This is a genomic window from Actinoplanes sp. NBRC 103695 (assembly GCF_030269485.1).
GTDB lineage: Bacteria > Actinomycetota > Actinomycetes > Mycobacteriales > Micromonosporaceae > Actinoplanes.
This window is the reverse complement of sequence record NZ_BSTL01000004.1, coordinates 343568-401238: the sequence shown is the minus strand read 5'-3', so window position 1 is coordinate 401238 and position 57671 is coordinate 343568. Positions and strand designations below refer to the sequence as shown.

Genomic DNA, 57671 nt, shown 5'->3' with positions numbered 1-57671 from the left:
AGAGCGAGCCGAACCCGGCCGCGGACAACGCGGCCGCCCGGCGCCGCTGCAGCGCGACATAACCGGCCACCGCGCCCACCGTGACGACCAGGGCGGCGGCGAGCAGCAGCGGGTAGAGGAACCTCATCGCCGTCTCCGCCCGGAGTGCCGCACCATGCCGACCAGCGCGGACAGCAGGTCCTGATCGGTGGTGATCCGGTGCGGGTCGACGCCGGCCCGCCGCATCGCCTCGCCGAGTTCGCCCTCGCGTGCCTCCACCTGCGCCGACAGCCGCCCGCGCAGCAGCGGATCGCTCGTGTCGACCAGCAGCTGCTCGCCGGTCTCCGCGTCCTCCACGAGGATCACGCCCAGGTCGGGCAGGTCAAGCTCGGCCGGGTCGACCAGCCGCACCACGACCACCTCGTGCCGGTGGGTGAGCATGGTCATCGGCCGCTCCCAGCCCGGCTCGGCGAGGAAGTCCGACAACACGAAGACCAGGCTGCGGCGGCGCGAGGTGGTGGCGGCGGCCAGCCGCAGCATCGCACCGAGGTCGGTGGTTTTCCCAAAGGCAGACTTCGCGGGGGTACGCAGCAGCTCGCGCGCGATGCGCAGGATCTGGTCCCGGCCGGTGCGGGGCGGGATGACCTGGTGCGAGTGGTTGTCGAAGAGCACCGCCCCGACCCGGTTGCCGCCCTGCGCGACGAGCCGGGCCAGGCTCACGGCCAGTTCCGTGGCGACCGGCTCCTTGCCCTTGTCGCCGCCCGCGCGCATCGAGGCGGACCGGTCCACGACCAGCCACGCGGTGAGCTCGCGGTCCTCGGTGTACTGCCGGACGAACGGCTCGTCGAGGCGGGCGGTGACGTTCCAGTCGATGTGCCGGACGTCGTCCTCGAGGGTGTAGATCCGCAGGTCGGTGAAGTCGATGCCGGTGCCGTGCCACACCGTCCGGTAGGCGCCCTGGAGGCGCCCGTCGAGGCGCCGCCCGAGTTTCCACTCGAGCTTCCTGAGCAACCGGTCCGGTGCGTTCGTCATGACCGCCTGCACCGAGCGGCAGAGGCCGGCGGCTGCGGACGGCGCCGGAGGCGAGGGCCAGAAGGGCATGACAAAGACAGCTCAGCCATGACTATCGGCCCCGCCCGGCGGGCTCAGGCACCGGTGTGGCGGACAGGATCTTGGCCAGGATGTCGTCCGGCGTGACGTCGTCGGAGAGGGCCTCGTAGGACAGGACCAGGCGGTGGCGCATCACGTCCAGCGCCAGGTCGGAGAGGTCCTCGGGCACCACATACTCGCGGCCGCGCAGGAACGCCAGCGCCCGGCCGGCCAGGACCAGGTTGATCGACGAGCGCGGGCTGGCGCCGTACTGGAGGTAGCGGCCCAGGTCGGTCAGGCCGACGCGCGCCGGCTCGCGGCTGGCGTGGGCGAGGTTGACCGCGTACTCGATCAGCGACGGGTCGACGTACACCTGATCGGCCTGAAGCTGGAGCCCCGCCAAGGTCTCCGGGTCGATGATCCGCTGGATCGTCGCGGCGGGCGCCAGCGACCGCTCGACCACCACGAACTCCTCGGTCACGCTCGGATAGCCGACCAGCACCTTCATCATGAAGCGGTCGACCTGCGCCTCGGGCAGCGGATAGGTGCCCTCCGACTCGATCGGGTTCTCGGTGGCCATGACCAGGAACGGGTTCGGCACCTTGTGCGTCTCCCGGCCGATGGTGACCTGGCGTTCCTGCATCACCTCGAGCAGCGCGCTCTGCACCTTGGCCGGCGCGCGGTTGATCTCGTCGGCGAGCAGCAGGTTGGTGAAGACCGGGCCGAGCGACACCTGGAACTCGCCGGTCGGCTGGTGGAAGACCCGGGTGCCGAGGATGTCGGCGGGCACCAGGTCGGGGGTGAACTGCACCCGGTGGAAGTCGCCGCCGATCGCGCTCGCCAGCGACTTCACGGCCAGCGTCTTGGCCAGCCCCGGCACGCCCTCGACCAGGATGTGGCCGCGGGACAGCAGCGCCACGAGCAGCCGTTCGAGGAGGACGTCCTGCCCGACGATGGTCTTCTTGACCTCGTAGAGCACCCTCTCGACCGGGCCTGCCGACTCCTGCGATGTCATCCGCTCGTCCTTGCTATAGAGGTGGTCCACGCCCGTCTCCGTCCCCTCCCCCGCCGAGCGCCGCGCCGATGGGCACGGCGAATCCGATGCCGATGAAGGTGCCCGCGTCGGTGGGGTTCGCCAGCGACACGACGATGCCGACCACCTGCGCCCGGTCGTTGATCAGCGGACCGCCGGAGCTGCCCGGATTGACCGCCGCGTCGAACTGGATCAGCCCGCTCATCGAGCCGCCCTCGCCGCGGGCCGACCGCTCCAGGCCGGAGACCACACCGTCGGTGGTGCTGGCGGTCAGGCCGAGCGGATTGCCGATCGCCACCACGTCGTCGCCGACCCGTACGCCGCCACCGAGCGCGGCCGGGACCACGGTCTCCGGCAGCGTCTTCGGCGTCAGCGTGGCGATGTCCTGTTTCGGGTCCTCGCCGGCGATGGCCGCCGCGGATCTGCCGCCGTCGGCGTACAGCACGGTGATCGCGTCGGCGCCGGCCACCACGTGCCGGGCGGTGAGGATGGTCCCGTCGGCGTTGACGATGACGCCGGTGCCGACCGCGGACTGGTCGTTCGCCCGGCCCTCCCCCTCGGCCTCGATCCGGACCACCGAGGGCAGCAGGGTCTGGTAGACCTCGGGCGGGCCGAGCGGCGCGTCGGAGGCGGACGGTGAGGGCGCCGGCGCCGGCCGGGCGGCCTGCTCGCCGGCGCCGTCGCCGCGGAAGAGGACGACCGCGGTGATCGCCACGGCCCACACCACGATCACGCCGATCAGGACCCGGCGGCGGATCTCGGGGCGTTCCCAGGGGCGCGGGCGGCGCTCGGACGGCGGCTCACCGGCGGGCGGCGCCGGCTCACCGACGACACCCAGGTCGGTGATCACGACGCGTCCGCCGAAGCTCGCATACAACGACTGTAGGAGCGTTTCCTCGAAGTTGACCCAGAGCCTGCCCGGGTTCTGTCAGGTTGTCAGGCTTTCCTCAGGAAAGTTGACGCTTCTACCATCACCCGCTCACCCGGAGTCGAGAACGGGTGCGGCCCCGCACCCGGGCAGGGTGCGAGGCCTTTCGACGGGCGCCGGACGTCAGTCGCAGTGCGAGGAGGCGGCACCGAGGATGGCGATCGCGTTGCAGCTGATGTCCAGGTCGAGGTCGATCGGGATGCCGACCTGGGTACCGTTCAGGAAGCCGTAGTTGTCGTCGCTGTCCTGGCTGAAACCGTCGTCGTCGCCGTCGTGACCGTGACCGTTGGAGTAGCCACCGTCGTGGCCGCCGCCGTGACCGCCGGCGTAGGCGGGCGCGGTGAACGCGAACAGGGCTGCGGCGGTGACGCCGGCGACGGCCAGCGCGGACTTCAGGGCCTTCATGATGTTTCCCCTCGTGAGGCGTTCGTGCTGTCGAACCTCACGCTAATGCGGCTTTTCGCCACATATGTGTCGAATCGGGAAATTCATTTCCTGAAGGAGGCGGTCAGGGCCTCGAGCTCGAGCCAGGATCTAGCCGACCGTCAGGTCGAGGGCCCGCGTGCCGCCCTTCGGCACCGGGACCTGCTCGCCGTCCGCCCACACCCCGCCACGGCCGGAGTTCAGGACCCACCGGAGCGTGACCCGCTGGCCGCCGACCAGCGGCAGGCGGTAGGGGCCGGACCCGGTGAAGCGGACGTAGCCCAGCTCGTCGCCGGTGCTCGCGTTGGCCGCGATCAGCGTCCCGCCCTCGGGCGCGGTGATCGTGCCGGCGATCGCCGCGAACGGCTGCAGCGTGAGGTCCAGCCGGGACGTCTCGCCCGACCGCACGGCGACCGTCTCGGCCTGGTAGCGGTTGCCGGTGCCGCCGGACCACTGCCGGGGGAACTTCGCGCCGTCCGGCCCCTCGGTCGGCCGCGCCATGATCGGCCACTCGTACGGGCCGAGGTGGGTGAAGCTGTAGGTCCCGTCACCGGGGTAGGCGGCGCCGTTCCAAGAGCGGCTGAAGATCGGCCAGGCGTTGAACGTGATCGCGGACCCGGCATGCTCGCCGGACGCATCGGTGACCTGGCCGACGATCGTGCCCGGCTTGTCCATCAGCACGGTCGGCGCCTGGGTCGTCCTTCCCGGCCTGATCTTCAGCTTGACCGCCCGCCGCTGGTCGCCGGTGCCGCCCTCGGCGCCGACCCACTGGTGGCCGTACTGGTCCTCGGGCAGGAACAGCCGCTCCGGCCCGAAGACGAACAGCTGGTAGGTGCCGGCCGGGCGGGCGTACGTGGTCAGCTTGCCGTTGTTGTTCGTGCACTCCTCGTACTCGCCGTACTCGCCGCGGCCCTCCGAGGGCAGACCGCCGCTCGCCGGCTCGATCAGCACCAGGCAGGCCAGCCGCACCCCGGCGCCGGTCGCCCGGTCGAGCACGAGGGCGGACAGCCGCCCGCCGAGCGTCAGCGGCGTGGTGACCGCCACCGCGGCGCCGTCGGCGAGGGTCAGCGTGACCGGTGCCGACGGCAGGTAGTCGCTGGTCCGCACCGGCTGGACACTGATCGTCGCCTCACCCGCGGGCACGTCGCGCAAGGTGAGCGTGCTGCCCTCCGTGCACGCGCCGGCCCCGGACGGCTTCGCGGTCGCGCAGAAGCCGGTGACCGGCTCGCCGCCGGCGGCGTCGGTCGCGTCGATGGTCACGGACGCGCCGGCGAGCGAGCCGACACCCGGATCAGCGGCCGCGGCGGGTGTGCCCGGACCGGTCAACGCCAGGACCGCGGCGAGAATCATCTTCACATCGCGGGAGCTTACGTCCGATCAGGACTCTCATGGGGTCACCACCTCGGAGAAGCGGGGTTTGTAGAGGTCGGCGTCGGCGGCGATGTCGTTCAGGGTCTTGCCGTTCCAGGCGATGCTGACCAGCAGCTTGCCCGAGCTCAGCGGGTACTCGGGGTGCAGCTGCGGGGAGTACGTCTGGTAGTTGGCGCCGGCCGGGGAGCTGATCGTCGTCGTGCCGGTCGGCGCGCCCCACGGGGTCGGGCGGGACTCGATGTGGACCGTGTCGCCCCAGCCGTTCCACGGCTTGTAGGCCAGCACCCACCTGCCGTCGATCAGGCGGACGCTGGAGATCTGGGCCGACAGGATCGGCGCGGCCTGGGCGCGGTCGGTCACCCAGGCGCCGGCCGCGTCGCGGAAGCGCCAGGCGCTCGGCGTCTCCACCGAACCCGTCGGGACGCGGGCGACGTAGCTGCGGTGCGGGGCGTACTGGTCGCCGGGGGCGTTGGCGTAACCGAAGACGTAGACGTAGCCGGCGGTGACCACGCCGTCCGCGCCGTACTGGGCGGTGGCCGCCGAATTGCCGTCGATCAGGCCCGTCGACGGGGTGTCGCGCATGCCCTGGAAGGCCAGCGACCCGTCGGCGTTGAACGCGAACTCGGCCAGCTCGACGCCGCGCAACTGGAAGAAGTCGCTGGTGTTGCGTACGCGCTGGCAGAGCACGTAGAGCGAGCTTCCCACCTGGAACATGCCCTGCGTCCAGTAGCGGTCACCGTCGGACGCGTCCGGCACGGCCGCCTCCCACGTGGTCGCCCCGAAGCTGCCGTTGCGGTCGACCAGGATCGTGTTGGCGATCATCCGCCAGCCGGGCCGGTAGCCGCCGGTCGACGGGTCCTCCTCGCCGATCACGGTGTCGCCGAACGACCAGTAGGTCAGCCCGTTGCTCGCCCGGAGGCTGGTGACCTGGTCGCCGCCGCTCCACGTCCAGTCGTTCTTCGCCTCGAAGAGGCCGGTGAAGCCGTTCGCCGTGGCCGGCGGGGCGAGGAGCAGCACGAGCGACAGCAGTCCGTTGAGGATCATGACACCGACCTGGCGAAGTCGATCAGGGCCGCGCTGGTCTCCTCCGGGCGTTCCTGCTGGATCCAGTGCCCGGCGCCCTCGATCAGCGTGAACGAGGTGAGGTTGGTGATCGCGGGGGCCATCGCGGGGCGCAGGTTCGCCGGGTCGTACCAGTTGACCACCGGGTCGCGGTCGCCGCCGAGGAACATCGCCGGCGTGGTGATGAGGTGACCGGCCCAGGGCGAGGTCAGCTCCCAGTTGCGGGAGATGTTGCGGTACCAGTTCAGCGAGCCGGTGAAGCCGTGCTCGGCGAAGGCGTCGGTGTACGCGGCGATGTCGTCCTCGGACAGCCAGGCGGGCAGCGTTTCCGGCTCGGCCAGCGAACCGGTCATCCCGTTCTCGTCGCAGATCAGGTTCTGGATCTCGGGGGCGTCGCCGGAGTACCAGTAGAACATCTTCCGGAACATGGCCGCCGTGTCGCCTTCGAGCTCCCGCTCGGCGACGCCCGGTTCCTGGAAGTACAGCTGGTAGAAGTTGTCGCCGTAGGCCCCGCGTACGGCATCCAGGGGGTTGATCGGGCTCCGGGGCCCGAACGGGACGCTGAGCGAGGCGACGCCGCGGACCAGATCGGGCCGGGTCTGCGCGACACCCCAGGCGACCGGCGAGCCCCAGTCGTGGCCGGCCACCACCGCGGCCGGGCCGCCGAGCGCGTTGATCAGACCGACCGCGTCGCCGACCAGGTGGTGGATCGTGTAGTCGTCCACCGAGGGCGGCTCCTCGGTGTGCGGGTATCCGCGCTGGTCGGGCGCCACCGCGTGGAACCCGGCCGCGGCGAGCGCGGTGAGCTGGTGCCGGTACGAGTACGCGGTCTCCGGGAACCCGTGCAACAACAGCACGAGCGGCCCGCTCCCCGCCTCGGTGAGGTGGATCCGGATGCCGTTGACGTCGAGGTGCCTGCTCTGGATGTAGGTCACCACACCTTTCTATCGCCAATCATCGATGAATGGGAGGTTCGCCACAGGACCGCGATCGCGATGAGGAGGATCAGCCAGCCCTGCCACCCGCTCAGCGCCGCCAGCCACGGATTGATCCGCCGGCCGGGGTCCATGACGAGCACGTCCAGGTAGCCGAAGACGATCGTGTTGTTCACCGCGTGGGCGACCACGGCCGGCCAGATCGACCCGTGGCCCAGCCGCAGCAGGCCGAGCACCACGCCGAAGAGCACCACGTAGATCACGAACGGGAGGAACGACTGCCGGGCGTCGGCGCTCGTCGAGAACCACGGCCCGAGGTAGAACGGCAGGTGCCAGATCCCGCAGATCACACCGACGACGATCAGCGCCGGCCAGGTGCCCATCCGGTCGCGCAGCCGGGTGAGCAGGTAACCGCGCCAGCCCCACTCCTCACAGAACGCCAGCGGGAGGATCAGGACGAACCGCGCCAGCGCGGGGCCCAGCGCCGACAGGGCCGAACCGGCCGACAGCAGAGAGAGGTCGGCGGGCGGGACGCCGGTCAGCGCGTTGGCCACCAGGGCCAGGGCGCCCATCGCGACGAAGAGCCCGGCGGCGAGCAGGCACCACCGGACCAGCCGGCCGGCCGGGCGCACCGGAACCAGCGCCGTGGCCGTGCGGACGTCGGAGGGCCGCCACACCCACCGCACGGCGACCCACGTCGCGACCGCCACCGAGAGCATCGCCGCGAAGAACAGGATCCGGACACCGGTGACCTGCTCGACCACCCACAACAGCCAGGGCAGCGCGAACGCGATCCCGAGAAACACGCTGACGTCTCTGTAGCGCATGGTGCAACCCTTCCCGACCTTGCGACCGACATACAGGATGACGGACGGTGGTCGGGAGGAGCGGGATGCGGCCTGAGCTGGAACAGAAATATGTGGAGTTCGTGCGAGGCAGGTTGACGCGGCTGCATCGGACGGCCTACCTGCTGTGCGGGGACGGGCACCGGGCCGACGACATCGTGCAGGCCACGCTGACCGCGCTCTACGTGAACTGGAAGAAGGCCGTGCGGGCCGACAACATCGACGGGTACGCGCACCGGGTCCTGGTGCGGCGCTATCTCGACGACCGGCGGCTGCGCTGGTCCCGGGTGTGGCTGGGCGACGTCCCGGCCGGCGCGGCCACCGCGGCGCCGGCGGATCACCGCTACGGCGAACGCGACGAGCTGCTGGCCGCGCTGCGGACGCTGCCGAAGGGGCAGCGGGCCGTGATCGTGCTGCGCTACTTCGACGATCTGTCGGTCGAGGCCACGGCGGAAGCGCTCGGATGTTCGGAAGGCAACGTGAAGAGCCAGTGCTCGCGAGGGCTCGCCGCCCTGCGCACGGTGCTGAGCGCGGAGGAGCACGTCAGGATGGGAGGCCGGGGATGATGCTCGAGCAGGAGTTGCGGGATCGGCTCGGCGCGGTGGACGTGCCGCCGTCGAGGCTGGACGCGGAGGTCGCGGTCACCGCGGGCCGCCGGGGGGTGGCGCGGCGCCGGGCGGCGCTGGCCGGAGGCGGGGCGATGCTCGCGGTGGGCGTGCTGGTCGCGGTGCCGACGCTGGTTTTCGGGTCGGGGGGTACGGACGACGTCATGCCGGCGTCCCCCGTGACCACGGAGTGCGCGGTGACGCCGCTGGCCGGACCGCCCGGGATGACGAACGTCCGGGCCGACGCCGTGGATCCGACCGGGCGGTTCATCGTCGGGCAGAACATCAGCGAGCCGGAGCCGACGAACAAGACCACCGGCAAGATCGACGGGGTGCCGGCCGCCCAGCCGGTGATGTGGACCGACGGGCGGGTTCAGGTGCTGCCGGCGTCGAACCGGGCCGTCCGGCCCTCCGCGGTGAACGCGGACGGCACGATGGTCGCGGTCGCCGGGGACGGCAAGGAGTGGGACACCATGCTGCGCTACGAAGGCGGGGTGCCCCAGAAACTCAGCCCGCCGCCGGGCACCACGTCGTTCGGCCTGGTCCCGGAGATCAACGCGGCCGGTGACATCGTCGCCTCGTCGAACGTCGGGGTCGTGCTCTGGAAGGCGGGATCGACGACCGGGGTCAAGCTGCCGCTGCCGAAGAACGCGGAGGTCCGCCACCTCACCGACGACGGCCGGATCATCGGCGAGGTGGTGTCCAAGGACGTGCAGACCCTCACCACCTACATCTGGACCGAGGCCGGGGCCGGCACGAAGCTCACCGGCCCCAAGGGGCAGAGCTTGGCGCTCTACGCCGCGCGCGGCGACTGGGCGACCGGCAACCTGTGGCCGTCCGGCACCGTGGCCCGCTGGAACCTGCGGACCGGCGAGATCACCGACCTGAAGCTGCACACGCCGGCGAACGCGATCAACGCGAAGGGCTGGATCCTCGCCGACGACACGGTCCGGCGTGCCGACGCCACCGTCAAGCTGAAGCAGATCGCCGGCTCCAAGGAACCCGCCTTCGCCGCCGACGTGTCCGACACGGGCCTGGTCGTCGGATCCCGCCTCACCGCCAACCCGGACGGGAGCACCGGGAGCAAGGGTGCGATCACCTGGAACTGCGCCGACCGGAAGTAGGCGCGCCCACGTACTCCGCCAGGTGCCGGCCGGTCAGCGTCGACCGGTCGGCCACCAGGTCGGCGGGGGTGCCCTCGAAGACGATGCAGCCGCCGTCGTGGCCGGCGCCGGGGCCCAGGTCGATGATCCAGTCGGCGTGGGCCATCACGGCCTGGTGGTGCTCGATGACGATGACCGACTTGCCGGAGTCGACCAGGCGGTCGAGCAGGGCCAGCAGGTTCTCCACGTCGGCCAGGTGCAGGCCGGTGGTCGGCTCGTCGAGGACGTACACGCCGCCCTTCTCGCTCATGTGGGTGGCGAGCTTGAGGCGCTGGCGCTCGCCGCCGGACAGGGTGGTCAGCGGCTGGCCGAGGCTGAGGTAACCGAGGCCGACGTCCACCAGGTGGGTGAGGATCCGGTGCGCGGCGGGCGTGGCCGCGTCCCCGCCGGCGAAGAACTCCTTCGCGTCGGCGATCGACAGGGCGAGCACCTCGCCGATGTTCTTCCCGCCGAACCGGTACTCGAGAACCTCGGCCTGGAACCGCCTGCCCTCGCACTCCTCGCAGGTGGTGGCCACGCCGGCCATCATCGCCAGGTCGGTGTAGATGACGCCGGCGCCGTTGCAGGCCGGGCAGGCGCCCTCCGAGTTGGCGCTGAACAGGGCCGGCTTGACGCCGTTGGCCTTGGCGAAGGCCTTGCGGATCGGCTCCAGCATGCTGGTGTACGTGGCGGGGTTGCTGCGCCGCGAGCCGCGGATCGGCGCCTGGTCCACCGAGATCACCCCTTCCCCCGTCTTGGGCAGGCTCTGTGCCAGAGAGCCGTGGATCAGCGAGGACTTGCCGGATCCCGCCACGCCGGTGACCACGACGAGGACGCCCATCGGCACGTCCACGTCGACGTCGCGCAGGTTGTGGGTGCTCGCCCCGCGGATCTCCAGCGCGCCGTCCGGCGTACGCACCTCGGTCTTGATCCTGGCTCTGTCGTCGAGGTGGCGGCCGGTGACCGTGTCGCTCTTGCGCAGCCCGGCCACCGTGCCCTCGAAGCAGATCGTGCCCCCGGCCGTGCCCGCGCCCGGGCCGATGTCGACCACCCGGTCGGCGATCGCGATCGTCTCCGGCTTGTGCTCCACGACCAGGACCGTGTTGCCCTTGTCGCGCAGCTGCAGGAGCAGCTCGTTCATCCGCTGGATGTCGTGCGGGTGCAGGCCGATGGTGGGCTCGTCGAAGACGTACGTGACGTCGGTGAGCGACGAGCCGAGGTGCCGGATCATCTTGACCCGCTGCGCCTCGCCGCCGGACAGCGTGCCCGCGGGACGCTCCAGGCTGAGATAGCCGAGGCCGATCTCGGTGAACGAGTCGAGCGTGTGCCGCAGCTTGGCGAGCAGCGGCGCGACCGACTCGTCCTTCAGCCCGCGCACCCAGTCGGCCAGGTCGCTGATCTGCATGGCGGAGCAGTCCGCGATGCTCCTGCCGTTGATCTTCGACGACCGGGCCAGCTCACTGAGCCGGGTGCCGTGGCAGTCCGGGCAGGTCTCGAACGTGATCACCCGCTCGACGAAGGCGCGGATGTGCGGCTGCATCGCATCGACGTCCTTGGCGAGCATCGACTTCTGGATCGACGGGATGATCCCGCTGTACGTCAGGTTGATGCCGTCGACCTTGATCTTGGTCGGCTCCTTGTACAGCAGATCGTTCAGCTCACGCTTGGTGTAGCGCTTGATCGGCTTGTCCGGGTCGAAGAAGCCGCTGCCCCGGAAGATGCGCCCGAACCAGCCCTCCATGCTGTAGCCGGGGATGATCAGCGCGCCCTCGTTCAGCGACTTGCTGTCGTCGTACAGCTGGGTGAGGTCGAAGTCGGTGACCGAACCCCGGCCCTCGCAGCGCGGGCACATGCCGCCGGTGATGCTGAAGCTGCGCCGCTCCTTGGTCTGCTGGCCGCCCTTGTTGAAGGTGACCGCGCCACTGCCGGACGCCGACGCGACGTTGAACGAGAACGCCTGCGCCGAGCCGATGTGCGGCTTGCCGAGCCGGCTGAACAGGATGCGCAGCATCGCGCTGGCGTCGGTGGCGGTGCCGACCGTCGACCGCGGGTCGGAGCCCATCCGCTGCTGGTCGACCAGGATCGCGGTGGTCAGCCCGTCCAGCACGTCCACGTCCGGGCGGGCCAGCGTCGGCATGAAGCCCTGCACGAACGCGCTGTAGGTCTCGTTGATCTGCCGCTGCGAGTCGGCCGCGATCGTGCCGAACACCAGCGAACTCTTGCCCGAGCCGGACACGCCGGTGAAGACGGTCAGCCGCCGCTTCGGGATCTCGACGCTGACGTCCTTGAGGTTGTTGACCCGCGCCCCGTGAACCCGGATCAGATCATGGCTGTCCGCCGCATGCACCCTGCTCATGGCGGCAATGCTAGAGGCGCCGGGCGTCAGTTGTTTCTCGATTCCTGATCGATCACCGCCGCGAAGCGGCGGCTCCTCGGCGGGCCCTTTGCTCTGCTTACCTATGGCGAGCCGGGCGCTGAGGATCTGCCGGAGCGTGCGGCGGTGCGCAGACCGGCGTCGATCACGGACCCGAGGCGGCCCGGACGATGCGGGCGTACTCGGCGGAGCTCGCCTTCGGCGTACGCGCGAGGCTCTGCCGATCCACCTCGACCAGGCCGAGCTTGGGCCCGTACCCGAAGATCCACTCGAAGTTGTCGAGCAGGGTCCAGTGCAGGTACCCCAGCACCGGCACCCCGTCGTCGATCGCCTCGCGCAGGCCGGCCAGGGCGGGCTCCAGGAACGCCGCGCGCTGGGTGTCGTCCTCGGTGGCGATGCCGTGCTCGGTGACGAAGACCGGCACCCCGGCCTCGGCGTGCACGTACCGGATCGCGTTGCCGAGCGACGGCGGGTAGATGTCCGAGCCCAGCTGATTGAGCACGGCTCCCGACGGCGGCGGCAGCGGCCCGTCGCCGTCGTAGCGGGCGCGTTCATAGTTCTGCACGCCGATGAAGTCGTCCTCCGCGGCGGAACGCAGCCATCGTCCGTACACCTCGGATCGCTTGTGATCGCGGATGTCGGCCGAGCCCACGGCCTGGTCGTCGACGACGGCGATGCTCAGGCCGACGGGCAGGTCGGGGCGGCGGGACCTGATCGCCTCCCGGGCCGCCACGTGGGCGACGGCCTGGCCCTCCTCCATCGCGTCGAACTCCTCGGGGAGGACGACGTTGGTCAGGCGGTAGCGGTGCACCCCGGCGGCCTTGCCGGCGGCGTCCAACGTGGCCCGTTCCAGCTCGCGGATCTCGGGCGGCAGGGGGCTCCAGGAGAGCAGGCGTGGCAGGTTGGGCTCGTTCAGGGTCACGGCGTGCGAGATCGAGGCGCCGAACCGGTCCATGACCACGCCGCAGTAACGCGCGAACAGCGACGCGGACGCGGGATCCAGCCAGGCCCCGCGCGCCGCGAACCAGTGCGGGCAGGTCATGTGGTTGAAGGTCACCACCGGCGCCAGGCCGAGCTCGACGCACCGGTTCACGATGGCGGCGTAGTGGTCCAAGGCCGCGGCGGAGAACGAACCCTCGACCGGCTCGACGCGTGCCCATTCGACCGAGAAGCGGTACGCGGTCAGGCCCATCCCGGCGACGAGGTCGAGGTCGTCCCGCCACCGGTGGAATCCGTCGCAGGCCGGGCCGGACGGCTCGCGGAAGACGGTCGGCGTGACGTGCTCGGCGAACCACGTGTCGCTGTCGCTGTTGCCGCCCTCGGTCTGATGTCCGGACGTGGCGACGCCCCAGAGGAAATTCATGGATACATCGTCTCCCCGGCGCCGGTGATCCACCCGACGAGCCGGTCGTTGTCGGTGTCGGCGGTCGAGGGCCCGTGCCCGAAGGCCTCCCGGATGGCCTCCTCGACCGCCTCCGCGGGTTCGCGCGACAGCCCGATCCCGGCCGCGTCACAAACCTTCGGGCGCGGCGGCGCGGGTGGAGCGAGCGATGCGGGCGGGCGGAGGGTCAGCTCTGTGTGGAAACGCCCGGCGGCCCGGCGCTGTCCGGCGGCCCGGCGCTGTCCGGGCGCCCTGGCGCTGCTCGCGGTCTACCTCGTTCACCTGGGCACCGGGATCCGCGCCTTCTACGACTCCCGGATCGCCGGCTGCACGGGCAGCACACCTACCAGCCGGGCAGCCGGTACTGGGCGTTCCAGTGGATCGAGCTGGCCGGGTTCGTGGTGCTCTCGCTGCTCCTGGCCGGGTTCGGCCTCCTCCGGCCCCCGCGCCGGATAAACGCCGCCTTTCTCCGATCCGCCGGTGCGACGATCTGTCGCGGTGTGGGTGCAGCCCATGGCCGGCCGCCCCGGCGGCCTCGTCCCCCGGGGCCAGGCTGTTGGACCTGGTCCGCTACCGTGTGTCGCCGACAGACGGGGGCATGGTGGCGAATCGGGGAGTGCGTCTCAGCCGCCGGCTGATGCTGGCGTTGTCGGCGGCCGGGAGCGGGACGGCGCTGCTGTCGACGCCGGCCTCGGGGCGCGTCGGCGGCGACAAGGGCGGCGACGCCTGGGAGACCGGGCCGACGCTGAGCATCGTGGCGCACCCGGACGACGACCTCTACTTCCTGAACCCCAACGTGTCGCAGGCGATCAGGCGCGGCCACGCCGAGGTGGTCAGCGTGGTGGTCACCGCGGCCGAGGGTGACGGCCGCAACGTCGACACCGACGACCCGGACCGCGAGCAGACGCCGGTCGACTTCACCGGCTACTCCACCGCGCGCCACCACGGGCTGCGCCGGGCGTACGCGCGAATGGCCGGTCTGCCCACCGACAGCAGGTGGGACCGGGCCGTGGTCGCGATGCCGGACGGGCTGACCGTGGAGCACTACGTGCTGGCCGCGGCGCCCCGGGTCCAGCTCTATCTACTGAACGTGGCGCAGATCGAGAGCCGGGGCACCATGGCTCCGCTGTGGAGCGGCGAGATCGAGAGCGCGCCCACCCGGCCCTCGCTGCTGCTCCCCCGGCCGGTGCAGCGGGTCACCCGGGCCGCGCTGATCGGCTGCCTGGCCGAGCTGATCCGCCGCCACGCGCCGGCGGTCGTCCGCACCCTGGACCCGGACCCGGAGCACGACTGGGGCAAGCCCGGTCACGTCGTCTCGGACCACGCCGACCACACCGCCACGGCCCGGTTCACGATGGCCGCGGTGGAGCAGTCCCCGGGCACACCGGTCGTCGAGCACTACCGGGCGTACGCGAACCGGTTCTGGCAGTACAACCTGAGCAAGGACGTGGTGTCCGAGAAGGGCACGTACGTGGAGACGTACGCGGGCGCCGACGGGACCTGCGACGAACCCGACTGCGGCGACCGCCAGCTCGGGCCGGACCCGTTCCGCAGCACGCACATCTACAGCACCGCCGAGCGATACCGGCCCACGACCGCCTGGCTCGCCCGGGACGCCGGCGGCACGCTGGTCGCGGTCGCCGCCCTGGCCGGCCGCGCGACCGTGTGGAGTGAGGCGGGCGACGGGACGTGGGGTTCCCCCGAGCGGCTCGGCGGCGGCTGGATCGCCCCGTCGCCGGTGCTCGCGGCGGGCGCCGACGGGCGTACCCATCTGGTCTGTCTGCGCCGCACCGAGCTGGACCGCGGCAGGGTCCGGGTCGACGTCGTGCACGCGGTCCGCGAGGGTGGCGCCTTCGGCGCCTGGACGTCCCTCGACGGCCCGACCGACGACGAGGTCCTCCAGCGTGAGGTCGGTGTTCCGGCGGCCACTGTGGACGGCACGGGCCGGCTGTGGGTGGTGGTCCGCAACGGGCGGGGCTCGCTCTCGGTGCGGCACGAGACCGGGGACGGCGGCTGGACGCCCTGGGCGGCGCTCAGCGACACCCTGGTGCAGGACGTCCCGGCGGCGATGACCACCCGGGCGGGCCTGGTCGAGGTGCTCGTGCCGGGCAAGAGGCAGATCTACCGCTGGCGGCAGGAACAGCCCGGCGGGCCGCTCGTCGCCGCGCATCCGTCACGGGAGACCCCGGCGGCCAGCGGCGCCCTCACCGCGGTGGAGACCGCCGGCGGACGCGTCTGCGCCTACTTCCGGCGGCCGCGCTCGTCGAAGGTCGAGGCGTTGCGCGAGCACGAGGGCGACAAGGGCTGGCCGGGCGCGCCCGCCGACCTGGGCGGGCACGGCGGCACCGGTCCGATCGCGACGGTCGGGCGGGCGGACGCCGGCGCCCAGGACCTGGTGCTGGTGGCACGCAACGCCCGGTACACCACGTCGCTGGCGCTGCCCGGCGACAAGGACGACAAGAACCGGCCGAGGTGGCAGCGCCTGCCCGGCCCGATCGTGGGCGCTCCGGCGCTGGCCGCCGACCGGGACGGCCGGCTCGTCCTCGCGGTGCTCGGGCAGGACGGCCGGCTGCACGTGAAGCGCGCGACCGACGACGGCTTCGGGCCCTGGAGCCAGGGTCCTACGCCCGGTCGGACATGATGAACGACAGGCCGCTGTTGACCGTGCAGTACGGCTTGACGCGCACCTCCGGCCGGGGCGACTCCTCGTAGAGCTCCAGGGGTGGCTCGTCGTCGACGCGCATCGGCGGGTAGACGAACACCTTCTTGCGCTCGATGATGTCGTCCATCAGCCGGGCCACCGGCGCCGACCAGCCACCGCCGGCCGGGCGCACCTCGACGTCCCAGTCCTCGTGCCGCAGCAGGCGCAGCGCGGCCAGCTCGGCCAGAGGCACGTCCGCGGCGAAGTCACCGTCGTCATCGGAGGTTCCCGCCACCGCGAGCGTGGCCGGATGGTCGCCGCGCCGGGTGAGCACCAGTTCCGGCGCCGCGCCGCCGAACGACGACCCGATCAGCCGTCCGCGCACGGTGATGACGTCCTCGCCGTACCCGATGTCCTCAAACTCGGCGTGCCGCTCGCGCCGCCAGACGCCTACCGCCAGATGACCGTCGGCCGTCCGATAAGGGACGTTACGCGCGAAGGGCCCCGGCGAGGAACCCGAGGACAGCAGGCCCCGGACGTCGAGCAGCCCGGCGCGCAACCGGCGGGTGCGGAGGCCGGCCCGGTCGGACAGGAACAGGTCCCAGCGTCCCTCGTCGAGCAGCGTCCCGTCGGCGTCGAACTCCGCGGTCCCGTCCGACAGGGGCAGCAGGACGGTGCGCTTGTCCGCGCGAGCCCGGAAGAGCAGGTGGGAGGCGTCCGGCGCGGACACGACGATCCGGTTGCCGGTCATCGTGCAGTCCGCGACCGGCGCCGCTTCGGACGAACGCCGGAGGCCCGCGAGCAGCCGGCCGGCCTTGTCCCGCATCCGGCTCAACGGGGTGGTGCCGCCGCCGAAGAGGCTTTCGTGCATCCCGGAGACGACGAGCGGGTCGTAGCGCCGGGAGTTCTCGAGGGCCGCCCGGCCGAGCCGGACGCGCAGCGAGTCGTCGTTGATCAGCTGGAGCAGGCCGTCGGCGATCGCGTCGACGTCGCCGGTCGGAACCAGGAGCCCGTCCACGCCGTGCCGGATGATCTCGCGCGGGCCGACCGGGCAGTCCGTGCTGACCACCGGGACGCCGCAGCGCATGGCCTCCACGATGGTCATGCCGAACGACTCGTGGTCGGAGGTCACCGCCGCGATGCTGCCCTTGACCCACTCGGCCTCGAGGGGCGCGTAGCTGCCCATCATCTGCACGTGGTTGTGCAGGTCGAGGTCGGCGGCGAGCGCGCGGATCCGGCCGAACTGGTTGCCGGAGCCGTAGATGCGCAGCCGCCAGTCCGGGCGTTCCTCGACGACCCGGGCGAACGCGCGCACCAGCAGGTCGTACCGCTTGATGGAGTCCAGCCGACCGGCCGCGACGATGATCTTGCTGGCGCCGTCCGCGGGGGCGACCGCCGGGGCCGGCACGCTGTTCGGGACGGCGCTCACCGGCGGGCCGCCGGGGCCGAGGGTGTCCCGGACCGCGGTGGCGTCCGCCTCGGTGACGGTGACCACGGCGTCCAGGACGCCGTAGTGCCGCCGCATCTCGGCACGGACCGACTCCGGGATCAGCGACTGGGTCATGTGCTCCTGGGCGATCCGCACGGTGCCGGGGCGGCCCGACCGGGCGACGTACAGATTGAGCGCGGTCCGGGTGCCGATCACCACGTCGGAGCGGGACCGGGCCAGGTGGGCGGCGATCCGCTCGTCGGTGAGGCGGCTGTAGAACCGGGCGAACTCCTCCTCGATCGGGACGACGGCCGACATCTCCCGGCCGCGGCTGTCGTCCCGGTCCGCCTTGTGCGGGCGCAGGTCGACCAGCGGCACCAGGGCGACCCCGGCCGGCACGGCGAGCATCGGCTCGTCGAGCCGGCGCAGGATCGACACGATCTCGACCTTGTGGCCGCGCTGGACCAGGCCGTCCGCCAGGTTGATCACGGTGCGGTTGGTGCCGCCGACGCCGTAGACGTTGTGCACCAGGATGGAGACGCGCACGGCGGTCAGCTCTTCTCGTACGGGCTGGGCACCGGGAAGTAGGCCTCGAGGAACGGGTGCAGCACCGCGTGCTGGGCGAGCATCTCCTCCTCGGTGGAGAACGCGTCGTTGAGGCAGAACGCGTCCCAGTCCCGGCGGGCCAGCGCCCGGGCCAGCCGCTGCGCGAGGTCGCTGACGGCGAGCTGGACGTAGCCGTACTTCACGGATCCGGGCAGCGCGCGGCCGGTCTGGAAGGCGTAGTAGTGGTGCAGGTTCGACACCGGTGACAGGTCCGTCATGCTGCGGAACCGGGAAGCCATCGTCCGGGCGTACTCGTCGGGGAAGGTCTCTTCGATCTCGGTCATCACGCTGCGCCGCAACGGGTACGGGACGTGCTCGAACACCTGCGTGATGGTCGTGCCGAACCGGTCCTCGATCAGCCGCCGGTTGTTCTTGCACGCCGCGTCGACCGGGGTGTCAGCCTCGGTGATCGGGCCGATCGGCACCCGGCTCTGCGAGAAGAAGAACTTGGACAGCCCGCTGGAGAGGAAGAACGCCTGCGGGGCGAGCGGCCGCCCGATGAACATGTCGTCGTTGAAGTAGAGGAAGTGCTCGGCCAGCCCGTCGATGTGGTGCAGCTGGCTCTCGATCGCGTGCGAGTTGTAGACCGGCAGCACGCTGGGGTCGCTGAAGATCTCCTTGTGGCTGACCACCCGCACGTTGGGGTGCGTGGTGTCCAGCCAGGCCGGCACCTGATCGTCGGTGACGACGAAGACATTGCGGACCCACGGCGCGTACGCGTGCAGCGACCTCATCGAGTACCTGAGCTCGTCGCGGTTGAGGAAGCGGGCCGCGCTGGACGCCTCGGCGTGGTACGACTCGCCGGTGATCTCGGCCCGCCGCCGCTGCCACTCCGGGTCCTGGCCGTCCACCCAGGTGTAGACGACGTCGATCGGGAAGTCGATCTCGCCGGGCAGCGTGACACCCATCTCCGGCCGGGTCCGCAGGGTCGAGGCGCCGCCCCGGGGAAGCAGCCGGGTGAAGACCGAGGCGGGCACGTCCACGTTGACGCTCGCGGCGGGCAGCACCTTCGCCACCCGGTTCGGGCGGGGCGCCACCAGGCGGTCGTCCTCGGTGCGCTTCCAGAACTCGACGTCACAGCCGTACTCGGGGCCGAGCACCAGGTGGTGGGTCGGGTCGGCGCGGAACCAGACCATCCGCAGCACGGTGGCCTCGGCCAGCTTGCGCCAGGTGCTGCCGGCCTTCGCCGGGTGGAGCTGGTCGCGGACCGCGGGGCGGGGCAGCACGGACGTCACGTAGTCGGTCCGGGGAAGTGCCGCCAGCACGGCCGCACGGTCCTCGTCCAGGACTCCCACCACGGGCGTACGGTCGTCCATCCCGCGGACGACGAAGTGGTCGACCCCGGCCGCGGTGAGCGCGTCGGTGACCGCGGCCAGGTTCAGTGCCCGAGCCTCGACCGGCGTGAGGTGCGGGTGCTCGTGCACCTGGCGCGGGTGCAGGTTGATGACGATCTCAGGCACGGATGGCTCCTGGTGCGGGGGTCCGCCGGGACTGCTCGGGAATGGTCAGGCCGGTCACGGTGGCGCCGATGCCGCGCCGTTGCGCGATCTCGCTGGCGCTCAGCCCGGCCAGCCGCTCGGTGTCCACGTCGGACAGTTCGAACGGGGCCCGGAACGGGAAGTACCGCGGCAGGAAGTCGGCCAGCATCGCCGCCTGCTCGGCCAGGGCCACCTCGGCCGACTCGGTGTCGTTCAGGCAGAACACGTCGCAGTGCCGGCGGGCCAGCAGGAACGCCAGCTGCACCGGGGTGGACGGGTGCGCCAGGTCGGCGTAGGTGTACTTGATCGTCCCCGGCACCGCCCGCCGAGTGTGGTACGCCCAGTAGTGCTGCAGCGACGACGGGATGGACAGGTCGCCCGGGTGGCGGAACTGGTGCGCCGCGGTCTGCAGCACCTCGTCCGGCAGCTTGTCCTCGATCTCCTGGAGAACGCTCTTCTGCAGCGCGTACGGGACGTGCTGCATCTTCTGCGTGATGGTGCGCCGGAACCGCTCCTCGATGTGCGACCGGTTGTTCTTGCCGGCCGCGGTGACCGGGGCGTCGTAGACCGTCGGCGGCCCCGCAGCGAGCTGGGCGCTGGACGGGAAGAACTTGGCGATCCCGTTGCCGTGGAAGAACTTCGACGCGCGCAGCGGCCGGCCGAGGAACATGTCGTCGTTGAAGTAGATGAAGTGCTCGGCCAGCCCGTTGATGTGGTGCAGCCGGGACTCGATGGCGTGGCTGTTGAAGGTGGGCAGCTTGCCGGTCGCCCCGAACAGCTCGCGGTGGCTGACCACGGTGACCATGCCGTGCGACTCGTCCAGCCACGGCGGCAGCTGGTCGTCGGTGACCAGGAAGATCCGCCGCACCCACGGCGCGAACGACACGATCGATCGCAACGAGTAGCGCAGCTCGTCGCGGCTGGTGAAGCGGGACGAGTTGGCGGCGATCTCGTTGATCTGCGCGCGCCCGATCTGGGCCAGCGCCGCGTTCTTGCGGTGCATCCAGTCCGGGTCGCTGCCGTCGACCCAGGTGTAGACGACGTCGATCGGGAAGGTCACGGAGTCCGACGGCGTCCCGGCGTACTCGGGACGAGACCGGTAGGTGGTGGTGCCCGAGCCGTGCGGCAGCAACGGCAGCAGGGTGCTCGCGTCGGCCCGCACGGACTCGGCGACGGCCGGCAGCTCGGACGCGACGGCGTTGCGGCGCGGCGTCACGATCATGTCCGGTGCGCCGCCGACGCCCTTGATCCGGCGCCAGAACTCGATCTCGCAGGCCACGCCGGCGCCGAGCACGGTCGTCGCGTGCGGGTCGGTGACCGGGAAGTAGACCCGGACCGCGCGTTTGCCGCCCCGGCGGACGCGGAACTCCGTCTCGGTGAGATCGCCCTGCTCCACGGTGGCCCCACGCAGCTCGGGGGCACTGTGCAGCAGCGCGATGGTGCGATCACGGTCGGCCGCCGCGACCCCGACGGCGCTGCGCAGCTCGTCGGCGTGCCGGAAGCAGAAGTAGTCGATGCCCGCCGTCTCCAGCGCGGCGACCACCGCGTTCAGGTTGCGCAGCAGGGCCGAAGCCGGCGACGCGTTGTCCGAGACAGTGGCGTGCACCGTGGTCCCGGCGTCGCGTGCGGGCACCACCGAGCCGATGGGCGCGGAGGTGCGCCGTCCGCCCAGGCGGGTCAGCCTGCGGACCAGCCACAGTCGCCGGTGCGGCGGCAGTAGATTGACCAGACGAAGCCGATAGTTCCGCGGCAGCGCCCGGTAAAGCCGATGCGCGATCATTCGTTCTCCCCGTTTGCGCCCATCCGTGTCATATCGACGGATGGCTACGCGTGAGTACCGTACGAGGGAGGGGCAAGCGAGCCAAACTCGCGATACCCCATTCACCCGAACATCAGGTGAATGAATGGCCAACCGGTCTGACTTCCCTAGTCCGTTCGGACGAATCGCGCGCAACGGTGCAACAGTTTCGTGCCAGCCCGGTGACAGCGCCGTGTGCGGTCCGTGCCAGCGGCGCCCGCCACTCTCGGGGGCATGACTGATCTCGTGGTACGGGCGGAAGGACTCCGCAAGCGGTTCGGCAAGACCCAGGCGCTCGACGGCGTGGACCTGACGATGCGCCGCGGCACCGTGCTCGCCGTGCTGGGTCCGAACGGCGCCGGGAAGACCACCGCCGTCCGGGTGCTCGCCACCCTGCTGCGCCCGGACGCCGGCAGCGCGTTCGTGGCCGGCATCGACGTATTGAAGGAACCTCAACGGGTACGCCGGCGAATCGGGCTCACCGGCCAGTACGCCTCGGTCGACGAGGACCTGACCGGCACCCAGAACCTGGTGCTCATCGGCCAGCTGCTCGACCTGCGGACCTCCGACGCCAGGCGCCGCGCCGCCGAGCTGCTCGAGTGGTTCGACCTCGCCGAGGCCGCCGGGCGGATGGCCAAGACCTACTCCGGCGGGATGCGCCGCCGCCTCGACCTGGCCGCGAGCCTGGTCGGCCACCCCGAGGTGATCTTCCTCGACGAGCCGACCACCGGCCTCGACCCGGCCAAGCGCGAGGACATGTGGGGCGTCGTCCGCAACCAGGTCACCCAGGGCGCCAGCGTCCTGCTCACCACGCAGTACCTGGAGGAGGCCGACGCGCTGGCCGACGAGATCGTGGTGATCGACAAGGGCCGGGTGATCGCGCACGACTCCCCCGACGGGCTCAAGCGCCGGGTCGGCGGCCTGACGCTGCGGGTACGCCCGGCCGAGGAGTCCCGGGTGCCCGACGTGCTCCGGATCCTCGACGCCGTGGCCGCCCCCGGCACCTCCTCCTCGCCCGACACCGCCGCCGGCGCCCGCCCCGGCGCGGTCTCCGTCCCGGTCACCGGCGACACCGCCCTCGACATCGCGGTGCCGGCCCTGCGCCGGGCCGGCATCGAGGTCACCGACCTGGCCCTGCACCTGCCCAGCCTGGACGAGGTCTTCCACTCCCTGACCGAAGGCGTCCCCGCCAAGGAGCTCGTATGACCACCCTCGACGCGACCCTCGACCACCCCCGTGGCGGGTCCGCGGCCGCGCTCCTGCGGCACGCCACGGCCCTCGCGCGCCGCAGCCTGATCAAGACCGCCCGCACCCCCGAGGCGCTGCTCGACGTGACCCTGCAGCCGGTGATCTTCCTGCTGCTGTTCACCTACCTGTTCGGCGGCGCCATCTCCGGCGGCGACCGGGCCGGCTACCTGCAGTTCCTGCTGCCCGGCATGCTCGCCCAGTCGCTGGCGATGGGCGGCATCGCGCTCGGCCAGAACCTCAACGCCGACATCGAGAAGGGCGTCTTCGACCGCTTCCGGTCCCTGCCGGTGGCCCGCTCGGCGCCGCTGGTCGGCGCGGTCGCCGCCGACATCGTCCGCTACCTGACCGTGTGCGTGGTCATGCTGGGCTTCGGCATGCTGATCGGCTTCCGGGTGCAGACCGGGTTCGTCCCGGCGCTGGCCGCGGTCGGCCTGTCCGTCGCCTTCGGCCTCTGCTTCTGCTGGATCTCGGTGTGGGTCGGCATGCTGGTCCGCACCCCCGGCGCCGTGCAGGGCCTGATGTTCCTGCTGGTCTTCCCGCTGTCGTTCGGCAGCAACGTGTTCGTGCAGACCAGCACGCTGCCCGGCTGGCTGCAGTGGTTCGTGCACGTCAACCCGATCACGCCGCTGGTCAGCACGATCCGCGGCCTGCTCATCGGCGGCCCGGTGGCGAGCCACCTGGTGGTCACGCTGGCGTGGATGGCCGGTCTGCTGCTGGTGTTCGTGCCGCTGGCTCTGCGGGGTTACGCCCGCCGGGCATGAGGGCCTGACGCAGCCGCGCCGGATCGACCTGGGTCGAGGCCGTCTTCCCGTCCAGCTCCCACCCCTGGGAGTACGCGGCGGCGAAGGCGGCCTCACCCAGGGCCGCCCGGCAGCGGCCGCTCAGCTCACGGATCTCCGGGTCGCTGCGGTCGTGGGCGCCCCGCAGCCGGGCCGCCGACCCGAGCAGGAGCGCCGCCTCCCGGTGCTGCCCGTAGAGCTCGGCCAGGTGGGCCGCGGTCACCGCCACCATCGACAGGATCGGCATGTCCCGGCTCTCCACCGCCGCCGCGTACGCGATGGCCAGAGCCTTCTCGGCGCCCGGCCCGTCGCCCCGCCGCACGCACAGCCACGCCCGCACCGAGCCGGTCAGCGCCCGGCCGTGATCGCCGCCGAACTCGAACATCGCCGCCATCGCCGCCTCGGCCCGCTCGACCAGTTCCGTCGCCCGGTCCAGGTCGCCGACCCGCGCCCGGATCCCGGCCTCCAGCGCGTCGATCAGGACGGTCAGTTCCGGCGTGGAGCTCCGCAGCGCCCGGTCCTGCGCCGACTCCAGGACCGCCAGCGCCGCCTCGGTGTCACCGCGGCGCATGTTCAGGTCGACCCAGCGCAGGTCGATGAAGATCTCGTCGTTGATGCTCAGCGATCCGAACTCGGAGGCCAGCAGCTTGGCCTGGCTCAGGTCGGCGAAGGCGCCGTCCAGGTCGCCGTCGTACTGGCGCAGCATCGCGCGCATCGGCAACGCCGTGGCCAGGCCCCAGCGGTCGCCGGCCGCCCCGAAGCACGCCAGCGCTTCGGCCACGTTGACGCGGACCTGGTCGGTGTCGCCCCGGTTCTCGGCCTGCTGGCACCGGAACAGCCGGGCGAGCCCGGCCATCCACGGGTCCGGCCCGTCGATCAGGCGCTGGAGGATGGCCTCCCCCGACTCGTCGTCGTCGAGGAAGAAGTAGGTCACCGCGGCCAGCGGCGCGGCCATGCCCGGCAACGACGCATACCCGGCCAGCCGGCCGGCGAGCGCGCGCAGCCGGGTCTCGTGCTCCTTGATCGCCTCGATGGTCGACCCGGCCCGGCCGGCGATGATGTTGAGCTGCCGCAACGCCTCGGCGATGGTCCGATCGAGGCCCTCCCGGCGGGCCGGCACGGCGAGGGCCTCGCCCAGCCAGTAGACCGCGTCCTGGTGCCGGCCGAACATCTGCCAGTACCAGGACAGGTTCAGGGCCAGCTTGACCGCGCCCGGGTCGCCGGTGTCGCAGAGGTGGCGCAGGGCGGCGAGCGCGTTGTCGTACTCGGCGCGCAGCACCCGCATCGCGGTGAGCTGGCCGGCGCCGCGCAGCTGCGGGTCGTACCGGGCCACCAGCCGGGACAGGTGGCCGGCCGCGAGGCTCCGCGCCTCCCCGAGCGTGTCCCGCTCGGCGAGCCGTTCGACGCCGTACTCGCGCAGGGTCTCCAGCATCCGGTACCGCCCCTGGCCGGGCGCGAGCTGCAGCAGCGACCGGTCGACCAGGGCGGCGAGCAGGTCGGGGACGTCGGCCGCGGGCACGCCGGTGCCGGCGCAGACCGCGACGGCCGAGTCGGGCGTGACGCCGCCGGGCAGGACCGAGACCCGTTCGGCCACCGTACGCTCGTCGGCGCCCAGCAGATCCCAGCTCCAGGCGATCACCGCGCGCAGCGTGCGATGCCGGGGGTAGGCCGTCCGGTTGCCGGTGCCGAGCAGCCGGAACCGGTCGGACAGCCCGGCCGCCAGATCGGGCAGTGACAGCGTGCGCAGCCGGGCCGCCGCCAGCTCGAGGGCCAGCGGCATGCCGTCCAGCCCGCGCACCACCTTCGCGATGTCGCCGACGCTCGCCTCGTCCACCTCGAAACCGGGGCGCACCGCCGCCGCCCGCTCGACGAACAGCCGCACCGACGAGGTGCGCCGGGCCCGGACCACGTCGTCGTCCGGCTCCGGCACGGTGAGCGGGCCGAGCGGCACCAGCGCCTCGCCGCCGACCGCGAGCGCCTCCCGGCTGGTCGCCAGCACCCGCACGCCCGCGCAGCGCGGCAGCAACGCCGCGATCAGGTGCGCCACGGCGTCGATCAGGTGTTCGCAGTTGTCCACCACCAGCAGGCACTCCCGGCCGCCCAGCTGCTCGGCGAGCACGCCCAGCTCGTCGCCCTCGGCGCGCATCCGGCCGGCCACCTCGAACAGCGCCGCGCCACGCAACCCGATCGCGGCCAGCATCGCGGCGCCCACCTTCGCCGGTTCGGTCACCGAGGTCAGATCGACCAGCCAGGTGCCGTCCCGGTACTCGTGCCGGCGCCGGCGGGCCGCCTCCACCGCGAGCCGGGTCTTGCCCGCCCCGCCCGGGCCGACCACGGTCACCAGGCGTCCCGCGGCGAGCAGGGCGTCGATCCGGGCGACGTCGTCGTCGCGGCCGACGAAGCTGGTCAGCGGCGCGGGCAGGTTGCTCGGCGCCGGCTCCGCGGTTGCCACGACCGATGATCCGGTACGCAGCAGGCGCAGGTGCCGTTCCCGCAGCGCGGCGCCCGGGTCGGCGCCGAGACGGTCGGCCAGTTCCTCGCGTACGCGCTCATAAAGGTCCAGAGCCTCTGCCTGTCGCCCTTGGGCGGCCAGCGCGTCCATCCTGAGCGCGGCGACCCGCTCGTGCGCGGGCTGCGCCGCGAGCAGGGTGTCCAGGCGCTCGGCGGCATCCTCCGCGCGGCCCAGCTTGAGCTCGGCCTCGGCCAGATCGGCGCCGGCCTCGACCGCCAGATGCCGCAGCCGGGCGGCCGTCCCCGGCGCCACCGCGAGGATCGCGTCCGGTTCGCCCCAGAGCTCCGCGGCCTCCCCGAGCAGCGCCGCCGCGCCCAGCGGATCACCGGCTCGCAGCCGGTCCCGGCCGTCCGCGGCCAGCCGTTCGAAACGCAGCGCGTCCACGTCGCCCGCGTCGACGGCGAGCCGGTAGCCGCCGTCCACCTGGGCGACCGAGCCCGCGTCGCCGAGCATCCGGCGCAGGCGGGACACGAGGGACTGGAGAGCGTTCGCCGGGTCGGCCGGGCCCTCCTGCGGCCAGAGCACCTCGACCAGTGTGCCGGGGGCGACCGCCCGGCCGCCGGCCAGCGCGAGCCGGACGAGCAGCCCCCGCGCCCGGGCGCCGGGAACGGGCGCGACGGCCTCGCCACGGCGCACCTCAAAGGCGCCGAGCAGCCTGACCCGCAGCCGCACCGCCGAGTCCCCCACGGGTCCGATCATCCCGCGTGCGCGCCGGCGAGCCCACCCCGGGGCTCAGCCGGATCTCAGCCCGGCTGAGAACGCCGCACGTCACCGACGGTGAGCAGGTCGTAGACGCCGGCGATCTGCATGACCCGCTGGACGCCCTGCACCGGGCCGCTGACGGTGAAGCCCCGGCCGAGCTGGTCGGCGTGCTGGAAGGCGCCGATGAGCGCGCCGAGGCCGGCCGAATCGAGGAACGTCACCGCGGACAGCTCGGCGTTCACGCCCGTGGTGCCCGCGCGGTCGAGCTGCGCGATCAGCATCTGGCGGAGATCGCCCGCCACGGTGAGGTCGAGTTCACCGCTGATGGTCACGGTGCGGGAGTCGCCCTGATCGTGAACCTGGGACCTCCAGATCGGAAGGTCGGTCACGGTGTGTCCTGACGTCGTGGGGTCGGTCCGGTAACCGTAGCCCCCATGGTCAGGCGCCGCCGGCTCACCGCGGCACGCGAAGGGCCGGCAGGACGGCGCCGTCCTCGTGGTCCGTGCCCGCCATCCTGACCAGAGCCGACGTCCAGCAGTTCGGCCCGCCACCGGCCTTGCCGGTCGCGGGCCGAGGAACAAGCGAGCTGTCAGGAACGGGCGGCGCGCAGCGGCTCGCCCACCTCGTGCAGGTGACGCAGCGCCTGGCGGTACGACTCGATCAGCGTGGTCTGCTCGTACGAGACACCGATCTCCTCGCAGTAGGCCTGCACCATCGGCTGAACCTTGCGCAGGTTCGGGGTCGGCATCCCGGGGAAGAGGTGGTGCTCGATCTGGTAGTTGAGACCGCCCAGCGCCACGTCGACGAACCAGCCGCCCTTCACGTTCCGTGAGGTCAGCACCTGCTTGCGGAAGTAGTCCTCGTCGCCGGTCGGGTGCGGCATCCCCTTGTGGTTGGGCGCGAAGGTCATGCCCAGGTACACGCCGAAGACCGCCTGGTGCACGACCAGGAAGGCGACCGCCTGCAGCGGCGAGAGGACGACGAACAGCGACGTGAGGTAGACGACGGCGTGCACCGCCAGCAGGACGGACTCCAGGACCGGCCGCTTCACCACACCGGCTCGCAGCGCCTTGACGCTGGAGACCTTCAGGTCGATGCCCAGCAGGGTCAGCAGCGGGAAGAACAGCCCCGCCTGGTGACGCGTCACGAACGCCGCCAGCCCACGCCGGCCGATCGCCGACTCCGTGGCCCAGATCAGCACCTCGGGCGCCACGTCGGGGTCGAGGTCGTCATGGTTGGGGTTGTTGTGGTGGCGGGTGTGCTTGTCCATCCACCAGCCGTAACTCATGCCCACGCCGATGTTGGCGATGATCCGCCCGAGGATTTCGCTGGGGCGTTTCGTCCGGAAGATCTGCCGGTGGGCGAGATCGTGCGCGACCAGCGCCGTCTGCGCGAACGAGATCGAGAGGAAGACCGCCACGAGCAGCGTCCACCAGGACGACCCGATCAGGAAGAACGCGGTCCACCCGCCGGCCATCATCAGCGCCACGAGGCTCAGGCGGACGGCGTAGTAGGCCGGCTGCCGCTCCATCAGACCCCGTGCGGTGACTCGCTTGTTCAACTCGGCGAAGTCACTCCGGGTGGTAGAGCGAGGTCGCGCCGTGGTTACGGTCATGTCTTCAGTATCGAAGGTTCCGGCCCGTCCATCAGGAGTATTGGCCCCCTACGTCGATGGGGTGCCAGCACCCCTTGTGCGGGATGATGGACGCATGACCCCCTTGCGCCGGTTACTGACCGGGTTGAGCGCGACAGCTGACGGTGTTTACGCCGTCGGCCTCGCCACGCTCAACGTGCCGGTGCTCGGGCTGTGGCTGACGGGCCTGGTGCTCAGTCCCCTTCCGGTGCTCGGCACCGACGTCCTCCAGGTGAGCACGACCGTGGTCCGCTGGCGTGCCGACCTGGAACGCCGGCTGGGCACCCGGGCCGGCATCCCGATCCGCCGGCCGTACCACCCCCCGCCGGCCCGCTCCGAGATGGGCACCCGCCGCTGGCTGCGGTGGATCATCAGCGACCCGGCGACCTGGCGCGACATGGCCTGGCTCCTGCCCGGCGCCCTGGTCGCGTCGGTGCTCGGGCTGATCACCGTGGCCGTGGTGGCGTACGGCCTGGCCGGCGTCGGCCTGCTCCCCCTGTGGCTGTACCTCGGCGACGTCTGGTTCGGGTACGCCCTGTTCTGGCCGACCTCCGACCACCGCGAGGCGTGGCTGGCCCTCCCGCAGGGCCTGGCGATCCTCGCCGCCGGGCTGATCCTGGCGCCGCTGCTGCGCGAGACCAGTTTCCGGTTCGCCCGGCTCTTCCTCGCGCCCACCTCGTCCGCCGAGCTACGGCTCCGGGTCGCGCACCTGACCACCACCCGGGCCGACACCATCGACGCGCAGGCGGCCGAGCTCCGGCGGATAGAACGCGACCTGCACGACGGGGCGCAGGCGCGGATGGTCTCGGTGGGCATGACGATCGGCCTGGCCGAGCGCCTGATCAGGCGTGACCCCGACGCCGCGATCAAACTGCTCGCCGAGGCCCGCGCCTCCAGCACCGACGCCCTGGTCGAACTCCGTCATCTGGTCCGCGGCATACACCCACCGGTGCTCGCCGAGCGCGGCCTGGAGGGCGCCGTCCGGGCGCTGGCGATCTGCCTGCCGGTACGCACCGGCGTCACCTCGGACCTGCCCGGCCGGCTCGACACCCCGGTCGAGTCGGCGGTCTACTTCGCCGTCGCCGAGGCGCTGGCCAACGTGGTCCGGCACAGCCGGGCCAAGTCCGCCTGGGTGTCGATCCGGCACACCGGCGACCTGCTCACCGTCGAGGTCGGCGACGACGGCAACGGCGGCGCGGACGCCTCCCGCGGCACCGGCCTGGTCGGCATCGAACGCCGGTTGAACGCCTTCGACGGCACCATGATCATCTCGTCCCCGTCCGGCGGTCCGACCGTCATGACCATGGAGCTGCCGTGCGTGTTGTCATCGCCGAGGACCTGACCCTGCTGCGGGACGGCCTCACCCGGCTCCTCGAGGCGTTCGACTTCAAGGTGGTCGAGGCGGTCGACAACGGCCCCGATCTGCTGCCCGCCCTGATCGGGCACCGGCCCGACGTGGCGATCATCGACGTCCGGCTGCCGCCCACCCAGAGCGACGAGGGCCTGAAGGCGGCCATCGCGGCCCGCGAGGAGATCCCCGGCCTCCCGGTGCTGATCCTCTCCCAGCACGTCGAGCCGCTGTACGCCCACGAACTGCTCACCGACACCCGCGGCGGCGTCGGCTACCTGCTCAAGGAACGCGTCTCGGACGTCGAGCAGTTCGTCCAGGCGGTCCAGCAGGTGGCGGCGGGCGGCACCGCGTTCGACCCCGAGGTCGTCAGCCAGCTGCTCGCCCGCCGCCCGCTGGCCGCCCTCACCCCGCGCGAGCACGACGTCCTGCGTCACATCGCCGAGGGCCGGTCGAACGCGGCCATCGCCGCCCGCCTCTACATCACCGAGAAGGTCGTCAGCAAGTACATCAACAGCATCTTCACCAAGCTCGACATGCCGCAGTCCGAGGACGACAACCGCCGCGTCCTGGCCGTCCTCAAGTATCTGGACGGCTGATCAGGAGGTCACCTCGCGGCCGGTCTCGTCGAGCATGTGCCCGCTCCAGTACCGGTCCCACTCGTCGTCGACGTGCTGCGGCACCTTGCCCTCCGGGAACCGCACGAACCCGGCCGGCGGTTCCTGTCCGTCCGCGACACACGCCCGCCCGGCCGAGCTGCGCACCGCCGCCACCGGGTACTCCCCCGACGAGCAGATCGCCTCCGGCCCGCACCCGCTGACCAGGAAGACACTCGCCAGTCCCGCGACAACCGGCCCCGCCGCCGTACGCCCGCCCATGATCTGTCCCTTCCTCGTTCCCGCCGCCCTTTTCCTACGGCAAGTAACGCACCTCGGGGAAGGCCCGGCTCGGCCCGTCGAGGAGGAACTCCATGAACGAGTCGTACGCGTGGTCCACCGTGACCACGAGGTAGCCGTGACCGGCCGGTTCCTGCACCGCGATCGTGGCGTCGGAGCGATGGTCGTGCGCGCCCTGCGAGTACACGACGACCGGCAGCCGGCCGCCCGTCCGGCGCACCGGAGCACGGCGGGACAGAGTCATGACGCTTCTCCTTGCCTCGGCACGGTCGTCTCGACGCGGGCGATGAGCTGCTTGAGCCGTGCGATCTCCGCGGCGAGCGCGGCGTCGCCGGCCGTGGTGAGGCTGATCCAGGTGCGCCCGCGCTTGCCCTCGTAGCCCTTCTCGATTCCGACCAGGCCGGCCGTCTCCAGCACGGCCAGGTGCTGGGAGAGGTTGCCGCCGGTCAGGCCCAGCTCGGTACGCAGGAAGCCGAACTCGACCCGCCGCGCCTCGTGCGCGATGGTCAGGATGCCGAGCCGGACCCGCTGGTGCACCACGTCGTCGAGCCCGGTGACCGGATGCGACTCCGGGGCCGGCGTGTCGACGGGCCCGGTCACCGGGAGGCCCGGAGCCGTTGCGCCAGCGCGAAGCCGGCGCCGGCGAGCAGCAGCACGAGACCGTTGACGATCAGCTGTGCCGCCCCCTCGGATTTCCCGCTCCAGTGGCTGCCCCACCCGAAGTTGATCGGCACCAGCACCACGGCCAGGTATCCGAGGGCGAAGAGCAGCAGCGCGACGTTCCGCTCCAGCCAGGCCAGCACCAGCAGGGCCAGGCCGATCCCGCCGGACGCGGTGAGCAGCCGGAACAGGACCAGGATGGAGGTGGACGGGTTGAGCAGGTCGTGCGGGTCGGGAACGATCCAGCGACCGGCGCCGGCGGCGATCAGGGTGAACATCAGGACCGCGGCCGCGACGCCGGCGATCACGTACGGCCGGACCCGGGAACCGAGCCCCCGGGCCCGGGCGACCCGCAGGTAACCACCGGCGATCACCACGTAGGCCGCGACCATCGCCACCAGCCAGTAGGACTCCAGGACCGGATTCCAGACCTTGCAGATCTCACCGGCGTCGGTGGTCCGGCAGCCGGTGGTGACGGGACGGCTGACGGCCTGCACCAGGATCGCGCCGAACGTCACCACCCCCAGCACCAGCAGGGGCAGCCACGTCACCCGTTGGGCGACGCGGACCCGGCGCGCGAAGGTGCGCGTGTCAGCGAGGAGCCGGCGGGGGTCGCCGCCGGCCGAGACGGCATCGGAAGTCATGCCAATAGGTTTCCATTACAAACCGATTGGCGCAAGTGATTCAGTTATTGAAACCTCAGCGGCTGAACCGCTCCCGCCTGACGGTGGGCTTGCGGCCCCGGATGGTGCTGCGCTGCAAGGCCTCGATGACCCGGTCGGCGGTCTCCTCGGGAACCTCGACCAGCGAGAAACGGTCGGTGATCTGGATCGCCCCGATGTCCCGCGAGTTGATGCCCGCCTCGCCGGCGATCGCGCCGACCAGGTCCTGCGGGCGCACGCCGGCCCGGCGGCCGACGCCGACGAACAACCGGGTCGCCCCCGGATCGGACCGCTGCCCGCCCCCGGGCCGGTCACGCCGGCCACCGTCGGCCCGCCCCGGCTCGCGATCCCGGCCGCCCGCCCGGGACTCCCGCGCCACCGAGGGGATCTCCTCCTCGTCGTCGACGTCACCACCGGCCGCCTCGTGTGCCAGCTTCACCGCCGCCAGCGCCACGGTCTCGGAGTCGAACTCGTCGCTGAGCGAGTCGAGCACCACCCGGAAGCGCTCCAGGTCGTCGCTCTCCAGGCTGGCCTGCAGCGCCGAACGGGTGAGTTCCATCCGCCGGGCCCGCAGGTCGGTCACCGTCGGGACCTTCTCCACCGCGATGCGCTGCCCGGTGAGCCGCTCGATGGCCTTGAGCATCCGGCCCTCGCGAGGCTCGACCAGGGTGATGGCCGCACCCTCGCGGCCCGCCCGGCCGACCCGGCCGATGCGGTGCACGTACGACTCGGGCGCCGTCGGCACGTTGTAGTTGATGACGTGGGTGAGCTGCTCGACGTCCAGGCCGCGGGCGGCCACGTCGGTCGCCACCAGCAACTCGGTGCTGCCGCCGCGCAGCCGCGACATCACCCGGTCGCGCTGGTCCTGGCTCATGCCGCCGTGCAGGGCCTCGGCGCTGAAGCCGCGCCCGTTCAGCATCTCGGTCACCTCGTCGACCTCCTGCCGGGTACGGCAGAAGACGATCGCCGCGGACGGCGCCTCCACGTCCAGCACCCGGGCGAGGGCCGCGGGCTTGTGCGCCCGGGCGACGACGTACGAGCTCTGCCGGATCAGCGGCATCTCGCCGGGGGTGGTGGTCTGCCGGCCCATCTGGATCCGGACGGGGTCGCGCAGGTGGCGGCGGGCGATGGCGTCGATTCGAGGCGGCATCGTCGCGGAGAACAACACGGTCTGCCGTTCGACCGGCGTCTCGGCGAGGATCGCCTCGATGTCCTCGGCGAAGCCCATGTCGAGCATCTCGTCGGCCTCGTCGAGCACGACGCTGCGCACCGTGCCGAGCTTGAGCGTCGACCGGTTGATGTGGTCCAGCACCCGCCCCGGCGTCCCGACGACGACGTCCACGCCCCGCTGCAACGCCTGCAGTTGACGCCCTATCGGCTGCCCGCCGTACACCGGCAGGACGCGGACGCCCAGGTCCCGGCCGTACCGGTGGACCGCCTGGGAGACCTGCTCGGCCAGCTCCCGGGTCGGCACCAGCACCAGCGTCCCCGGCCCGTCGCCGGCCGCACCGCGCACCATCTTCTGCAGCACCGGCAGCGCGAACGCGGCCGTCTTCCCGGTGCCCGTGGCCGCCTGCCCCACGAGGTCGTGCCCTTCCAGCAGGGGAGGGATCGCCTCCCGCTGAATCGGGCTCGGCTCCTCGTACCCGAGGCTGGTGAGCGCCTTGAGCAGCTCCTCCCGCAACCCCAGCCCGGCAAAGCCCGCAGCATCGTCGATCACAACATCGCCCATCAAGAATTTCGGCCCTTCAATTGCGAACTACCCCGCGCGCTACCGCAACACCGTGGGGTGTCCGGGAGCTCGGCCCCGGAGCAGGAATGACGAGACGCCCGCGGCCCGCGCTTCGTGCGGGCAGAGGGCGTCCGGTGTCTCGTGGGCGGACTGGGATCGAACCAGTGACCTCTCCGGTGCCAACGGGCTCTTGCAACAAAGCCGTTGAACACGGTGGGAAGCAACCCGCTGCTCCCCATCTGCTCCCCCACCCACGCCCGTCGACCCGGCGCTGTGGGGTCACCCAAGGCGCCCTACCCGGCGCCGCACAATACGCTATCAGTTACACACCGGCGCATATGTCGGCGGCTACCCGATCGCCCACCAGCAGCGACGCTGAGCTTGCCGGCGCACACACTCCGCGACACCCGATCGACGTGCCGCTTGATTTAGTTCAAGGACGAGATCACCTGCTGTCGCGGATGATTTCCGCCTCGAACCGTCAGTTCCCGCCGCCGCGATCGAGCCGACTGGACGGTTGGTGCTACGCGCTGTCGATCGCCTTGGTGAGCAGCGCATGAAGCTGTTGCTGCTCCTCGAGCGTCAGGCCGGCGAGGGGCGACTGCCTCACCACCGTGCCGAGCAGCCGTTCGCGGACGTTTTCACCGGCCTCGGTCAGGACCAGCGTGCGAACGCGTCCATCGCGAGGGTGCGGGCGCCGCTCGGCCAGGCCCCGTTGCTCGAGCTTGGCGCTCAGCAGCGTGACGTTCGACGGGTCGCAGTGCAGCAGGCCGGCGATCTTGCGGAGCGAGAGCGGATCGGCGTCCGGTCGTAGGAGCCAGAGAACGTTGGCGAGCGGGGCGGTCAGATCGAGCCGGTCCAGCCCCTCCTGCATGCGGCCCGAGATCTGGCCGGCCAGCGACATGGTCTGATTGAGCAACGACGCTGCCAGTTCCTCCGACACCGGACCACCCTAACTTGACGTTCTCCAGGAGATGCTCATCCATTGTCAGGCCGCGTTCGACGCCGTTCCGCCAGAAGGAGAGCGGCTCACGCTCGGTGTCGCGACCGACGAACTGCGAGTCCTCGACCGGGACGGCCGTCTGCTGGGCGCGACCCCGGTCGGGCGGACCCGGTCGGGCGGACCGGGTCGGGCAAAGGATCTTTTGACCGCTGAATCTCTCCCGGCCGGGCGAGAGCGCCGGGCCGTGGCCGACCGCTCAGGCGGACCGCTGCGCGGTGTCCTCGCCGCGGAGGCGGTCCAGCTCGGCGAGGTACATCGCCTGCATGCGCTCATAGTGCCGGACCAGCAGCATGACCTCCTCGACGCGGTAACCCTCGATGAGCCGCTCCGCCCGCTCGGCGAACCGCTCGTACGGTCGCTCCAACTCGGCGATCCGCTCCGGCCGCAAGGTGACGATCACCCGCCGCCGGTCCGCCGGATCGCGTTCGGCCGTGACGTAGCCGGCCTGCTGGAGCCGGCGGAGCATGCTGGTCACGGCCCCGGTGGTGAGGTTGGTCCGCTCGGCGACCTGCCCCGCGGTGGCGGATCCGGCGTCCGCCAGGAAGTCCAGGCACTCCAGGTCGCTCACGGTGAGGCCCAGCCCGTCCGCGACGGCGTACCGGAACACCGTGGACAGCCGTGAGGTCTCCCGCCCGGCGCGCATGAGGTCGGCGATCGCGGACGCCCGGGCCGGCTCGTGGGACATGCCCGCAATCATGCCTCCGGCACGGTGACCCGGTGCAGCCGAGGCAGCACGCGGGTCAGCACCCAGTGCGGTACGGCCGCGCCCCCGGTGAGGCGGCGCATCAGCTCGGCGGCGCTGTCCACGGCGTGGAAGGCGTAGGGCACCATCTCGTCCTGGTAGCCGGCGATCGCCTCCTCCACCGGCATGCCGCTCGCCCGGGCCTCGACGAGCTTGTTGCCGAGCAGGGCGGCGTCGCGGAGCGCGGTGTTGCCTCCGTGAGCGCCGAACGGCGGCATGACGTGCACGGCGTCGCCCATCATCGTCGCCCGGGGCACCGCCCATCGTTGCGGGCGCCGCCCGGCGGCGAAGAGGTTGAGGACCGTGGCGTCCAGTTCGGCCGTGGCGACCAGCCGCCGGATGAGCGGGTGGAAGTCCGTGCTCATCCGGGTGGCCAGGTCCCGCAGCGCCAGCAGGTCCCCGCGGACGCCGTCGGGCACCTCCTCCTGCCGGAGCAGCAGCCCCCACATGACGTAGTCGTCGCCGGTGGGCGCGTAGCTGCCGGGGGCCAGGCGCGCGAACGCCTCCCGCGGGCTCTCACCGAACCGCATGGAGGTGAAGAAGAAGGCGAGGCCCGGCCGGTCGGCGATGGCCAGGACCCCACTGGTACGCAGCGCGTCCGGGATGACGCTCTCGCCGTTGCGCCGCAGGGGCGACCGGCCGTAGATGCCGGCCATCGGGGTGTTCGCCGGGTCCGTGTCCGGCATGAGCTGCGCGCGCAGCGCCGATCCGACGCCGTCCGCGCCCACGACGACGGTCGCCGCGGCGGCCCCGCCGTCGTTGAACCGCAGCCGCGGCCCGGCCGGGCCGCCGCCGTCCACCGCGACGGCCGCCTTGTGGTAGTGGATGCGTCCGTCCAGCCCGGACATCAGGATCGACCGCAGGGTCAGCCGGTCGACCTGGCGGGTGGCGTGCGGCTCGTCCTTGAAGGCGATGGTGAACGCGTCCCGCAGCCGGCTGTCGGTGAAGCGCAGATGCCCGCCGGGCTCGTCGCCGGTGGCCAGCGCCAGGCGGTACAGCGGGCGGGGCAGGCTCTCGCGCAGCGCCTCCAGCCCGTACCGGTCGAGAATGATCCGGTAGCCCTGCTTCCGGACGAAGGGGCCCGGATCCCGCTCGTAGACGTGCACGTCGATGCCGGCACGCATCAGGTACTGGGCGAGGCAGAGACCGGAGAGGCCGGCGCCCGCGATCGCCACCGAGAAGTCTGTCGATACGGCCATCCGGTTATCTTAGTGATTAAGGTAACCGGGGCAAGGCCACCGGCGTGGCGGTCGGTCAGTGGTTCAGGCCGATGTCGAGGTGACCGCGCATCTTCGCCAGAGCCCTGGTGAGCAGCCGGGAAACGTGCATCTGGGAGATGCCGACCTGCTCGGCGATCTGCGACTGGGTCAGGTTGCCGTAGAACCTCAGGGTGACGATCTTCCGTTCGCGGTCGTCGAGGGCTGCCAGCGCCGGGGCGAGAGCGACGCGGTTCTCGGCGATCTCGTAGGCGCCGTCCTCGTCGCCGAGGGTCTCGCCGAGCTCGCTGTCGCCGCTCGGCCCGACCGGCATCGACAGGCTGGTGCTGTTGTACGCGCGAGCACCTTCCAGTCCTTCGAGGACCTCTTCCTCGGTGATGCCCAGGTGGGCGGCGATGTCCGCGACGGTCGGCGACCGGCCCAGCGTGTTGGTGAGCTTGTTGTTGGCGCCGGTGATGGCCAGCCGCAGTTCCTGCAACCGGCGGGGCACCCGGATCGACCAGGTGCGGTCCCGGAAGTGGCGCTTGAGCTCACCGACGATGGTCGGGATGGCGAACCCGGCGAACTCGATCCCGCGGCCGGCCTCGTAGCGGTCCACGGCCTTGATCAGGCCGACGACGGCGACCTGGAACAGGTCGTCGTTCGGCTCTCCCCTGCCGGTGTAGCGGTTGGCCAGGTGCCGGGCCATCGGCATCCACGCCTCGATCGCCCGGTTCCGCACGGCCGGCCGGGAGGGGTGCCCGGCGGGCAGGGCCGCCAGAGCGGCGATGAGCTCGCTCGCACGGCCGGTCGTCGCGGCTTCGTCGACAGCAACATCGGGGCTGGTGGCGGGGCGGGCGACAACCGTCATCGAGGATCTCCTTCGTCGGGCTGCCGGGGGGACAGCCTGGCCGGACGGCTCCTTATTGCCCGCGCAGGCAGAACGCCCAAACTCCCCCGAACGGGTCGACGAGGCCGCCCGAAAGAAGGAGGGTCCTCCAAGGGATCCAGCCGTTTCCGCCTCGTTGTCGTGGGTATTCGCGGGCCACGTGATCACGCCCTACGCCGCACCGGTGGCCTCAGCCCGCGCACCTGGTGGAGACGGCGAACCCGGCGTTCTTCGCGGCCGTCGGCGATCGTCCGGCCCGCACCGGGTCCCGCTCGCGGAGCTGACCACCGAACAGTTCCTCCCGTCCGCTTACCGACGACGCGGCGGTCCTCGCGGTACGCCGGGCGCTATCGGGTCTGTTTGCCGAGCAACGCGGTCATCGCCTCCCCATCCGCAGGGGTCAACGGGCCGGAGCCGGACAGGCCGAGCCGGGTCGCCAGGTCGCGCAGGTGGCAGTCGGCCGCCGCCTCGATGAGCTCGGCGAACGTGGTCACGGTGAGCCGGCCACGGATGACCGACATGACGCCGAGGATGAGCGCGGCGATCGCGGCCGGCCACCACAGGACGCCGGCCAGCAGGTAGAGGATGGCCCAGCCGCCCGCCCGGGCCGCCGCGGCGTGCGCGGTGCGGGACGCGTCGATCTCGGCTCGCGTCGCGTCCGGCAGAGTCAGCCAGAGCGCCGGCCAGATGGTGCGCAGCGGCACCCGGTAGGCGCGATCCAGCCGGGTCGCGGCGGCTCGGAGACGATCGCCGATCCCGAACGGGCCGGTCGGTGGTTCGAGGGCGATCTTGTCGCGGCGGGCCAGCGCGGCCAGGGTGGCCGGAGAGAGCGCGCCGGTCCGGGTCCGCGCGTCCACGACGATGTTCTCGCCGGCCCGGTCATCGGCCTGCTTCCAGCGCGCCTGACGGCGCCGGGTCAGCCGGTCGGGGACGGGCGATAAGGCGGTCAGGTGCCAGCACCGTTCGATGCCTGCGCCGAGCGCTCCCGCGAGGAGACCCGCGCCGGTCGCGGCGGCCATCGCCGCGACGGCCAGCGTGGCCGAGGCCAAGGTGTTCACCTCGGCCACGAGCCTGGCGGCGTCGAGTGCGTCCCGGTGCCCGAGGATTGCCGCGGCCGCCAGCACGGCGACGTAGAGCAGCCCAGGGAGGACGACGGTCGCCGCCCAGCGTTCGGCGAGCTTGGCGCCGATTCCGGTGAGCAGGCCGATCACGACCGCATCCGGTGTGGCCTCAGAGGCCCGCCGAGCAGGGCGCAGGTGGCCGGATCCCGTTCGACCCGGGAGCAGGGGCGCGGGGCGGGGCAGACCAGCACGTCGATCTGCTGAGCCCGGCTGCCGGGCAGTGACCGGAACGCGCGGGTCGTCCGGGTGACGTGCCCGTAGTCGGCGGCGGCCATCCGCTCGTCCAGGTCGTCGAGCGCCGCGGTCAGTTCCGGGTCCGCCGCCGCGGTCTCCATCGCCGTGACCAGATGTTGCCGGACGCCGTCCGCGCCCGCGGCGGCGAAGTCCGCGCCGGCCCCGGGATCTTGGAGCAGGATGCACAGCCGGGCGATCCGGTCGGTGACGTCCGTCATCGGTCCACTATAGATTGATGAGGGTGACGGTCCGGGAGCGTGTCGACCGGTTTGCCCGCACCGGCGATCCGGCGGTGGTGAACGGTCTGGACGCGTTGCGCGAGGCCACCGAGCTGCTCCGGGATTTCCCCGGCGAGGCGGAGCTGGCAGGGCTGCTGTTCTGGCACCGGTTCACCACCCGGCCCGGGACGCCGGCCGGGGACGCCGATCTGTCGACCGTGTTCGCCTTGATCATGGACCCCGGGCAGTCGCCGCCGGACTGGTTCCGGGAGGGCCTGACGCGGTACTGGAACGCCTACCAGGAGTGGCAGCGCGCGAACGTCGGCGGGCAGCTGGAGGCGCTGGACCACGCGCGTGGCCTGCTTGTAGGGGATACCGGCCACGTCAGCACGGCCGAGCTGATCGCCGTGGCGGATCGCTGCCGGCACGCGGTGCGGTTCGTCTCGTGGATGCATCCGGGAACCGCGGAGGCGCTGGGACACCTCGGGATGCTCGTACTCCAGTGCTTCGTCCGGATCCGGGACCGCGCGCTGCTCGACGAGGGCGAGCGGATCCGCCGCGAGGCGCTTGCCATCGCGTTCGGCGACGATGACCTGGCGTACGGGCTCTGCAACTTGATCGACTGCCTGGCGGCCCGGCCGGCCCACGATCCGGGCGCGGACACGCTGGCGGAGTGCGCCGAGCTGGGCCGGCAGCTCGCTGCGGTGCCGGTCGGCGATCCGGTCCTGAGGCGCACCCTCACCTGGCACGCGGGTCAGACGATCTTCAACCTGGCCCGCGACCATGACGACGCCGCGTCCGCGGCTGCGGCCAGTGAGCTGCTGCTGACCGCCTGGAAGGCCGACGCGAACCAGGACATGCGGGTCGCGACGGAATGCGTCGAGGGGTTCCGGGAGGCGTTCAGGCTGATCGGGCATCCGAGCTGGATCCGCAACGCGGTGTACGTCGCCCGCGAGGCCGCCGCCGCGGAACAGGTTGCGGGCAGGACGTCCGCGGTGGTGCAGGGCACTCTGTGTGCGGCCCTGGTCGACTACGCCCAGGCGGTGCCGTACAGCACGAACCTGGCCGAGGCGACCAAGGCCGGGGTGTCCGCCTGCGCGGCGACACCGGACGGCGACCCGCTGCGTGGCCCGTTCCTGTTCGAGCTGGCCCGCGCCTACTACGCGACCGCGATCGAGGGCGGCGGCGTACCGTACGCCTCGGCCACGATGCTCACGGCAGCCGCGGCGTTCAACGCGCTGGATCCCGGTGACCGCCGCCGTGGGCTCGCGTTCCACCTGGCCGCCGGCGGGCAGCACGAGCGGTGGCGGCGGACCGGGCGGGTGGACGACCTCCGGGGATCGATCGCGCTGACCCGCGAATCAGCACAGCTGAATCTGCCACCGGCGACCGCGGCGAAACAGCTCGGCCACCTGTCCTCGGCGCTGCGCGAGCTGGCCGGCATTGAGGACAGCCTCGACCTGCTCCGTGAGGCGCGCGACATCGCGGAGCAGGCCGTAAGACGCGACCCCAGGTCCGGTGTCGCGCACTTCGCGCTCGGTCTGGCGTTGCAGGAGCTGCACCGCTACGGCGCCACCGCACCGGACGATGCGCTGGGTCCCTTCATCCACGCGTTCCTCGACGAGCGGTTACCGGCGGCTACCCGGATCGCCGCCGCGCGTGGTCTCGCCTGGACCCACATGCTGGCCGGCGAGCCCGAGAGAGCGCTGGCCCCGCTGACGAATGCGATCACGATGCTGCCCGGTCTGTCCTCGATGGTGATGTGGCGCGGCGATCGGCAGCGCGGCCTGGCCGCGGCCGCCGGGCTCGCCTCCGAGGCGGCATCCGCAGCGATCGCCGCCGGTCGGCCCGGTCAGGCGGCCGAACTCCTGGAACGTGCCCGCGGCACGCTACTCAGCGAAACCATGGACCGGCGCGGTTTCGGAGCCCGGATCGCGGCAGCCGACCCCACCCTCGGCGCGGAGTACGCCCGGCTGCTCGACGTCGTGGAGCTTCTCGACGGCAACCCCGAGGACATCGTGGTCCTGGCGTTCGACCTCAGCGACCTCGCCGAGGCCGATCGGCGGTACGTCGAGGAGCACCAGGGACCGTCTGCCGGTGGCCGTGCCGCCGGCTTCTCCTACCCCCAGATGCACGCGGACCTGCAGCTGGAGCGGCGGCAGGCCGAGACGGAACTCGGTGAGCTGCTCGACCGCGCGCAGTCCAGACCCGGGCTGGAGGGCCTGCTGCACCCACCGGGCGAGGCCGAACTGTGCCGGGAAGCGGGTGACGGCTCGATCGTCCTGGTCAATGTGAGCCGCTACCGGGGCGACGCGCTGCTCTGCACGGCCGACGGCATCCGTTCCCTGCCACTGCCCGGCCTCGACGAGGAGGCGGTCGAGCGGCAGGCCCGGTCGCTCGCCGACGCGGTCGCCCGGACCGGCGCGGACACGCTCGGCGAGCGCCGAGAAGGTCAGCGGGCGATCGCCGCCGTCCTGGGCTGGCTGTGGGACCGGATCACGGAACCGGTGCTGACCGCGCTGGGGCACACCGGGCGGCCGGCTGACGCCGGCAGGTGGCCGCGGGTCTGGTGGTGCCCGGCCGGGGCGGCGACACCACTGCCGCTGCACGCCGCCGGACACCACACCGACGGCGGCCACCGCACCGTGCTCGACCGGGTGATCTCCGCGTACACGCCGACGATCCGTGCGTTGCGGCACGCGCGGACCGTACCTGTGGACAGCTCGCATCTGGACCGGGTGCTCGTCGTCGCAGCGCCAGGCGATGCCGTTCCGCTCCACCGGGTGCGGACCGAGGCGGATGCCGTCCAGCGGCTCGTACCCGGGTCCGTGCTGCTCGAAGGTGGCAACGTGCACCGGGTCGCCGCCGCGCTGCCCGAATACTCCCTGGTCCACTTCGCCTGCCACTACCAGGTCGACCACGCCGACCCCGACGGCAGCGGGCTGATCCTCGCGGACGGCGACGACGGCGCATTGACCGTCGGCCGGGTCGCGAAGGAGCACCGTCCCGGCGCGGCACTGGCGTTTCTGTCCGCCTGCGAAACCGTCCGCGCGCCGGACCTGCTTCACGACGAGGCGATCCACGCCGCCACCGCGTTCCAGCTGGCAGGCTATCGGCACGTGATCGGCACGCTGTGGCCGGTCGAGGAGGGTGCCGCCGCGCAGATCACGGAGGCCTTCTACGCCCGGCTGACCCACGACGGCACCACCGCGCCCGACCCGTCGTCGGCCGACGAGGCACTGCACCACGCGGTACGCGGCCTGCGCGAGCGATGCGCGGGGCTCAGCCCGTCGCTGTGGGCCGCCCATGTGCACTCCGGCGGCTGACGGCTGGGTCACCGCACCGGAAGCTGCACCCGCCGCCCCATGCCGAACTGCGGAGCCTGGGTGTCGGTCACCATGGCGAAGGCGCCCGCGGGAACACCGTCCCGGGTCGCCACCCTGGACGCCGCCGCCAGCAGCGTCCTCTCGCTCGCACCCGCGATGAAGAAGATGTAGGCGTCGCCGTACTCCTCGCCGTCGTCGTACTCCTCGATGCCGAGCTCCTCCTCCAGATCGATCATGAAGTCGCCGACGTCATCGATCCACTCGTCGTCAGCGGTCATCGGGAAGTGAATCTCCACCAGCGCAGCCATGACGCACATGATCCAGCAACGCCGGCCGCCGCATGTCCGCAGGCCCGGAGTGCGGGCTGGCGGCCGGGTGCGGGCTGGCGGCCGGGTGTGGTCAGGCGGCCGGCGTTTGCCGCCAGCGCCAGCTGAGCTCGGCCGTCGTCGGCGCCGCCGTCGTCGGCGTGCTTCCCTCGCGCAGCCCGTCGAGCAGGATCGTCAGGTATCGCCGTCGCAACTCCGCGGTACGCGCCGGATCGGGCAGCCGGATCGCCGCGCACATCTCCAGCAGCATCGGGACGTCACCGCTCGTGGCGTCGGCGCGCATGGCCGGGTGTGCCCGACGGAACAGTGCGTCCGCCAGCTCACCCGCGCGTACCGCGTCGGTGTTCATCTCGTCGGTCGGGGTGAACGTGCCGGCCAGGTGCACGGTGAGCGAGTGGACGTCGGCGTCCACCACACCCCGCAGGAACATCTCGAAGGCGGTCCACCCGTCCGGGTCCTGGGCGGCGCGTTCGGCCTCGGCGATGTAGGTGCGCAGACCGTCGTGGCAGAGGGTGCGCAGCAGGTCTTCCTTGTTCGCGTACCGGCGGTAGAGGGCACTGATGCCGACGCCGGCGCGGTCGGCGACCGCGGAGATCGGTGCGCGGTGGTCCGCCAGGAAGACCTCACGCGCGGCGGCCAGGATCACCTCGTTGTTGCGGACCGCCTGCCGGGCGCGGCCGGATGTCGGGCTGGGCATGCCGGCCACGATACCCGAACGGAACAAAGTATTCCGCTCCGGGTTTCACGCTGCTAGGCTGGTCTCGAACGGAACGAACTAATCCGTTCCAACTCGACGAGGAGACGACAATGAGCGAGATCCGCCCCTTCCGGATCGCCGTCCCGCAGGCCGACCTGGATGACCTGCGTGACCGGCTGACGCGCACCCGCTGGACCCCGGAGATCCCCGGCCAGGGCTGGACCCGCGGCGTCCCCGCCGGCTATCTGCGCGACCTCGCCGCCTACTGGGCCCAGGAGTACGACTGGCGCGCCGCCGAGGCCGCCCTCAACCGCCTGCCCCAGTTCCTCACCGAGGTCGACGGGCAGACCCTGCACTTCGCCCACATCCGCTCGGCCGACCCCGCCGCGACGCCACTGCTGATCAGCCACGACTGGCCCGGCTCGTTCGCGCTCTACCTCCCGGTCGTCGAGAAGCTGCGCGAGCACTTCCACCTGGTGCTGGTCAGCAACCCCGGCGTCGGCTTCTCCGGCCCGCTCACGGCCGCGGGCTGGACCACCGCAAGGAGCGCGGCCGCCCTCAACGAGATCATGGCGCGGCTCGGCTACGACCGTTACGGCGTCCAGGGCACCGGCGGCGGCGCCGCGATCGCCGTCGAGATGGGCCGGCAGGCGCCCGGCAAGGTGATCGGGATCCACGTCAACGGCCACCTCACCTTCCCGACCGGCGACCCCGCCGACTTCGACGGCCTCACCGACGCCGAGCAGGACCGGCTGCGCCGCCTCCAGGAGTTCCGCGACGACAGGATGGGCTTCAACGCCATCCAGTCGACCCGGCCGCAGACCCTCGCGTTCGGGCTGCACGACTCGCCCGCGGGGCAGCTCGCCTGGATCGTCGAGAAGTTCCAGGAGTGGACCGACCCGTCCGCCGAACTCCCCGAGGACGCCGTCGACCGGGACCTGCTGCTCACCAACGTGAGCCTCTACTGGTTCACCGGCACCGCCGGCTCATCGGCCAACCTCTACTGGGAGACCGCCCACGACCCGGACGCCTGGACGCCGAAGGAGAAGTCGACGGTCCCGCTCGGCGTAGCGCTGGCCGTCACCGACATCACCGTCCGGCGGTTCGCCGAGCGAGCCAACCCGGTCACCCACTGGACCGAGCTCCGGGCCGGCGGCAACTTCCTGCCCGCGGAACAGCCCGGCCTCTACGCCGACGACGTCACCGGCTTCTTCCGCGACATCTAACGAAAAAGAACCGCTGACCTGCGACTCTGCCATTGACCTGCGCAGACGCCGCGCCGTTCGCAGCAGCACACAGCCGTTGAACACCGTTGACGCGGACACGCCCGCGTCCCGCTGTGCACGTTCTGTCTGCTCCGCGCTCAAGATCCGCTCAATGTGAGAGTGGAACGGGCAGCCCAGCCACAGAGCCCTCGCCACGGCCCTGAAGGGACCGCTACATTCCGCGTGGGGGTGGTCACGATGAGCGGCGTCGAAGCAGCACTGGTCAATGTCGGTCGAGCGGCTGTAACCCCGATCTTCACACGATGGCTCGCAGGCAGGAAGACCACCCGGGCGCGTACGCTGCCTCTGGCAGGGGTCGGCTGACGGCTGTCCTCAGCTGACCACAACTCACCTCTTCGCACTGCCGCATGCATGACAGCTGGCCGAATACGCGAGGTTCACCCGGGCGAGTACACCGAAATTGCTGCGCGCGGCCTAGTTGAGGTACAAACTACACCCGTGTCCTTAAGCTCCCCGACGGACGGCGCTTTGCCGGCTTCTGGCATACTTCGCCGGGTTGGTGTCCCACCATCACAACGCGGCAGCGCCACGAATTGCACATGCCCCGACATTTTGAGCTCATTGACGGCAACTTTGCTGTGATCGGGACTGAGCGAACGTCCGAACTACGCGACCAGTTACCCTCAGATGCTGGCGTCGCGCCATACGAAAGCATCGTAGTGATAAGCCGCGACACCCTCTTGAGCGCGGTCAAGGATCTAACGTAATCCATCGAGGCGCGAGCTAGCGCCGGGCTCGGATGCAGGTTTGGTCGAAGGTTCCGGGTAAACCTTAGGTCGGTTGGCCGTATCCGCCCTTCATCTCGAGCCCTCTCTCGACGATGCGGTGCGAACGGCGGGCTCGCTGTCGATGATCTGTCGAGTCCAGCCTGCGCCTTCAGTTGTAAGTGGATTGTGCGGGATGAAGGCGAGGTTTGGTAAGCCTCCGAGATGAGTGAGTCACTTGAAGATGCAATCGGCGCAATAGCAATATGCCACCTGTCAAGCCGCCATTAGGCAGAACGGCACATGGATATTGCAACTTGCACGACTCGCTGACCAACAAAGAGTATCTTCACTCCGGTATCTGCCGCAGCACCTTGTTCATCGGCCGCTGTGGGACATCCCCACCTCCGTGATGCCGGACGACCTTGCAAAGGTGGCCTTCAGTCGCCGATCCTCACGAACACCGAGCGGCTCACGTGCACGGTGTATTTGCTCGAGATCTCGACCGGCGCGGTCCGGAACGGCCGCCGACCGCAAGCTGGTAGACGGTCAGACCGAATCCGAGAATGGCGGCGACCGCCGCAAGGAAGCTGGCGACCGTGTCGCGGCGTCAAGCCCGACGACCAGAAAGTCAAGCCCGACGACCAGAAAGAACGTCGCACGCCCGTAGATCCTGTGCCGGCCGGACAGCTGCCAGCCGCCCACCATCGATATTGCGGTCATAAGTGGCGAGTTCCATGAATCGGTGCAATTAGGGTGAGGCCCCGTGCCCGGTACTGCCTCCGTGCGGGCATCGCACATAAGAGTGGTTCCGGTGTGCCCGGCCGCCGTCGGCGACACCGCGTGCCACGGTCGCCCAGTACGGCGTCGGACTCCGGGCATCTGCAGCTTGGCCTCGATCCCGCCATCACGGCGATGCAGCATGCCCGCCTGGCCGAGGTCTGAGCCGGCTGACCCCCGACAGCCTGCCGCTGGCGGCCGCCCGCCGAGGGCGGCAGCACAGCGTCAGTACAGGCCATTGGCGGCACGGAGTGTGCCAAGCCGACCGTTGGGTGGAGGCCGGTTCAAGGTTCGGAGATCACGGCTATGTCGGCGACGGTGACCCGGGCCTGAGCGGACTGCCGGGCGGTATGCGCACGGTTGACGATGCCGAGGGTGACGGTGCCGCAGGCAGGGGCCGGAAGGGTCCAGGCGCGGGAGACGACACGGTCGCCGTCGAGGTCGACGTTGACGCCGGTGTCGGCAGCGCGGATGTCTACCCTGTGCCAGGTACCGGGTTCGGCTGCTTCGTCGAGGGCGGCGTGGGCGAGGGTCCGGGAGTTCCCGTCGTTTTCGATCTCCAGGCTGACGTGTTCGCGGCAGACGGTGATCCGATGGCCGTGACCGTTGACGGCGTGGGTCCAGATCGCTGCGCAGACCTCGGGCGTGCCCAGGCTGATCCGCGCAGTGATGGATTGCTGCTCGGGTGTGTCAGAGGTCGGGCAGGTGAACGCTCTGGGGTTCCGCAGGGTGGCCTGCAGTGGCCCGTCGAGGATGCAGGTGTTGCGTGGCCTGCCGCGGCTCGCGGGTTCCTTGCCAGGGTCCAGGTTGCGCTCCGCGACATCCGGCGTGGCCGGTGCCGCGGGTGTGTTTCCGGTGCCGCCGCCGTCGATGGTGTGCGCCACCGAGTAGGCGGCCAGTCCGGCGGCTACGACGAGGGCGGCCGCGACTGCGATCGTTCTCATCGGGCTCCGCCGGGCGTGGTGGTCGCGGTGACTGACGAGCGTGCGAAGGCTGTGGTGTATCCGGGGTCCTCTGGTCTGCTCGGTTGTGTCAATGGCGACGGTGTGTCGGACGGCGGAAGCAGCCTTGCGCAGCTCCGGGCGTCGCGCCAGTTCGGCACGTATCGGTGCATGGGCGGCCGTGTCGGTGGTGAGCAGGAGCTCGAGGAGTTCGTGGGCGCTGGGCCGTTGTGCCGGGTCGATGTGCAGGGCTCGGGTGACGAGGTCCCGTAGCGGATCGGGCAGGCCGGTGAGGTCCGGCGGGGGCAGGGCGATACCGGCGGCGGTGGCGATCAGTGCCTCTGGGGCGAAGGGTGTGTGTCCGGTGCCCGCGTAGGTGACGATGGCGCCCCAGGCGAAGACGTCTGCGGATGGCCTGGCGTTGGCAGCGGTTGCCGGGTTGAGCCGTTCGGGTCCCATGTAGGCGATGGTGCCGAGGACTTGGCCGGGAACGGTGTGCTGGCTGGTGGTGTCGAGCGCGGTGGCGATGCCGAAGTCGATGACTTTAGGTGCGCCTGGTGCGAGCAGAACGTTGGCTGGCTTGAGGTCGCGGTGCACGACCCCGGCGTCGTGGATGGCGGTGAGTGCGGTGGCCACACCGAGGGCGATGCTGTGCAGGTTGCCCCGGGCGACCGGTCCGTTAGTCCGGACGAGGTCGGCCAAGCTGGGACCTTCGACGTATTCGACGACCAGGTACGGGGTGTCATGATCTACGTCGGCGTCGAGCAGCTCGGCGGTGCAGAATGGCGGAACCTGGCGCGCTCGTTTGACCTCGCTGAGGAATCGGGCGCGGAATACAGTGTCATAGGAGAGGTCCGCCTTCACGACCTTGACCGCAACTCGATGGCCGGTCGGCCTCTCACCCAGATAGACGGTGCCCATGCCGCCTTCACCGAGGCGCCCGAGCAAACGGTAAACGCCGAGTCGTTGTGGATCACCAGGGCGTAATGGGCTAAGTGTCACGTACCCGGCCGCCTATCACTGAGAGTTAGCTGAATGATGGGTTTGCACCGTACACATCGGCAGCTTCCCGGTCGACAAAAAGACGAGTGAAGGCTGGGGATCAATAGTTCCCAAATTCGGCGACGCGCTCGTCGATGGATCTTCCGTATCGGACTGTTTAAATCCGCCTTCGCGGGATACCGCACTTCAAGCGGCTTGATCAATACGTGAGCTACATGAGAAAAGCGGCCAACGTCCACTCGTAACAATTTGATGACGGAAGGCTGTCGATCAGCTCGACGACTTCCGGCCAGGCGTGGCACTGGTGGCCCGAGACAAGAACGCGAAAAACCCTCGTGACGCATTGCTGATATTCCGCGTTGCCGACTTCACCCCGTACCCCTTGGAATAGATGGTCTAGGTCCGCCGGTAGGCGGTCCGGGCAGTAGTCAGCACCGAGTGCAGGAAGTGGTGCCGCACGGCGCCGTATTCGGTCAGCTCTTCGGACGTGACGATGTGCACGTCGACCGGGATGATCGAGCCGCTGGTGAGTGGCTCGAGGTCGCACGGCCGCCACCGCAGTGGACCATTCGGCATTACTACGAGCAGGTCGAGATCGCTGCGGATCTCGGCCCGGCCCTTGGCGTATGACCCGAAGATCAGGACAGAGTCCGGGTCGGTCAGGCGCGCGATCCGGCCGACGATCCGCGTGATCTCGGCCTCGGACAGGATCCCGGTCACGGGCCCTCCACGGTGTACGCGATGATCAGGAACAGTTCGGTGACCGCGTCCGGAGGCAGGGAACGGAAGTCGGCGGCACCTGCCTTGCGTAACTTGAGCGTCCATCCGGTGATGGGGGCCTCCGAACCGTTGAGGTCCTTCGCGGTCCGGTGCAGTCCGCGGTAGGCCGTGTCGGGGGCGAGGTTCAGCGCAGCGGCGAGCGGTTCCAGCACCACCTCGTACGTGGCGCCGTCCGCCATCCGGGCGGCGACCTCCACCGCGCGTACCTTCTTCGTGGTGAAGGCGTGGGTGAACCAGGGCAGCCGGCCGGAGAGGTCGCCGAGCAGGAGAACTTGCTCGTCGGTCGGCCGTGCGGGGTGCAGGAAGCGGTGGAACTCGTCGCGGTATTCGTTGACCAGGTCGAATACCCGGTAGAGGCCGTGCCGGCCGGCGGCGAGGGTCGCCTCGGACAGGGTTGTGCCGATGTCTTTCGCGGCTTCGCGGCGTAGCAGCCCGCCGCCCTCGCGGGCGGTGTAGCGCAGGTGCAGGACCACGTCGGTGATCGCGGCGGGGTCGAGCCGTGGTGCCGCTGCGCCGAGCCGCAGGTGCCAGGCGCTGATCGCTCCGGCGCCCTCGAACGGCAGGTAGCGCTCGTCGTCGAAGCGCAGCTCGAAGAGGCCGCTGTCGTCGATGGGCGAGCTGGTTGCGATCGACTGGACCGGGGCGGTGCCGTCGCGGAAGCGGGTATCGGTGGCGGACGGGTCGCGTGGGTACTCGCCGTTACGCAGGGTGGCGTCCTTGCGCAGGCTGTCGCCGAGCAGGGTGAGGGTGGCGGCCACGGTGCCGTACGGGCCGGCGGCGACGCACGGCACCGACAGTGAGACCGACTTGAGCCGGCGGAAGTAGTGACCGGGGTGGTCCAGGTCGAAGGTCGCCTCTGGGACGGTGATGAAGCACTCGCCGTTGCGTTGCAGCTGGAGCAGGGCCACCGGGTCGAGTTGGGAGAGTGGGACGTGCTTGGTCAGCTCGTACTCGCGCCGGTTCAGGTCGTGGTAGGCCGCATCCAGGCGGCGCAGGTCGTGGGCTAGCCGCTCCCCGGCCAGCAGGCCCTTGCGGAGGTTGTCCCAGTGGCCGCGCCGGACGTAGCCGGATTCGGTCAGGCCCAGCTCGTATCTCAGGCTGCGCTCGGCCTGCTTGGCCAGGTCGTAGGCGAGCTGGTAACTCTGGAAGTAGACCGCGGACAGCTGACCGACCATCCAGTCGTAGAGCTCGGCGTCGGTGAACTTGGACCGCAGGACGTCGTCCTCGGCTGCTGCGGTGTCCCGCCGCCGGTCGTGGTGGCGCAGGTCCCGCTCGGCGATCCGGTGCCGGATCTCGGCTGCCAGGATTTGCTTGTCGACGCCGGGCAGTTCGGTGGCGGCGGCGTCCGCCTGGTGTTTCCAGTCCTGGGCTCGGCGGGCGTGGCCGGCCAGCACGGTGGCCATCGCCGCGCCCTTGTCGGCGAGCGTGGTCAGCGATCGCAGTGTCGCCACCGCCATCTCGGCGGAGTCGCCGATCTGCTGGCCGCCCATCGATGCGCTGACGGTCGGGGTGCCGCCGAAGCCGGCCGCGCCGGCCACGAAGCTTGGGATCAGCTTCAGCCCGCCGGACAGGATGTAGCCGATCGCGACGGCGGCCTCGCCCGCAAGCGAGAGCCCGGAGAGGGTCAGCGCGGTGGCCTCGCCCGCGTTGAGACCCTCGTCGAGCAGCCTCTGGTGGTGAGTGCGGCGCAGCTCGACCAGGTCACGGGCCCGCTGGGCGGCCTCCCACCCCGCCTTGGCCTCGTCTACCTGGCTGCTGCGGACGTCTCGGAGCACGTCCAGCAGGGCGATCTCGTGCTGCGATCGCAGGGCGGCGAACGTCTCCGCGTCGCGTTTCTCCAGCGCGGCCAGCATCGCGGCGCCGAGTTCGGTGACGGCGGCGCACGCCTCCTGGGCGCGTCGCAGGGTGACCCGGAAACGGAATGCGGGCATCGGTGCGCCGATGTCGTCGAGCACCGAGCCGACGTCCAGCCCGGCTGCGGCGGCCCGGACCAGCAGCGCGGGGTCGATCGGCGGCTCGAACAGCGGCAGTTGCCGGACCGTGCCGGCCAGGTTCATACAGTGGCGGATCTTGAAGAGCCGGTCGTCGACCGTATCCCACAGGGTGAGTAGCTTCTCGTTGTTCGGGATGCCGAAGTAGAGCAGTTCCAGGCGGGGCAGCTCGGGCCGGTCCGGGGCTGGTGCGGTGGTGGCCGGGACTGTCGGGAGCAGGTTCTCCACCTCGCGCAGCACGTTGCCGAACGGGTCGATGTCGTCTGCCTGCAGCTGGTAGAGAGTGCGGGCCGGGTCGGGTGTGGAGCGCGGCACGCTCTTCGGCCGGCTCCCGAGGATGGTGGCGGCCAGCACGTACAGCTGGGTGGCTTCGTTGATCGATTCGATCGTGTCCTGCCCGAACAGCTGGTCGCCCCAGGCGATCAGGGTCTGGACGTACTTGATCAGGACATTCTTCTGGTACGCGACGGTGCGCATCCGCGCGATCAGGTGCGGATTGAATGGGTGGTCGCGCCACTCCTCCACCTGGGCCCGCAGTTCGGCGTCGCCCTTCGCGATGGCCAGCATGATGTTCTCGATCCGGCTTTTGCGGTATCCGGCGGTGGTCGTCTCGAAGAAGGGTTTCGTGATCCAGAACTTCTGCTGTGGGGTGTCCGGGTCGGTCGTCGCGGTGTCGGTGCCGGTCGGATCGAAGATGAAGTGGAACCAGTGCAGCGCCTCCTCGAAGCGCTGGTTCGCGGCCAGTCTGCTCGCGATGAACATCGGCACGTGGAAGAAGAGCTCCCAGTTGTACGGGGAATACGCCCCGGCGTAGCTGAAGTCGACCTCCTCGACCGGGTGCGGGGCGGGCACCGTGCTGTCCGGCCGGTAGGAGGCGAAGTCGAACGGCGGCGGGCTGCCCGGCACGCTGCCCGGGCTGACCTGGATCCGCCGGTTGAGCAGTCCGTGGATTCCCCAGGTGTTCAGCTCCTTGGTGAACAGCGGCACGAACGGGTGGTAGTGCGGCTGGAACCGGAAGGTGGATACGTTCCAGGTGTGCCAGGCCCGGGAGGTGTAGGTGGTCTCGGTGTGGTGGGTGTAGTCGACGAAGTAGGTGCGCCGGTCGTCCCAGGTGAAGAACGACCCGGCGGGCGCGAATCCGGATGCCTGCGAGTCCAGCACGGTCCAGGTGCGGTTGGCGGCGGCCGCGCCGAGAACGCGGATCGCCAGCGCGTTCTGGTGCGCCGGGATCTGGTGCGGCTTGCCGGTCTCGGTGACCGAGCCGTAGTAGAAGTACAGCGACGCCGTCGAGTGCCGTAGCAGGTCGCCGTGGAAGCGGCTCTCCGCGGGCGATACGAGGTATTCGACCAGGTCGAGCGGGACCGGCGCGACCTGCTGGCCGAGCTTCTCGAAACCCTCGACCGCGGTCGGTGCGAGTGTGGCCGGGTCCGTGGACAGGAACAGGTGGGCGCGGATCTGCGGCAGCGTGCGGACCCGGAAGCCCAGGTTCTGGGGCAGGTCACCGCCGGCTTGGGAGTGCCATACCCGGACCGCGCTGTCGGACAGCACCTTGGGTGTCCAGCCGCCGTCCTTGAGCTCGCTGGAGAAGAGCCGCACCTCCCAGTACTTGCGGGGTGGTTCCACGGTGAAGGTGGAGTTCTCGGCGGGGGTGCGCAGCAGGTTCGGGTCGGCGGCCTTCTCCAGCAGCTGTGGCCAGAGCAGGTAGAGGCGACGGTCGTGCATGCCGATCGTGAGATGGTCGGCGTTGATCTCCAGCTTTACCGGCTGCCACGCGGTCCACCGGGCCCGGTTGACCCGGGTCCGGTAGAAGTACTCGGCGCCCTTGCTGCCCCGGGTGCGGCCGACGACGTGCAGGATGGTCTCTTCGCCGATCCGCTCTTCGAACATCGCGCGGATCTCCAGGTTCGCGACCCGGTCGAGTTTGCCGAGGTAGGTCCGGTATGCGTCCTCCACCGTGCGGGCGGTCACGTCGTTCTGCTGCAGCTCGTGCTCCAGGTCGAGGAAGAACGGCGATTTCTCGTCGCGCAGCTCCGGCTCGATCCAGTTCTCCGGGTAGAGGAAGACCTTGCGGTTGGCCTCCCAGACCCGGTAGCGGCGCATCCACTGCCACTGCTTCCACTTCGGATCGGCGACGGTGCTGGCCAGGACGTCGTTCTCCAGGTCGAGCAGTACCCGCTGGACGAAGAGCTGGACGGATGCGGTGGCCTGCTTGAGACGGGAGGTCAGGGCGCAGGCGCTCATCGCGACGTCGATCAGGAAGTGGCTGTACAGGCCGTCGGCGTCGGTCCAGCCGTGGCCGCGGTCCTTGTCGGGGTGCGCTACCAGCCAGTCGACCAGCACGTCCCGGCGCGCCTCGCGCAGCGCGTCCTGCACCGGGCGGTTCGCCTCCAGCCACTGCGGCAGGTCGTAGCGGGCCTTCAGCGCCTGGGTGACCTCGTCGGCGACCGTGGCGTCCGGTGCGGTGCCCGCCCAGGCCGCGGCACGCTCCGCGGTCACCCCGAGCCTCGCCAGCACCTCGAAGCAGCGGGCCAGCCGGCGCAGCGAAGGCATCGACGCGAGGCGTTGCTTGACCTGGTCGACGCCGGAGCCGGCCGGGCCGAGCCAGCCGAACGCCCGGGCCAGCGCGCCGATCCCGGCTTCGTCCCAGCCGGTCAGGCGGGCCAGCGCGGTGATGCTGCCGGCGCTGGGCGCGGCCACGTCGAGGACCTCGTCGGCGACGTCGAACGCGGTCCGGTCGGAGGCGGGCAGGGCGGCTTTCCAGGCGAAGAACCACCGCATGGCGAGCCAGCGGTCCGCCGGAACCGGAGTGGCCGTGCCGAGCTCGGCCGGGCGGATCCAGCCGAGGCCCTCGGCGTTGCCGGGCGTGAGCCACCAGGCGACCTCGGCGGGCGTCATCGCGAAGCGGCGAATCAGCAGTGCGATGCGGTGCAGGTGCCGCAGGGCGGGGTAGACGGCGGGCAACGCCGCTTCGTCGACGCCGGCGGCCGGGTCGAGCAGGCTCGGGTCGTTCAGGACGGTACGCAGGCCGGTGCGTTGCAGCAGCAGGTCGGCGGACGGTTCGGCCAGGTCCAGGAAGGCGGCGGCCTGCTGGACGACGTGCAGGTCCTTGCTTCGGCGCAGCAGGTGCCGTTGCAGGTGGGGAGCGACGTAGGCGAACCGGGCGTCGACGCGGACCTGCCGCTCGGCGGGCGTCTCACCGGCCGGGAGGGCGGCCAGCTTCGTGTGTGCCTCGGCCGGGTCGGGAAGAACCCCGGCGAAGTACCGGTCGATCAGGGCGGTGCGCTCGGCGGCCGGCCCGGTCCAGCCGCCGTCCACGATCGCGAGCGCGGCGACCAGGTCGGCGTCGGCGGCCAGCGCGGGTACCGTGCCGAGCCGCGCGGTGACGTACGCCGCGTCGGTCTCGTCGGCCTGCTGCCGTAGCCGCCCGGCGATCTCGGCCAGCCCTTGCCGCAGCCCGGTCAGGAACGCGGCGACGTCGCGGTCCTGCAGCGCGACACCCGAGTTGGCGGTGACGTGCCGGATGAGCAGGTGGCCCAGCTCCGGGACGGTGAACCCGGACGCGGTCGCCGCGTCTGCCAGCTCGGCGAAGCGCAGCGCCTCGGCCGGCCCGGCGAGCGGGTCGCCGCCGTGTACCCGCCGCAGGATGTCGTATTCCCGCACCCGCAGCCCCAGCCCGCGGGCCAGCTCGGCGGTGCCGTGCAGGCGGCCGAGCAGCGTTGCGTCCAGCGCCCCGGCCCGGGTCCGGCCCAGGCCGGCGAGCACCACGTCCAGGTCGGCGTCGCTCAGCCGCAGGCCCGCGAGCAGCCCCGGTACGTGGTCCGCGACCGTCCCGGACACGTCGGCTGCCCGGTCCGGGAGGGTGCCTGCGGCGACCGTCAGGCGGTTGCGGAAGAGCTGCTGGTAAAGGGTCCGGGCTGGTCCGTCGCCGGTGTGGTCGGGGTACTCGTGGTCGTCGAAGCCGTCGAACATCGCGACCAGCACCGGCCAGTCCGCCCCGGTGCGATCCTTCAGCCGGTGGAGCCCGGCGAGCCCGGACAGCGCGGTGTCGTCGAGGGCCCTGCCCGCGAGGTAGACGTCAAGCTGGCGGGCCGTGAGGCCGAGCCGCCGCTGGAGCCGCACGAACCGGTGCAGGCGCCCGGCCACGCCCTCGTCGAGTCCGGTGACCGTGTACGACGTGACGTCGCAGTCGCCGGACTCCACGATCGCGGCCGTGGCCGCCGGATCGGGGTACCGGCAGTCGAGCACCTCCAGCAGTTCTCGGTAGGACAGCCCGGCCCGGTGCAGCAGCACCGGCACCTGGGCGAGTACCTCCAGCCAGGTGCCGGTAACGGTCATCGCCGGATCGCCGGGCGCGTCCGGATGGGGCACCGCGTTGTCCTGCTCGTCCAGGCCCCAGAAGTCCCAGGGGTCGCGGCCAGGCGTCGTAGCGGTGACCACGCCGTGCGGTCCTTCGTCGACGCCGAGTACCGCGCAGTCCACCCGGATGCCGGACTCCGGGCCGAAGAGCTCCAGCAGCCGGGGGTACGGCACCCCGAGCTGGTCGAGGTAGCCGCGGGTCTGCTCGGCGGCCAGGTCGAACGGGAGGCGCAGCGGGAACACCTCGCCGGCGAGCTTCGCGTAGGCCGCCGGATTGCGGTGCTCGGGGCTCGCCCGCAGCTCGGCGGCGGTGCCGGTGGTCTGCCGGGTCGCGAGCAGGCTCAGCCCGCCGTCGTGCCGGAAGATCCGGTAGGAGCGGCTCGCGTCCCGGACCGTCCACTGTCCGCGGATGTCCGGGCCGGCGACCCGCGCGTCGTCGCCGGCCGTCACCCCGGCGTCTCGCAGCGCGGCCAGCACCTCGGGGCTGATCGGCCCGGGGGCCAGCCCCGCCTCCAGGCCGGCGGGCAGCGCCGGACCGTCCGGCGGAGCCACGACGTCCTCGAGGATTTCGTTGACCAGGTCGATGTACGGCAGCGGGGTGTTCGTGTTCTCGCAGCTCAGCTCGATGTCGCCGAGGTCGGGGCGGCGCTGCAGGAGCACCTGCTGGACGGTCTTCCCGGCGTTGACGGCGGTGCCCTGACTGCCACGGTCGCCGAGGAAGCGCAGCACATCGACGAAGTGCGCGGCCGGGCTGTACACCGATCGGCAGCCCTTGCACTCGCAGTAGTCCAGCGAGCCGAACAGGCTGCGCAGATTGGGCAGTGCGTCGATCACCGGGCGGGTCTCGGCGTCCGGCGCCAGGTCCGGGACGGCGGCCGGGTTGAGCCGGTTCACCGCGAGGCTGAAGTCGGCGAACGTGGTCAGCGCGAGGGCGTAGACGTTCTCGGCGCGGCGGTAGATGCTGCGCGCCTCGATCCGGGTCACCGGCGTGTCGGCGACTGTCTCGGCGAACTGCGCCTGGCCCATGAAGTAGACCTGCTGGGCCGACTCGATCCCCTTGGTGAGCATGGCGTCCACGCCGGTGAAGGTGGGGCTCAGCTTGAACACCCGCTGCACGGTGGACAACTCGGTGAGCAGCGCGTCGTCGGTGTCGGTGTCGTCGCCGGTGGCCTCGTTCGCGGCGCGGCGCCCGGCGAGGTACTGGTCGATCCGGACCCGGTCCAGGTGCAGGTCCGGATGCGTGTCGAGGAAGCGGGCCACCCGGGCGGTCAGCTGCGGCGCCCGAGCCTCGCTGCGGTTGATCTTCGCGGCCAGTACCGCCGTCGGGTAGGCCCGCTCGAACTGCTGGCCGAGGATCGAGGCGAAGGTCGCCTGTCTCTGCTCGGGCGTGTCCCCGTCGATGTTGTCCGGCACCCCGACCGGCTGCCCGTCGGGGCCGGGCGTGGCGAAGACGCCGAGCCAGTCGTCGGCCGAGTAGCGGGCCAGGTCACGCCGGGACAGCTCGCCGCCGGTGATCCGGGGTGCCAGCAGTCCGACCAGCGGCACGTGGTTGCGGGTCAGTGCGCCGAGCTCGACCACGCCGCGTACCTGCGTGACCGTTGCCTCCGGGACCTGCGGGTCGGTAGCCAGCTTGGCCCAGAGTCCGGCCAGCGAGCCCCGGTGCTCGGCCATCACGGCGAGCACCGCGTCGCGTTGCGGCGCGGGTACTCCGACGACGTCGAGAAGCTGCCCGACGGTGCCTTTGCCGCCGCCGACGCCAGAGTCCGCAGCCGCTCGCAGGCGGATCTGCTGCAGGGTGGCGAGCAGGTCGTCGACGGCCGGGCGTAGCCGGGCCGGGATCAGGTTGCGGGTCAGCGCCGCGGTGAGGATCTCTCGCTGCCGCTGCGGTGTCAGCGTCGCCAGCGCGCGCAGCAACGCGTCTTCCATCAGGGTGATCCGCTCCGGGTGCCGGATGTCGTCGAGCATCGACTCACGGAAGATCGACGGTTCGCCCTGGGCCAGGAAGGCGAAGAGCGCCTCCGGCGGCAGCGGGGTGTCGTCGCGCCGGGTGCGTTCGGCCAGCCGCCAGCACGCCGCCCAGGTGCCGATCGTCAGCTGGCTGAAGCCGGTCTCGCCGCTGAGGAACGAAACGTCCTGGTGCTGCTCGTCCTCGCGCAGGTCGGCCGGGGCCACGCCGGCCAGCAGCGGCGTCAGCGCACCGGTCTGTACCTCCCATTCCGAGGGCCCCGCGAATGTCACTCCGTCGAGGTCGAGGTCGATCTCCGCCTGGGCGGGGGCGTTGTAGTGCACGGTCGAGCGCAGCAGCGGCTCGCCCTCGCCGTCGGTCACGGCCAGGACCAGATCGGCGGAGTCCTTCTCGGCCCGGCGGAACTGGGCGGCCGAGTAGGCGACCGCGTACCGGCCTTCGTCGTCGGTCTCCGCCCGGCCGAGCGACTGCTCGGAGCGCAGGTCCCGGTCGAAGGCCTGCACGCTCACCCCGGCCAGCGGCGCGCCGAACGCGTCCCGGACGACACCGAAGACGACCCGGTCCCGCGGCTCATGGTCCGGCTCAGGCTCCGGGCGGAAGTCCGTCTGGACGTCGATGACGGTCTCCGGGCGGCCTACCCGGTGCGGCCGGCTGCGGCCCACGTCGCGGCCGTCGATATGAACGTCGACACCAACCGTGTCGAGGTGCCCGTCCACCTCGATTTCGATCCGGTAGCGGCCGTCGTTGTCGGTCTCCGCCCGGCCCAGCGACACGTCCGGTCCGTCCCGGCCCGGCGACCAGGCGGTCACCGACGCGCCGGGC

Annotated in this window: 42 protein-coding genes (2 of these 42 running past the window's edge); 9 read left to right on the top strand and 33 right to left on the bottom strand. The window is 71.3% G+C overall.

Features of this window, described 5'->3' with window-relative positions; all coding sequences use genetic code 11:
* The 9 genes from QSK31_RS08625 to QSK31_RS08585 all read right to left on the bottom strand — a co-directional run.
* Window positions 1–127, bottom strand: the 5' portion of a protein-coding gene (locus tag QSK31_RS08625; RefSeq protein ID WP_285682601.1) for a VWA domain-containing protein. It extends 827 nt beyond the left edge of the window; 127 of the gene's 954 nt are visible here — the first part of the coding sequence; it begins with the start codon at window positions 125–127; its stop codon lies off the left edge, out of view.
* On the bottom strand, window positions 124–1011 hold the full coding sequence (locus QSK31_RS08620; protein WP_285682600.1) for a DUF58 domain-containing protein: 888 nt from the start codon (window positions 1009–1011) through the stop codon (window positions 124–126). Before QSK31_RS08620 ends, QSK31_RS08625 begins: the two co-directional genes overlap by 4 nt.
* Before the next feature lie 91 nt (window positions 1012–1102).
* Entirely contained in the window at window positions 1103–2083 is a 981-nt protein-coding gene (locus QSK31_RS08615; protein WP_285682696.1) for an AAA family ATPase, read from the bottom strand.
* A 13-nt stretch (window positions 2084–2096) separates the two neighbouring features.
* Complete coding sequence (locus QSK31_RS08610) at window positions 2097–2951, bottom strand: S1C family serine protease (RefSeq protein WP_285682599.1); 855 nt, start codon at window positions 2949–2951, stop codon at window positions 2097–2099.
* Window positions 2952–3152: 201 nt separating this feature from the next.
* Window positions 3153–3434 carry a hypothetical protein gene (locus QSK31_RS08605; RefSeq protein WP_285682597.1) on the bottom strand — a complete coding sequence of 94 codons (282 nt, stop codon included), beginning with the start codon at window positions 3432–3434 and terminating at the stop codon, window positions 3153–3155.
* A 129-nt stretch (window positions 3435–3563) separates the two neighbouring features.
* Window positions 3564–4808 carry a hypothetical protein gene (locus QSK31_RS08600; RefSeq protein ID WP_285682596.1) on the bottom strand — a complete coding sequence of 415 codons (1245 nt, stop codon included), beginning with the start codon at window positions 4806–4808 and terminating at the stop codon, window positions 3564–3566.
* A 30-nt stretch (window positions 4809–4838) separates the two neighbouring features.
* A complete protein-coding gene (locus QSK31_RS08595) occupies window positions 4839–5867 on the bottom strand; it encodes a DUF5005 domain-containing protein (RefSeq protein ID WP_285682595.1) in 1029 nt (342 codons plus the stop codon).
* Entirely contained in the window at window positions 5864–6820 is a 957-nt protein-coding gene (locus tag QSK31_RS08590) for an alpha/beta fold hydrolase (protein WP_285682593.1), read from the bottom strand. Before QSK31_RS08590 ends, QSK31_RS08595 begins: the two co-directional genes overlap by 4 nt.
* Window positions 6817–7647, bottom strand: a complete 831-nt coding sequence (locus tag QSK31_RS08585; RefSeq protein ID WP_285682592.1) for a type II CAAX endopeptidase family protein — start codon at window positions 7645–7647, stop codon at window positions 6817–6819. The genes QSK31_RS08590 and QSK31_RS08585 overlap by 4 nt, the downstream gene beginning before the upstream one ends.
* Window positions 7648–7712: 65 nt before the next feature.
* On the opposite strand from QSK31_RS08585, the gene QSK31_RS08580 reads away from it, so the two are divergent.
* On the top strand, window positions 7713–8231 hold the full coding sequence (locus QSK31_RS08580; RefSeq protein ID WP_285682590.1) for a SigE family RNA polymerase sigma factor: 519 nt from the start codon (window positions 7713–7715) through the stop codon (window positions 8229–8231).
* Window positions 8228–9394: a hypothetical protein gene (locus QSK31_RS08575; RefSeq protein WP_285682589.1), complete on the top strand. Its 1167-nt coding sequence runs from the start codon at window positions 8228–8230 to the stop codon at window positions 9392–9394. The genes QSK31_RS08580 and QSK31_RS08575 overlap by 4 nt, the downstream gene beginning before the upstream one ends.
* On the opposite strand, the gene QSK31_RS08570 is transcribed toward QSK31_RS08575, so the two are convergent.
* Together QSK31_RS08570 and QSK31_RS08565 are read right to left on the bottom strand one after the other, a co-directional pair.
* A complete protein-coding gene (locus QSK31_RS08570) occupies window positions 9366–11768 on the bottom strand; it encodes an ATP-binding cassette domain-containing protein (RefSeq protein ID WP_285682588.1) in 2403 nt (800 codons plus the stop codon). The two genes, QSK31_RS08575 and QSK31_RS08570, sit on opposite strands and share 29 nt — an antisense overlap.
* A 163-nt stretch (window positions 11769–11931) precedes the next feature.
* Window positions 11932–13149, bottom strand: coding sequence for a glycoside hydrolase family 1 protein (locus QSK31_RS08565; RefSeq protein WP_285682587.1), 1218 nt, complete (start codon window positions 13147–13149; stop codon window positions 11932–11934).
* A 634-nt stretch (window positions 13150–13783) separates the two neighbouring features.
* Between QSK31_RS08565 and QSK31_RS08560 the strand changes: the two genes are divergently transcribed.
* On the top strand, window positions 13784–15808 hold the full coding sequence (locus QSK31_RS08560; protein WP_285682585.1) for a PIG-L family deacetylase: 2025 nt from the start codon (window positions 13784–13786) through the stop codon (window positions 15806–15808).
* Here the strand turns inward: QSK31_RS08560 and QSK31_RS08555 are convergent.
* Genes QSK31_RS08555 through QSK31_RS08545 form a run of 3 tightly spaced genes read right to left on the bottom strand, consistent with a single transcriptional unit; the run spans window position 15789 to window position 21101 of the window.
* Entirely contained in the window at window positions 15789–17783 is a 1995-nt protein-coding gene (locus QSK31_RS08555; protein WP_285682583.1) for a glycosyltransferase family 4 protein, read from the bottom strand. The two genes, QSK31_RS08560 and QSK31_RS08555, sit on opposite strands and share 20 nt — an antisense overlap.
* A gap of 5 nt (window positions 17784–17788) precedes the next feature.
* A complete protein-coding gene (locus tag QSK31_RS08550) occupies window positions 17789–19303 on the bottom strand; it encodes a stealth family protein (protein ID WP_285682582.1) in 1515 nt (504 codons plus the stop codon).
* Window positions 19296–21101: a stealth family protein gene (locus tag QSK31_RS08545; RefSeq protein WP_285682580.1), complete on the bottom strand. Its 1806-nt coding sequence runs from the start codon at window positions 21099–21101 to the stop codon at window positions 19296–19298. The genes QSK31_RS08550 and QSK31_RS08545 overlap by 8 nt, the downstream gene beginning before the upstream one ends.
* A gap of 252 nt (window positions 21102–21353) precedes the next feature.
* On the opposite strand from QSK31_RS08545, the gene QSK31_RS08540 reads away from it, so the two are divergent.
* Entirely contained in the window at window positions 21354–22325 is a 972-nt protein-coding gene (locus tag QSK31_RS08540; RefSeq protein ID WP_285682578.1) for an ATP-binding cassette domain-containing protein, read from the top strand.
* Window positions 22322–23128, top strand: coding sequence for an ABC transporter permease (locus QSK31_RS08535; RefSeq protein ID WP_285682577.1), 807 nt, complete (start codon window positions 22322–22324; stop codon window positions 23126–23128). The genes QSK31_RS08540 and QSK31_RS08535 overlap by 4 nt, the downstream gene beginning before the upstream one ends.
* On the opposite strand, the gene QSK31_RS08530 is transcribed toward QSK31_RS08535, so the two are convergent.
* The 3 genes from QSK31_RS08530 to QSK31_RS08520 all read right to left on the bottom strand — a co-directional run bounded on the left by QSK31_RS08530 (window position 23052) and on the right by QSK31_RS08520 (window position 27975).
* Window positions 23052–26345 (bottom strand): ATP-binding protein, encoded by a 3294-nt coding sequence (locus tag QSK31_RS08530; RefSeq protein ID WP_285682576.1) that lies wholly within the window; start codon window positions 26343–26345, stop codon window positions 23052–23054. The genes QSK31_RS08535 and QSK31_RS08530 overlap by 77 nt on opposite strands.
* A 56-nt stretch (window positions 26346–26401) precedes the next feature.
* Window positions 26402–26749 (bottom strand): STAS domain-containing protein, encoded by a 348-nt coding sequence (locus QSK31_RS08525; protein WP_285682574.1) that lies wholly within the window; start codon window positions 26747–26749, stop codon window positions 26402–26404.
* Window positions 26750–26949: 200 nt separating this feature from the next.
* Window positions 26950–27975, bottom strand: a complete 1026-nt coding sequence (locus tag QSK31_RS08520) for a fatty acid desaturase family protein (protein ID WP_285682571.1) — start codon at window positions 27973–27975, stop codon at window positions 26950–26952.
* Window positions 27976–28069: 94 nt separating this feature from the next.
* Between QSK31_RS08520 and QSK31_RS08515 the strand changes: the two genes are divergently transcribed.
* Together QSK31_RS08515 and QSK31_RS08510 are read left to right on the top strand one after the other, a co-directional pair.
* On the top strand, window positions 28070–29335 hold the full coding sequence (locus tag QSK31_RS08515) for a sensor histidine kinase (protein WP_285682569.1): 1266 nt from the start codon (window positions 28070–28072) through the stop codon (window positions 29333–29335).
* Complete coding sequence (locus QSK31_RS08510; protein ID WP_285682568.1) at window positions 29308–29940, top strand: response regulator; 633 nt, start codon at window positions 29308–29310, stop codon at window positions 29938–29940. Before QSK31_RS08515 ends, QSK31_RS08510 begins: the two co-directional genes overlap by 28 nt.
* Here QSK31_RS08510 and QSK31_RS08505 read toward each other — a convergent pair whose 3' ends face one another.
* The 11 genes from QSK31_RS08505 to QSK31_RS08455 form a co-directional block, all read right to left on the bottom strand.
* Complete coding sequence (locus QSK31_RS08505) at window positions 29941–30219, bottom strand: SCO0607 family lipoprotein (protein WP_285682566.1); 279 nt, start codon at window positions 30217–30219, stop codon at window positions 29941–29943. It abuts the gene before it with no gap.
* A 34-nt stretch (window positions 30220–30253) separates the two neighbouring features.
* Window positions 30254–30481 (bottom strand): hypothetical protein, encoded by a 228-nt coding sequence (locus tag QSK31_RS08500; protein WP_285682564.1) that lies wholly within the window; start codon window positions 30479–30481, stop codon window positions 30254–30256.
* Window positions 30478–30837 carry a transcriptional regulator gene (locus QSK31_RS08495; protein ID WP_285682562.1) on the bottom strand — a complete coding sequence of 120 codons (360 nt, stop codon included), beginning with the start codon at window positions 30835–30837 and terminating at the stop codon, window positions 30478–30480. Before QSK31_RS08495 ends, QSK31_RS08500 begins: the two co-directional genes overlap by 4 nt.
* The gene (locus QSK31_RS08490) at window positions 30834–31541 is read right to left on the bottom strand and encodes a hypothetical protein (protein WP_285682559.1); all 708 of its coding nucleotides are present in this window, start codon (window positions 31539–31541) and stop codon (window positions 30834–30836) included. The genes QSK31_RS08495 and QSK31_RS08490 overlap by 4 nt, the downstream gene beginning before the upstream one ends.
* Window positions 31542–31596: 55 nt before the next feature.
* Window positions 31597–33291, bottom strand: coding sequence for a DEAD/DEAH box helicase (locus QSK31_RS08485; protein ID WP_285682557.1), 1695 nt, complete (start codon window positions 33289–33291; stop codon window positions 31597–31599).
* A 523-nt stretch (window positions 33292–33814) separates the two neighbouring features.
* Complete coding sequence (locus tag QSK31_RS08480) at window positions 33815–34234, bottom strand: MarR family winged helix-turn-helix transcriptional regulator (RefSeq protein WP_285682555.1); 420 nt, start codon at window positions 34232–34234, stop codon at window positions 33815–33817.
* Window positions 34235–34490: 256 nt separating this feature from the next.
* On the bottom strand, window positions 34491–34979 hold the full coding sequence (locus QSK31_RS08475; protein ID WP_285682553.1) for a MarR family transcriptional regulator: 489 nt from the start codon (window positions 34977–34979) through the stop codon (window positions 34491–34493).
* Between the two features lie 8 nt (window positions 34980–34987).
* Complete coding sequence (locus QSK31_RS08470) at window positions 34988–36235, bottom strand: FAD-dependent oxidoreductase (RefSeq protein WP_285682551.1); 1248 nt, start codon at window positions 36233–36235, stop codon at window positions 34988–34990.
* A gap of 55 nt (window positions 36236–36290) precedes the next feature.
* Window positions 36291–37103, bottom strand: coding sequence for a SigB/SigF/SigG family RNA polymerase sigma factor (locus QSK31_RS08465; protein WP_285682549.1), 813 nt, complete (start codon window positions 37101–37103; stop codon window positions 36291–36293).
* A 365-nt stretch (window positions 37104–37468) separates the two neighbouring features.
* Window positions 37469–38332: a hypothetical protein gene (locus QSK31_RS08460; protein WP_285682547.1), complete on the bottom strand. Its 864-nt coding sequence runs from the start codon at window positions 38330–38332 to the stop codon at window positions 37469–37471.
* Window positions 38329–38694 carry a hypothetical protein gene (locus tag QSK31_RS08455; protein ID WP_285682545.1) on the bottom strand — a complete coding sequence of 122 codons (366 nt, stop codon included), beginning with the start codon at window positions 38692–38694 and terminating at the stop codon, window positions 38329–38331. Before QSK31_RS08455 ends, QSK31_RS08460 begins: the two co-directional genes overlap by 4 nt.
* Before the next feature lie 17 nt (window positions 38695–38711).
* Between QSK31_RS08455 and QSK31_RS08450 the strand changes: the two genes are divergently transcribed.
* Window positions 38712–42020 (top strand): CHAT domain-containing protein, encoded by a 3309-nt coding sequence (locus tag QSK31_RS08450; protein WP_285682544.1) that lies wholly within the window; start codon window positions 38712–38714, stop codon window positions 42018–42020.
* 8 nt (window positions 42021–42028) lie between these two features.
* Here QSK31_RS08450 and QSK31_RS08445 read toward each other — a convergent pair whose 3' ends face one another.
* Window positions 42029–42328: a hypothetical protein gene (locus QSK31_RS08445; protein ID WP_285682543.1), complete on the bottom strand. Its 300-nt coding sequence runs from the start codon at window positions 42326–42328 to the stop codon at window positions 42029–42031.
* Window positions 42329–42419: 91 nt separating this feature from the next.
* Window positions 42420–43043, bottom strand: coding sequence for a TetR/AcrR family transcriptional regulator (locus QSK31_RS08440; protein WP_285682541.1), 624 nt, complete (start codon window positions 43041–43043; stop codon window positions 42420–42422).
* 110 nt (window positions 43044–43153) lie between these two features.
* Between QSK31_RS08440 and QSK31_RS08435 the strand changes: the two genes are divergently transcribed.
* Window positions 43154–44269: an epoxide hydrolase family protein gene (locus QSK31_RS08435; protein ID WP_285682538.1), complete on the top strand. Its 1116-nt coding sequence runs from the start codon at window positions 43154–43156 to the stop codon at window positions 44267–44269.
* A 1828-nt stretch (window positions 44270–46097) separates the two neighbouring features.
* Here QSK31_RS08435 and QSK31_RS08430 read toward each other — a convergent pair.
* The 3 genes from QSK31_RS08430 to QSK31_RS08420 all read right to left on the bottom strand — a co-directional run.
* A complete protein-coding gene (locus QSK31_RS08430; RefSeq protein WP_285682537.1) occupies window positions 46098–47756 on the bottom strand; it encodes a serine/threonine-protein kinase in 1659 nt (552 codons plus the stop codon).
* 396 nt (window positions 47757–48152) lie between these two features.
* Window positions 48153–48476 (bottom strand): nucleotidyltransferase domain-containing protein, encoded by a 324-nt coding sequence (locus QSK31_RS08425; protein WP_285682536.1) that lies wholly within the window; start codon window positions 48474–48476, stop codon window positions 48153–48155.
* Window positions 48473–57671 carry the 3' portion of a Tc toxin subunit A-related protein gene (locus QSK31_RS08420; protein ID WP_285682534.1) on the bottom strand. It continues 59 nt past the right edge of the window, so only the last 9199 of its 9258 coding nucleotides appear in the window; the start codon falls outside the window, past its right edge — the gene reads right to left on this strand; its stop codon occupies window positions 48473–48475. Before QSK31_RS08420 ends, QSK31_RS08425 begins: the two co-directional genes overlap by 4 nt.

Coding starts and splice junctions, on each gene's coding strand:
- QSK31_RS08500 (WP_285682564.1), bottom strand. CDS start 30,481: ATGACTCTGTCCCGCCGTGCTCCGGTGCGCCGGACGGGCGGCCGGCTG.
- QSK31_RS08575 (WP_285682589.1), top strand. CDS start 8,228: ATGATGCTCGAGCAGGAGTTGCGGGATCGGCTCGGCGCGGTGGACGTG.
- QSK31_RS08570 (WP_285682588.1), bottom strand. CDS start 11,768: ATGAGCAGGGTGCATGCGGCGGACAGCCATGATCTGATCCGGGTTCAC.
- QSK31_RS08520 (WP_285682571.1), bottom strand. CDS start 27,975: ATGACCGTAACCACGGCGCGACCTCGCTCTACCACCCGGAGTGACTTC.
- QSK31_RS08450 (WP_285682544.1), top strand. CDS start 38,712: ATGAGGGTGACGGTCCGGGAGCGTGTCGACCGGTTTGCCCGCACCGGC.
- QSK31_RS08465 (WP_285682549.1), bottom strand. CDS start 37,103: ATGACGGTTGTCGCCCGCCCCGCCACCAGCCCCGATGTTGCTGTCGAC.
- QSK31_RS08490 (WP_285682559.1), bottom strand. CDS start 31,541: ATGACTTCCGATGCCGTCTCGGCCGGCGGCGACCCCCGCCGGCTCCTC.
- QSK31_RS08585 (WP_285682592.1), bottom strand. CDS start 7,647: ATGCGCTACAGAGACGTCAGCGTGTTTCTCGGGATCGCGTTCGCGCTG.
- QSK31_RS08470 (WP_285682551.1), bottom strand. CDS start 36,235: ATGGCCGTATCGACAGACTTCTCGGTGGCGATCGCGGGCGCCGGCCTC.
- QSK31_RS08440 (WP_285682541.1), bottom strand. CDS start 43,043: ATGCCCAGCCCGACATCCGGCCGCGCCCGGCAGGCGGTCCGCAACAAC.
- QSK31_RS08515 (WP_285682569.1), top strand. CDS start 28,070: ATGACCCCCTTGCGCCGGTTACTGACCGGGTTGAGCGCGACAGCTGAC.
- QSK31_RS08485 (WP_285682557.1), bottom strand. CDS start 33,291: ATGGGCGATGTTGTGATCGACGATGCTGCGGGCTTTGCCGGGCTGGGG.
- QSK31_RS08535 (WP_285682577.1), top strand. CDS start 22,322: ATGACCACCCTCGACGCGACCCTCGACCACCCCCGTGGCGGGTCCGCG.
- QSK31_RS08455 (WP_285682545.1), bottom strand. CDS start 38,694: ATGACGGACGTCACCGACCGGATCGCCCGGCTGTGCATCCTGCTCCAA.
- QSK31_RS08580 (WP_285682590.1), top strand. CDS start 7,713: ATGCGGCCTGAGCTGGAACAGAAATATGTGGAGTTCGTGCGAGGCAGG.
- QSK31_RS08615 (WP_285682696.1), bottom strand. CDS start 2,083: ATGACATCGCAGGAGTCGGCAGGCCCGGTCGAGAGGGTGCTCTACGAG.
- QSK31_RS08445 (WP_285682543.1), bottom strand. CDS start 42,328: ATGGCTGCGCTGGTGGAGATTCACTTCCCGATGACCGCTGACGACGAG.
- QSK31_RS08475 (WP_285682553.1), bottom strand. CDS start 34,979: ATGTCCCACGAGCCGGCCCGGGCGTCCGCGATCGCCGACCTCATGCGC.
- QSK31_RS08505 (WP_285682566.1), bottom strand. CDS start 30,219: ATGGGCGGGCGTACGGCGGCGGGGCCGGTTGTCGCGGGACTGGCGAGT.
- QSK31_RS08545 (WP_285682580.1), bottom strand. CDS start 21,101: ATGATCGCGCATCGGCTTTACCGGGCGCTGCCGCGGAACTATCGGCTT.
- QSK31_RS08565 (WP_285682587.1), bottom strand. CDS start 13,149: ATGAATTTCCTCTGGGGCGTCGCCACGTCCGGACATCAGACCGAGGGC.
- QSK31_RS08595 (WP_285682595.1), bottom strand. CDS start 5,867: ATGATCCTCAACGGACTGCTGTCGCTCGTGCTGCTCCTCGCCCCGCCG.
- QSK31_RS08435 (WP_285682538.1), top strand. CDS start 43,154: ATGAGCGAGATCCGCCCCTTCCGGATCGCCGTCCCGCAGGCCGACCTG.
- QSK31_RS08605 (WP_285682597.1), bottom strand. CDS start 3,434: ATGAAGGCCCTGAAGTCCGCGCTGGCCGTCGCCGGCGTCACCGCCGCA.
- QSK31_RS08540 (WP_285682578.1), top strand. CDS start 21,354: ATGACTGATCTCGTGGTACGGGCGGAAGGACTCCGCAAGCGGTTCGGC.
- QSK31_RS08620 (WP_285682600.1), bottom strand. CDS start 1,011: ATGACGAACGCACCGGACCGGTTGCTCAGGAAGCTCGAGTGGAAACTC.